The following is a 56,359-nucleotide window of genomic DNA, read 5'->3' on the forward strand; positions in this document are numbered from 1 at the left end:
CAGCCCCTCGACGCCCCGGACCCGGCACCGCTCGTCGAGCACCGCGGCCGGATCGTCGTCGCGGCCCATCGGGACACTGCCGCACAGATGTTGCGATGTGGACCACGCCGGCTCACCGACACCGGTTGCAGCACCGGTGATCTCGCGGGCCAGCTCGGAACCCTCGCGCAGCCGCTGCACGTCGGCGGGTTCCGAATCGTAGCGGTGCTCGATGCGCGGCGGAACCGCGGGATCCGACGACGACAACGTCACCCTGCCCCGCGAACGCGGTTTCATCAGGGCGACACCGAGATGCGGCCAGTCGGGTGCTCCGCTGGTCCCGTCGCCGACCATGCTCACGAAACCACCGGTATAGGGCCGGATCTCCAGATCGTCGGCCAGGCTGAGCACCACTTCCAGCACCGGGCGGCGCGGTTCGACGGTCCAGGTGGTCGGCAACACCCACTCCGGATGGTCCGAACAGTGCGTGCCCACCGAATGCGATTGCACCACCGGTATTCCCAGCCGCCGCAGCGCCGGTGCGTCACCGATGCCGGACAGCATCAGCAGCTGCGCAGACCCGATGGCGCCGGCACACAACACGATCCGATCCGCGGTGAGCACCGCCGGCCCGCCCGGCCCGGTGACGTCCACGCCCACGGCGCGCCCGCCGGCGAACCGCAACCGCCACGCCCGTCGGCCCACCGACACCGCGAGGTTCGGCCGCGTCAGCGCAGGCGTCAAGAAGGCCGCGCCGGGTCCGACCCGCACCCCGTCGACGATGTTCAGCGGCACCGGTCCGATCCCCGTCGGCAGGTTCGGCACCGCGCCGTCGTTGAGGTCGGGCAGCCAGGGAAACCCGTAATCGGCCGTCGCCTGCAGGAAAAGCGCTGTGCTACCGACGATCTCGCTGGTCCGCCGGACCCGGATCGGCCCGCGCTCGCCGTGCCGCGGTCCCGCGAAGTCCAGATCGGTCTCGATCGCCAGGTAGTGCGGAAGGACGTCGTCCCAGCGCCACCCCGGCAGATCCCACGCGGCGAAGTCGCCCGGCAGCGCCCGGCAGAAGTAGCCCCCGTTGACGGCCCCGGACCCGCCCACCGTGGCGCCGCGGACCAGGTGCGCGGTCCGGGCCGGGGCATCGGTCAGCGTCGAGCGGAACCGCGCGACCAGCGGACTGCCCGCACCGACCGGGAGCACCGCGCCGTTGCCGGTCAGCGCCGCAACCCCGGGATCCGACGGGCCGGGACCGACCTCGAGTACCGTCACCGAGCACGAGGGATCTGCCGAAAGACGTTCGGCCACCACGGATCCAGCGCTGCCCGCACCTACCACCAGCACATCGCTGTGCGTCGGGGTCGCAGCGGATTCCAGTCCGGGGTTCACGCCCTGATCTGCGGCTTGAGCGGGCGCGGATTGCGCTCGCGCAGCGCCCCGTGCCACAGGCCCACCCCGTAGGCCAGGTCGTCGAGCCGTTTCATCACGACATAGGCGAACAGCCCGATCGGCTTGGTGTCGTCCCGGATGGCGCTGCGCCGCCGCGCCCACCAGTCGACGACGCCGTCGACGATGGCCGCGATCACGACCACCCGTCGCCAGCGCTGCGAGAACGTGGCCAACACCAGCGCCACCGGCCAGTAGTGCCGGCACAGCGCGGCGGCCAACTGCACGGCCGCCATCCCCAGTCCGCGCGCGGCCACGAACGCCACATCACCGGCCTGGGCCTCCGGGGCCCGCATCGACCGGGAGATTCGCCCACCGCTGGCCAGCGCGGCCAGCAGCGACCCGACGTAACCCAGCCGGGAGCCCACGGCCAGCATCACCCACGCCACCAGGGTCCACCCCGAGATCACCAGCGGTGCGGTCTTGTCCGGGTGCCTGCTCGACAACGGCGCCGCCGAACTTCCGTAGAACGCCTTGCGGCCCAACCAATCCCGAACACGGGTGCGATGTTCGTGGGCCACCAGCGCAATCGGTTCGTAGCGCAGCCTGGCCCCGGATTCCACCAGCCGCCAGCACAGGTCCACGTCTTCACCCGAGTGCATGGCCTCGTCGAAGCCGCCGAGTTCGGTCAGTGCCGAGCGGCGGCAGATGATGGCGGCGCTCGGGACATAGGACACCGTGCCGTAGGGCACCACGGGGGCCTCCCGCTGTCCCAGATCCAGCGACGAGCGCACCGCCTCGTAGCGGCCCACCAAGGTGTCCTCGGAGTTGAGGCCGATGATCCGCGGCGCGACCAGCGCCACCGTCGGGTCGCAGAAGTGTCCGAGCAGCGCTTCCAGCCAGCCCCGGCGCGGCACGACGTCGGAATCCAGGAACGCCACGAAGTCGGTCGTGGCCACCCGCAGACCGGTGTTGCGGGCCGCGGCAGGCCCCCGGCTCTGCTGGTGGTGCAGCACCTCGACGTCGCAGTGGGCACCGAGGAAGTCGGCGGGCTGCAGCGGTGTCACCGAGCCGTCGTCGACGAGCACGACCCGCAGCCCACGCAGCGTCCCGACCAGGCGCCGAACCCCAGACAGGTTGTCTCGCACCGGGATAACAACGGTTACATCGCGATGCGACGGGCCGCCGGCCGGCCTCGGGTGCGCCACCGTGGCATCCAGCAGGGCGCGGGCCAACTGCGCGCTGACGGCATCGCGGACCTCGAGGCGGCCGCCGGCGAGCAGGGTCTGGGCCGCCGGCGCCAGCCGTAGCAGCCGGGTCGGCGAACCGCCGAGCAGCGCCGAGCCGGAACCGAGCACCCGGACCCGGCGGTCGACCTGCACAGCAAAGCCGTCGGGCAGCCGGGTCTGAGTCATGTCAGCATCCCGTCGGCGCGTGGCGCCCACCGGAGGATGCGCTCGCGGCAGCCGACGACCATCTCGTCGAGCAGGCGTTTGCCCGCCGCTGCCGTTGCTGTGGTCGGGTCCCCCAACACTCCCACCTCACTCACTGCCGCCACTCCCCCGCGACGCATGCTCGGCATCAGGTCTACCAGCGGCGCGCAGTTTCCGGGGCGCGATTGGTCAAACCTGACCTCGGACGGCGAAATATGTAGCAATACAGACGTTTCAGTGTGCCCGGCGTGCGCGTCCCCGCCCTTGACGGTGCAACCGCACCACCCCGCGTCACGGCCCTCGGACCTCAGTAAACGCACGGCCTCGACCAAAGCGGCGACGTTGCCGCCGTGTCCGTTGATGAATACCAGCCGTTGCGCCCACCGGCTCGCGGACCGGCCGTACTCGACCAGCAGGTGCCGCAGCGCCTCGGTGCCGATCGAGACGGTGCCGGCAAAACCCTCGTGCTCGCCGCTGGCGCCGTAGGCGATGGGCGGCGCCACCAGGTACCGGGGACCGGATTCGATCGCGCTCTGGGCCTGCTGGACCACGGTCCGCGCGACCGCCTCGGCGATGCGGGTGTCGGTGTCCAGGGGCAAATGGGGTCCGTGCTGCTCGGTGGAGCCCACCGGCACCACCAGGACGGCGGATACGCCGAGCAGGTCGCTCGTTGCCGAGCTGCCCAACTCGCTACCCAAGTCCACCCGCCGATGGTAGGCCCAATTCACCTGGCGTGCCCCGATTGTTCAACAGGACGACCAACTTCTTTTCTTACAGTTCGGTAATGGTGCCCGCGGCGACCACGTCAGCCACGCCCGCCACGTCCGTACCAACGGTCAGGCTTCGGGGACCCCGAGCGCTCGGGTGAACCCCGCCGGAATCAGGATGTCCTCGGGGGTCAGGTCATGGATCGAGGACCGGCCGAGGCCCATCAACGCCGAGTCGATGCCCCCGCGCAGGATGTCCAGGACGTTCTCGACACCGGCCTGACCGTTTGCGGCCAGCCCCCACAGGTAGGCCCGCCCGATCATCACCGCGCGGGCGCCCAGCGCGACGGCCTTGACCACGTCACTGCCGCGCCGGATGCCGCCGTCCAGCAAAACCTCGACCTGATCGCCGACGGCGTCGGCAATCGCCGGCAGGCAGCGGATCGCCGCCGGGGTGCCGTCCAGGTTGTTGCCGCCGTGATTGGAGACCGAGATCGCCGAAACACCGGCATCCACAGCGCGTTTGGCGTCGTCGACCCGAACGATGCCCTTGAGCATGAACTGGCCGCCCCACTCCTCGCGCAGCCAGGCGATGTCCTCCCAGGTCGGCGGCGGGGTGCCCATCCATTCCCCGTAGGCCTGGAAGAACGGCGGGCCGGGCTCGCCACGGCCCGCCTGATTCGGTACGCGCAGGTTCGGCGGGCGCAGATGCTTGCCGAACCGCCACAGCCAGCCGGGCTTGGTGAACACCTCCGGCGACATCTTGAGCATGGTGGCCAGGTTCATCTGCTCCGGGATCTTCGGGCTGCCCCAGTCCCGGCCGTGCGAGAAGCTCCAGTCGGTGGTCGCGATCATCCCGACCGCGCCGGCCTCCTTGGCGCGGTGCACGCGCTCCGCGATCGCATCGCGGCCGCCGAGCCAGTAGATCTGGAAGAAGATCTTGTCGTTGACCGCGACGACCTCTTCGACCGGCTTGCTGGCGAACGACGACAGGCCCATGGCGGTCCCGCGGGCGGCGGCGGCGCGCGCCACCGCCACCTCGCCGTCCGGGTCGACGGCCTGAACCCCGGTGGGCGAGATCAGCACCGGCATCGAAATGTCTTGGCCCATCACGGTTGTGGCCATGTCCCGCGTCGCCGGGGCGCCCACCACATGGGGGGCGAATCCGAGTTCGCTGAACGATTCGACGTTGTCGCTGACCGTCAGGCCCTTCTCGCTGGCCGAAATCAGCGACGAGTAGACAGACTTCGGGAGCCGCTTTTTCGCCCGTTGTTGGGCGATGGCGACGGTTTCGAACCAGGTATCACGGGCCATGAACTCAGACAGGACTTTCGTTGCAGTACGCCTTGGGCGGCGCGGGCGGGGTGGTCAACAGCGTGAGCGGAATGGGGCCCGCCGGTGTCTTGCGCGCTCCGGTGCGGGAATGGTCGACGCTGGACTTCGGCACTTCGCGGTCCAGCGCCAGCGCGGACTCGCCATAGCCCTGCACGCACTCCGGGTCCGGCCCGTCCATCGGCAGTCCGGTGAAGAACTTCGCGGCCATGCAACCGCCGCGGCAGGCGTCGAAGTGGTTGCAGCTGGCGCAGGCGCCCGCCGACTGCGGCTCGCGCAACTCGCGGAACAGCGGCGCGTTCTGCCAAACATTCTGGAAGCCGCTGTCTTGCAGCACATTCCCCGCGAGGAACCGGTCATGGATGGCGAACGGGCAGGCGTAGACATCGCCCACCGGGTCGATCAGGCACACCACCCGGCCGGCGCCACACAGGTTGAGTCCGGCCAGGGCACCGGGCTCGCCGAGTCCGGACAGGTGGAAGAACGAGTCGCCGGTGAGCACCCGCTCACCGCGCGCCACCAGCCAGTCATAGAGCTGCACCTGCTGGGCCGCGGTCGGATGCAGTTCGTCCCAGACGTCGGCGCCGCGTCCCGACGGACGCAGCCGGGTGATGCGCAGGGTGGCACCGTAGCGGTCGGCCAATGCCTTGAAGTCGTCGAGCTGATCGACGTTGTGGCGGGTGACCACCACCGAGATCTTGGCGTCGGAAAAGCCCGCGGCAGCAAGGTTTTCCAACGCGCGGATGGCCATCGCGAACGAGCCGGGGCCGCGCACCGCGTCGTTGACCTCGGCGGTGGCGCCGTCGAGGGAGATCTGCACGTCGACGTAGTCGCTGGCGGCGAGCTTGGCGGCCACCTCCGGGGTGATCCGCACGCCGTTGGTGGAGAACTTCACCCCGACGTGGTGCTCGGTGGCATAGTCGACGAGTTCCCAGAAGTCCGAACGAACGGTCGGCTCACCGCCGCCGATGTTCACGTAGAACACCTGCATTCGTTCGAGTTCGTCGATGATGTCCTTGCATTGCTGCGTGGACAGTTCGCGCGGATCGCGTTTCCCCGATGACGACAGGCAGTGCACACAGGACAGGTTGCACGCATAGGTCAGTTCCCAGGTGAGGCAGATCGGCGCGTCCAATCCGCGTTCGAACTGATCCACCAGGCGCGGCACGGGCGCAACGGACGTCATGTGTTCTTCCTCGGATCGTCTTGGGGCACCAGCATGTTGGATGAGACCAGCACGGTGAGTGCGTGCAGATAGGGCTGCGCGCTCGATTCGTCGATCCCGGCGGCGCGGCACGCGGCGTGCACGTTGTCGTGCTCGTCGAGCGATTGCACCAGCGCCAGGACCGTGCGGTTCTTCAGGAACGACAGCTTGCGGGTGCCGAAGTGGTAGAGCAGGGCCCCGAAGGGCTCCGGGCGCACCGCCACTTGGGGGTGCAAACGCCAGCCGCGATCCGGATCGAACCGGTCGGGCCGGTCGATGTCATCCGCAGTCGCGGCCGGCGAGGTCGTCATCGTCAGTAGACGCCGCACATGCCGTCGATGGAGACCTCTTCGACGAGGCTCTCCGAGACGAGCTCGGTGTCGGTGCTGACCTGCTGATCGTTGTCCATGTGATTACCTTTCGTCGTGTGAGACTCGACACGTCGGGTCTGTGCGGGACAGAATATGGCATCGGGTGCCGGAACGGAAGTCCAGAACGAAAGTGGGTGGTGAACCGGTGGATCAGCACCTCGATCGCGCCTCCGCGACCCGGGTGGGCCGGCGCCGCTCGACCACGCGCGACCACATCGCCGACGTCGCGATCGATCTGTTCAGCGCGCACGGTTTCGACGCCGTCAGCGTCGACGACGTCGCACAGGCCGCCGGCATCGCCCGTCGTACCGTGTTTCGCTACTACGCGTCCAAGAACGCGATCCTGTGGGGCGACTTCGACACCCACCTCAACCGGCTCACCGAGTTGCTGGACGGGGTCGGCGGCGAGGTGCCGCTCGACGAGGCGCTGCGGACCGCGCTGCTGGAGTTCAACACCTTCGGTTCCACCGAGACCGCTCGGCACCGGGAGCGAATGCGGGTGATCCTGGAAACCGCGGAACTACAGGCGTATTCCATGACGATGTATGCCGGCTGGCGCGCCGTGATCGCCCGCTTCGTGGCGGCACGCACCGACACCAAGCCCACGGACCTGCGGCCGCAGACGCTGTCGTGGACGCTGCTGGGGGTGGCGCTGTCGGCCTACGAGTACTGGCTGGCCGACGAGTCCGTCACGCTCACTGGCGCCCTGGGCGCGGCCTTCGACGTGGCCTTCTCCCCCGTCTCCCCCGCCTCCCCGTCTCCCCCGCCTAGCGCCCCCTCCCCCGCCTAGCGCCCCCCTCCCCCGCGAGCGGGCGTGTCCCCGGCCGACACGCCGCCGGATTCTCGTAGTCTGCGCACCCTCGTGGCGGCCCGCGGAGTTATCCACAGCCATGAATACCGCGATCGCGCGGGACTCAGCACCATCCGAGCATGTCGGCAGAACTCGAAGCCCTCCTCGTCGCGCAGGGTGGTGTCGCCACCACCGGCCAACTCCTGGACATCCTCGGACGCGCCGCGTTCGAAGCCGGTGTCGGCACCGGCGCGCTGGCACCGGTGTGGACCGGCGTCTACAGCCGCGCCGAGCCCGATAACCTCATCCGGTTGCGCGGCCTTGATCTTCGCGCGGGCGAGCCGGTTCCGATCTGTCTCGGAACCGCCGCTGCCGCTTACGGTTTCGATACCGAGAACATCATCGACCTGCATGTCCTGACGCCCGACGGCCATCAGTTGCGCGCGAGCGACGGCCTGGTGATCCACCGCCGCGAGGGGGCGCCGCTGACCATGGTCGACGGCAGGCTCGCCACCGAACCGGCCTGGACCGCGGTCGAGGTGGCCCGAAGCCTGCGCCGGCCCCGGGCCCTGGCCACCCTCGACGCCGCGCTACGCACCGGCACGTGTGACATGCGTGGGTTGCAGCGTGCCGTGGCCCGCCAGGCCGGTCGCCGGGGCATAGTCCACGTGCGCGATCTGCTGCCCCTCGCGTCTGCCCTGGCCGAGTCGCCGATGGAGAGCGAGGCGCGCCTGGTCATGCACGACGGCGGGCTGCCGGCACCGGTCCTGCAGTTCGAGATCGTCGATCGCAACTGGCGCACCTGGCGCGTCGATTTCGCCTGGCCGCAGTTTCGAGTCGCCGTCGAGTTCGACGGATTCGACTGGCACAGCGACCCCGAAGCGTTTCGGCGGGACCGGCAGAAGCGAGCGGCGCTGCACGAGGTCGGATGGACAATGCTGTCGATCGTGGCCGACGACGTGCGTCGGTGGCCCATCGACACGGTGCGGCGGATCGGCACTGAACTGACCGCTCGGGCGGCGTGAAGGTGCGCAAACTACGAGGATCGCGCGGCGTGTCGGCCGGGGACCCGCCCGCTCGCGGGGGAGGTGGCACGGCGCCCGCCTGCGCGGAAGAAAAAAGTTTCTGCACAAGGCGTCGGAGTTCGGGCCGCTACGGCGACGATAGGGATGTGAGCCCCGAATCGGATCCACTGGGCGCTCCGCGGACACTGCTGGCGCTCTACGACGAGGCGCTGCCCGCGGTGTACGGCTACGTCGTGCGCCGTTGCCCCGACCGCGGAACAGCCGAAGACCTGACGTCGGAGGTCTTCTTGGCGGCCATGGACGCCGCCAGGAAGCCCGAACCGCCGTCGATCACCCTGCCCTGGCTGATGGGTGTGGCGCGGCACAAGCTGGCCGACCACTACCGCCGTCGCAGCGACAGGTTCACCGTCCCGGTGGCCGACGTACCCGAGTCGGATCCCGAATCCGACGACTGGGACGCCGAATTGGACCGCATAGTGGCCGAAAGCGTCCTGGCCCGGTTGTCCGAACCGCACCGCGTCGTGCTGGCGCTGCGCTACATGGACGACCGCTCGGTGCCCGAATGCGCCGAGGTGCTCGGGCGCACGGTCCATGCCACCGAGGCGTTGCTGGTGCGGGCGCGACGGGCTTTCAGAAGGCAATATCCGGAAGGGGGTGCATCGTGAGTTCTCTCAACAGCTCAGACCCGTTGGACGTACTCGGCGGCGACGACCTTCCGGTCCGTCCCGATCCCGAGTTCGCGGCGCGACTGCGGCGACGGCTGGAATCGGCGCTGGCACTACCCCCAGGAAGCGAAGGAGTTGAAATGAGTGGCACAGATACCGTCCTTGCCGACCTCGGCACCCAAGAACCGGCCCCGCCACCGTTCGTGGTCCCACGTCCGGCAGCACTGCCGTATTTGAGCGTCCCCGATGCGCGGCGCGCGTTGCAGTGGTACGTCGACGCATTCGGCGCCGTGCGCATCGGCGAGCCGATTGTCATGGACGACAACAGGATCGGGCATGCGGAGCTGGGCATCGGCGGCGGCGTGCTCTACCTCGCCGACGATTTCCCCGAACTGGGCCTGCGCGCACCGGCCGCCGGCGCGACGTCGGTGAGCCTGATGTTGCCGGTCGCCGATCCCGACGCGGTCCTCGACCGGGCCCGCGCCAACGGCGCCACCGTCGCCCGCGAGATCGAGGAAGCCCACGGCTCGCGCGGTGCGACCATCATCGACCCGTTCGGCCACCGCTGGATGATCACCGGTCCGATGCGCGGCGCGGCGATGCCGATCCGGCACGGCGACGTCGGCTACGTGTCGCTGTGGACCCCCGACGCCGCTCGTGCCGCCGCGTTTTACCAGCACGTGCTGGGCTGGGTCGTGGACCCCGCCTACCACCGGGTGACCAGCACCGCCGAACCCGTCGGCATCTTCGAGGCGGCAGGACCGCCGACGCTGTTCTGCAGCTACGCGGTCGCCGATCTGTCCGCCGCGCGCGCGGCCATCCTGGACGCCGGCGGGACCGTCGGTGAGACGCGGCAGTTCCCGTTCGGCCCGGTGCTCGATGCCACCGACCCGCAGGGAATGGCGTTCGCGGTGTTCGAACCCACCACCGAGATCGGCCGGCCCGCGCTGAACGGCGCTGGGCCCGGCGAGCTTTCGTACATCACGCACTCCGTGCCGGATGCCCGCGTCAGCCGCGACTTTTACGGCCGGGTCTTGCACTGGAGCTTCGAATCCGGTCGGGTCGACGACGGGTGGGCGGTGCTCGGCTGCCACCCGATGACCGGCATCGGCGGCGGCGCCGAGACGGCGACCATCGTGCCGATGTGGACCGTCGACGACATCGACGCCGCGGTGGTGCGGGTGCGCGAGGCCGGCGGCAGCGTGCTGCAGGAGCCGACGCGGCAGGACTACGGGATGATGGCCGAATGCGCCGACGATCAGGGCGCGCGGTTCTACCTGGGGCAGTTCTAGCGGCACCTGGGCGGCGCGAGCGTGCGCAGACCCGCGATTTTCCACGGCGTGTCGGCCGGGAACACGCCCGCTCGCGGCAAAGGGGGGTGGCGGGTCGGCGTCAGCCCAGGACGTCCGAGATCGGCGCGCCCGCGGCGATCTTGGACCTGGCCTTCATCACCTTGCCCGGCATGCCGCCGCCGACCACACCGGCCACGACACCGTCGCGCTCGTAATAGGCCAGAAACTTGCGGCCGTCGTCCTCGACGATGTGGACGGTGTCGTCGGCCTCCGGCTCGCCGAGGCACTGGATCTTGACGTCGTACTGATCGCTCCAGAAGTACGGCACCACCACGGCGTTGGGCGGCTCCTGGCCCAGCAGCACCGGCACCAGCACCCGGGCCTGCTCGGCCACATTGCTCCAATGCTCAACGCGGGATTGGTGTCCCGTGGCGTCCCGCCACGACGCGACGTCACCGAGCGCCCAGACGTGCGGCGCGCTGGTGGCCCCGACGTTGTCGCAGACCACGCCGTTGTCCACGGCGATTCCGCTGCCCTCGAGCCAATCGGTGTTCGGCCGCGAACCGATTCCGACCACCACCAGGTCGGCGTCGAACTCGGTGCCGTCGGACAGCACGACCTTGCGCACCTTGGTGTCGCCGGAGACCTCGGTCACCCCGACACCGGTGCGGACGTCGACCCCTTCCGCGCGATGCAACCGGGTGACCAGGGCGCCGATCTGGGTGCCGAGCACCGAGGCCAATGGCTCGGGCTGCGGCTCGACCAGCACCACCTCGACGTTGAGCGTGCGTAGGCTGGCGGCCACCTCACAGCCGATGAAACCCGCGCCGACGATGACCGCGCGCTGCGCCGAACCGGCCTGCCGGCGCAGCGCCTGACTCTCGTCGTAGTTGCGCAGCACGTGGATGCCGTCCAGCTCGGGGAACGACGGGATGCGCCGCGGCACCAGGCCGGTGGCGATGATCAACTCGTCGTAGCCGATTTCGGTGCCGTCGGCCAGGGTCAGCGTCGAGGCGTCGGTGTCGACCCCGGTCGCGGCCGAACCCAGCAGCAGCGTGATGTTGTGCTCGTCGTAGTACTCACGGGGCCTCAGCGTCACGTCCGCGAAGTCGTGGCTGTCCTTGTGCAGGACGTCCTTGGACAGCGGGGGCCGGTCATACGGCAGGTGCGTCTCGTCGCTGACGATGACGATCTCACCGGTGTGCTCGGCTCGGCGCAGCTGTTCAGCCACCCGTGTGGCGGCCAACCCGCCGCCGACGACCACTACTTTTGCTTGCGTCTTATCCTGCATTGCTTCCTGCGCCACGAGCACTGTTCTTACACGATGACCCGGGCGCATGGCCCGCCACCCTGCCCTACGCGGGCCGGGCGACATCAGCGGTCGGGGCGGCCCCGGTCGATGATGTTGGACAACACCACAATGCTCTCGCTGCGCTCGATGTCGGCGCTGGAACGGATCCGCTCCAGCGCGGCCTCCAGATGACGCATGTCGCGGGCCAACACGTGCAAGATCGCGTCCGCGGTTCCGGTGACGGTGGCGGCGCTGATCACCTCCGGAATGTCCAGCCACGCCTGACGGAGCCGGTCCGGGGCGATGGTGCCGTGACAGTAGACCTGTACATAGGCCTCGGTGCCCCACCCCAGCGCATTGCGGTCGACGACCGTGGTGAACCCGCGGATGACCCCGCTGTCGAGCATGCGGTCCACGCGCCGCTTCACCGCTGACGCCGAGAGGTTCACCCGCAGTCCGATCTCGGCGAACGTCGCCCGGGCATGGTCGGCGAGTTCGAGCAGGATCCGCTCATCCGCCTCGTCGAGCCGGTCCACGGCCATCCTCCGCAATAGATCTACGCAATTCTCACTTATGCGCAACGGATCGTACCCCGAAACGCATGACAGATCGATTGTTTGCGTGTGTAGACCGCAATACCATCGATCTATGTCGCTTTCGGAGGTCTCGGCGCCCGGCTACCCGCCCGAACCCGACGTCGCTGCGCCGCCGTGGCGCCGCCGGGCCCGCACCCGCCACTACGCGATGACCCCACCCACCTACTTCGCAGTGCACTACGCCATCAACCCGTGGATGGACACCGGCACCCCGGTGAACACCGAACTGGCGCTGGCCCAATGGGATCGGCTGCGGCAGACGTATGTCGATCTCGGCCACACGGTGGATCTGATCGAACCGCGACCAGGACTGCCCGACATGGTTTACGCCGCCAACGGCGGGCTCATCATCGGGGACCGCGCGGTGGTCGCGCGGTTCAAGTATCCGCAGCGCACCGGCGAGGCGCGCGCCCACGCGCGGTGGATGAGCGCGCGCGGCCATCCCCCGACGCGGACTCGACATCGCAACGAGGGCCAGGGCGACCTGCTGGTCGTCGGGTCGATGATCCTGGCGGGTACGGGCTTTCGCACCGACGTCGAGGCGCACGACGAAATCGCCGCGGCCTTCGGGCTTCCCGTGCACACCCTGACGTTGGTCGATCCGCGCTTCTACCACCTCGACACCGCGCTGACCGTGCTCGACGACACCACCGTCGCCTATTACCCGCCGGCGTTCACCGCTGCCTCGCGGGACCGGCTGTGCGCCCTCTTCCCGGACGCCATCGAGGTCGGCAGCGCCGACGCCTACGCGCTGGGTCTCAACGCGGTCTCCGACGGCAGGCACGTCGTCCATCCCGTCGCGGCAACCGGTTTCGCCGACCAGTTGCGGGCGGCTGGATTCGTGCCGATCGGCGTCGACCTGTCGGAGTTGCTCAAGGGCGGCGGCTCGGTGAAATGCTGCACGCTGGAGCTGTTTTCGTAGCCGCCGCGCTGCTCAGTACTTCATCACGCCGCGGTCGACCGCGATCTGCGAGCCCGAGATCGTCATCGACGCGTCGTCGGCCAGCCAGGCCACCACATTGGCCACCTCTTCGGGGGCCATGAACTCCTGCAAGCCCGGTTTGCCATCGCGGGCAACGGGTTTGAGCGGCATGGGCGCAAAACTGTGCAGGAAGCTCGGATACTTGGTGAAGATCTCCGCCATGGCCTCCGGCTCGATCATCGGCGTTTGGATCGAGTAGGGATGGATGGAGTTCACCCGAATACCGAACTCGCCGGCCTCCAGCGCCAGCGCGTTGGTCAACGCCACCAGGCCGTGCTTCGACGCGGCATAGTGCGCGTTGCCCGGGGTGGCCTTCAACCCCGCCGACGAGCTGACGATGATGATCGATCCGCCGTTGCCGGCCTCGATCATCGCCGGCAGCGCCGCCTTGATCGTGCGCCAGGTGCCGTTGAGGTTCACGTCGATGACGGTGTCCCAGGCCTCTTCGGACAACTCCCAGATCCGGCCCCAGCTGAGGATTCCGGCGTTGGCCACGACGATGTCGAGTCGGCCGAATTGCGCGACGGCATCGGCCACCACCTCCTGCTGGGCGGCCAGGTCGCGGATGTCGACTTCGCGGGCGAGCACCTTGCGGCCGGTCGCCTCGACCTCGCGGACCGTCTCGGCGAGGTCGTCGGCGGTGGGCATCGGGTAGGTCACCGTGTCCGACACCGGCTTACAGACGTCGATCGCGACGATGTCGGCGCCCTCGGCGGCCAATCGCACGGCGTGCGCGCGGCCTTGGCCGCGGGCGGCCCCGGTCACAAACGCCACGCGGCCGTCCAGAGGTCCTGCTGCCGTCATCGCGGTTCCTTTCCAGTGGCGCGAACGTGCGCAGATCCGAACATCTGCGCGGCGTGTCGGCCGGGGACCCGCACGCTCGCGGGAGTGGGGGTTGTCGTGGTCAGGCTAACAGCAGAACTAGAACGCGTTCTAGCCGCTCGGCCATTCAGTGAAAAGCGAAATGGCGCCCACCCTTGCGGGTGAGCGCCATTTCGTGTGCGGTACGGGAACTAGATCACTTGACGATCTTGGTAACCCGGCCGGCGCCGACGGTACGGCCGCCCTCGCGGATCGCGAAGCGCAGGCCCTCGTCCATGGCGACGGGCTGGATCAGCTTGACCGTGATGTCGGTGTTGTCACCGGGCATCACCATCTCGGTGCCCTCCGGCAGCGTCACCACACCGGTCACGTCCGTGGTGCGGAAGTAGAACTGCGGCCGGTAGTTGTTGAAGAACGGCGTGTGACGGCCGCCCTCATCCTTGGCGAGGATGTAGACGCTGCCCTCGAAATCGGTGTGCGGCGTGGTGGTGCCGGGCTTGACCACAACCTGGCCACGCTCGACGTCCTCACGCTTGATGCCGCGCAGCAGCAGACCGACGTTGTCGCCGGCCTGACCCTGATCGAGCAGCTTGCGGAACATCTCGACACCGGTCACCGTCGACTTGATGGTGTCCGGGCGGATGCCGACGATCTCGACTTCCTCGTTCACGTTGACAATGCCGCGCTCCACCCGACCGGTCACCACGGTGCCGCGGCCGGTGATCGTGAAGACGTCCTCAACGGGCATCAGGAACGGCTTCTCGGTTTCGCGGACCGGGTCCGGAATCGAGTCGTCGACGGCCTGCATCAGGTCCTCGATGGACTTGACCCACTTCGGGTCGCCCTCGAGGGCCTTCAGCGCCGAAATCGGGATGACCGGGGCTTCTTCGTCGAAGTCCTGGGCGGCCAGCAGTTCGCGGACCTCCATCTCGACCAGTTCCATGATCTCTTCATCGTCAACCATGTCGGCCTTGTTCAGCGCGACGAGGATGTACGGCACACCAACCTGACGGGCGAGCAGAACGTGCTCGCGAGTCTGCGGCATGGGGCCGTCGGTGGCCGCCACGACCAGGATCGCACCGTCCATCTGCGCCGCGCCGGTGATCATGTTCTTGATGTAGTCGGCGTGACCGGGTGCGTCGACGTGCGCGTAGTGGCGCTTGTCGGTCTGGTACTCCACGTGGGAGATGTTGATCGTGATACCACGAGCCTTCTCCTCGGGAGCCTTGTCGATCTGATCGAAGGCAAAACTCTCGTTGAGATCCGGGAACTTGTCGTGCAGGACCTTGGTGATCGCTGCAGTCGTGGTGGTCTTGCCGTGGTCGACGTGACCGATGGTGCCGATGTTCACGTGCGGCTTGGTCCGCTCGAACTTCGCCTTCGCCACTTCTGTGTCCTCCTGGACTTGTTGGTGCTTTTACATAAGCATTTGTTGATGATTTTCAGTTGTGTGGTCCGCGACCACGGGATAGTACTCGCCGGAGGCGTTTACTCGCCCGTCGCCTTCGCGCTGCTTAACGCTCGGCTCCGTGCTCCGCTCGCTGCGCTCACTCGCCCGTCGCCTTCGCGATGATCTCCTTCGAAACCTGTGCCGGTACTTCGGCATAGGAGTCGAACACCATGGAGTAGTTTGCCCGGCCCTGGGTCTTCGACCGAAGGTCGCCGACATAGCCGAACATCTCCGACAACGGCACCAGCGCCTTGACGACGCGCGCACCGCTGCGCTCCTCCATGGCCTGGATCTGACCACGGCGGGAGTTCAGGTCGCCGATCACGTCACCCATGTAGTCCTCCGGGGTGATGACCTCGACGGCCATGATCGGTTCCAGGATGACCGGCTGAGCTTGTGCCGCAGCTTTTTTCATGACCTGGGAACCAGCGATCTTGAAGGCCATCTCCGACGAGTCGACGTCGTGGTAGGCGCCGTCGAGCAGGGTGAGCTTGAGGTTCACCAGCGGGTAGCCGGCCAACACGCCGTACTGCATGGCGTCCTGCGCACCGGCGTCCACCGACGGGATGTACTCGCGCGGGATGCGGCCACCGGTGACCTTGTTGTCGAACTCGTAAGTCGCGCCGTCCTCGCCGACGAAGGGTTCGATGCTGACGAGCACCTTCGCGAACTGGCCCGAGCCACCCGTCTGCTTCTTGTGGGTGAACTCGACCTTCTCGACCTTGCGCTTGATCGTCTCGCGGTAGGCCACCTGCGGCTTGCCGACGTTGGCCTCGACCTTGAACTCGCGGCGCATGCGGTCCACCAGGATGTCCAGGTGCAACTCGCCCATGCCGCCGATGATGGTCTGGCCGGTCTCGTGGTCTTGGTTGACCTTGAAGGTCGGGTCTTCCTCGGCGAGCTTCTGGATCGCCAGGCTCAGCTTCTCCTGGTCGCTCTTGGTCTTGGGCTCGATGGCGACCTGGATCACCGGATCCGGGAAGGTCATCGACTCCAGCACGACCTGCTGCGCGGCGTCGCTGAGGGTGTCACCCGTGGTGGTGTCCTTGAGCCCGATCACCGCGTAGATGTGACCGGTGGACGCCGACTCGACCGGGTTCTCCTTGTTGGCGTGCATCTGGAACAGCTTGCCGAAGCGCTCCTTCTTGCCCTTGGTCGCGTTGACGACCTGGGCGCCGGAGTCGACCTTGCCGGAGTACACCCGGATGTAGGTCAGCTTGCCGAAGAACGGGTGCGTGGCGACCTTGAAGGCCAGCGCCGAGAAGGGCTCGTCGATGGACGGCTTGCGGAGGATGATTTCCTCCTCCTTGCCGGGCGCGTGGCCTTCGGCAGCGGCAACATCGAGCGGGGTGGGCAGATAGTCGACGACCGCGTCGAGCATCGTCTGCACACCCTTGTTCTTGAACGCGCTGCCGCACAGCACCGGGTAGATCTCGGAGTTGACGGTCAACTTGCGGATGCCGCCCTTGATCTCCTCGACCGTGAGCTCCTCGCCACCGAAATACTTCTCCAGCAGCGCCTCATCGGTCTCGGCGACGGTCTCGAGCAGCTTGGTGCGGTACTCCTCGGCCTTCTCCACCAACTCGGCGGGAATGTCGACCACGTCGTACTTCTCGCCCATCTTGGCGTCGGCGCTCCACACCTTGGCCTTCATCTCGACGAGGTCGACCACGCCCTGGAAGTCGTTCTCGGCGCCGATCGGCAACTGGATCGGAATCGCACGGGCGCCGAGGCGCTCCTCCATGGTGCGCACCGAGAAGTAGAAGTCCGCGCCCAGTTTGTCCATCTTGTTGACGAAGCAGATGCGCGGTACGTCGTACTTGTCGGCCTGGCGCCACACCTGCTCGGACTGCGGCTCCACACCTTCCTTGCCGTCGAAGACGGCGACGGCACCGTCGAGCACCCGCAGCGATCGCTCCACCTCGACGGTGAAGTCGACGTGCCCGGGGGTGTCGATGATGTTGATCTGGGTGCCATTCCAGAAACACGTCACCGCTGCGGAGGTGATGGTGATCCCACGCTCCTGCTCCTGCTCCATCCAGTCGGTGGTGGAGGCGCCGTCGTGAGTCTCACCGATCTTGTAGTTGACTCCGGTGTAGAACAGGATCCGCTCGGTGGTCGTGGTCTTACCGGCATCGATGTGCGCCATGATGCCGATGTTGCGGACCTTGTTCAGGTCGGTCAGCACGTCTTGTGCCACGCTAAATTCCCACTCTTTCGCTTGCGTAGTTAGGTGCGGTGATGGCGGCCGACGGGTCCGTGAAGCCCCTCCGACACCACATCACCAGCGGTAGTGCGCGAAGGCCCGGTTCGCCTCAGCCATCTTGTGGACATCCTCGCGACGCTTGACAGCGGCGCCCAGTCCGTTGCTGGCGTCGAGAAGCTCGTTCGCCAACCGTTCGACCATCGTCTTCTCGCGGCGAGCCTTCGAGAAAGTGACCAACCAACGCAGCGCGAGGGTCGTCGAGCGCTCCGGACGAACCTCGACCGGCACCTGGTAGGTGGCGCCACCGACGCGGCGGCTGCGCACCTCGAGGGCCGGCTTGACGTTGTCCATCGCGCGCTTGAGCGTGATCACCGGATCGGTGCCCGTCTTGTCGCGAGCCTGCTCGAGCGCACCGTAAACAATGCGTTCGGCCAGCGATTTCTTCCCGTCCACGAGAACCTTGTTCACCAGCTGGGTGACCAGCTGGGAACCGTAGACCGGATCATTGACCAGCGGCCGCTTCGGCGCGGGGCCTTTGCGTGGCATTAGCTCTTCTCCTTCTTGGCGCCGTAACGGCTGCGGGCCTGCTTGCGGTTCTTGACACCCTGGGTATCCAGCGAGCCGCGAATGATCTTGTAGCGCACGCCGGGCAGGTCCTTCACACGACCGCCACGCACCAGCACCATGGAGTGCTCCTGCAAGTTGTGGCCCTCGCCCGGGATGTAGGCGGTGACCTCGACGCCGGTCGTCAACTTGACGCGCGCCACCTTACGAAGCGCCGAGTTCGGCTTCTTCGGGGTCGTCGTATACACGCGAGTGCACACGCCGCGACGCTGCGGGCTGCCCTTGAGGGCCGCGGTCTTCACCTTGGCCGCCTTGTCGTGGCGCCCTTTGCGGACCAGCTGGTTGATGGTTGGCATGTACCGGCTTTCTCTGCTTCTACTTCTGTGCTGTCACTTCTAGGTCTGTGTACTGCGGTTATGCCCCGGTCGCTTACCCCGCTACCGGGCGTGTCGCACGCGCCTAATGCAGAAAAATGCATTTCTTGCACTGCGAATCGGCCGGCGTGCGCCGCGCGCACCTGCTTTTTTACAGCCGCGTACGCCCCTGTCGACCAGGCACGAGCTACCACAATACCAGTCCGGCGCACCCCGACAAAACTTGCTCGACAGCAACCTTATTGCAGGTCAGCACGCGGGCTAACGGCGGTGCTCCAGCCCGGTCGTCAACCGGAGCACCATGTCGGAGAACACGGCGTCGGTGTCCACGTCATCCATGACGCCGGTCATTTCCAACAGTACGAAGCCATGCATCGCCGACCAGAACTCGAGGGCCGCATAGAACGCTTCCTCCCCCTCGAGTCCATAGGAGCCCAGCACGGCGATCACCGGACCGGCCGCGTCCTTGGTGGCCGCGGTGTATTCGGGGTCGTCATCCCCGAACGGCATCCGGGTGAAAGCCGAGTATCGCCCCGGGTGGTGATGCGCATAGCTGCGGTAGGCACCCGCCATCACCAGGACCGCGTCGTCGCGGGTACGGCCCTCCCCCACGGTGTTGAGCATTTCGATGATGTCGCCGATGACCCGCATCCGCACGGTACGGCGCAGATCGTCGAGGCTGTGCACATGGTTGTAGAGCGACGGGCCCTTGGTGCCGAGGTGATTCGCCAGCGCGTTGATGGTCAACGCATCCCAGCCCTCCCGGTCGAGGAAGTTCAGCGCCGCGTTGACGATGACGTCCCGGCTGAGCTTGGTGGACCGCGTCGGTGAGCGTCCGGCGGTACGCGACCGCCCACCCGCCTCGGACGTGTCAGGTCCTGCGGCCATGATCGGATCCTCACCTTGATTTGTGGTCCACGGGCGCCGGTCTGCACGCGCCTGGGTCAGCGATGAACTCTAATGGACCCGACCGGAACTCTGTCGGGACCGTCACCGCTCAACGTAGGCTCCCCCTACACGCGGCGACAGCGAGGCCGGCAACGCGCGGCTACCGCAGATCTGGAGGCAACACGTGACGAGGGCTAGCTGGGCGACCGCTGCGGCGGCGGCGGCGTTGTTGACCGGTATTGCTGCGCCGGCGACCGCACACGCCAACTATGACGTCCACATCACCGGCGTCGGCGTCACCCAGACGGTGGACTGCAACGGCGGAACCCTGTTCGTCAACGGTGCCAGCAATACGATCACCGCGCTCGGGACCTGCTGGGCGGTCACCGTCCAGGGCTCGACCAACACCGTCGTCGCCGACCACGTGGTCCATGACATCACCGTGTACGGCTGGGATCAGACGGCGTACTTCAAGGACGGCAGCCCGGCCTTGATCGACCGCGGCCGAGAGTTGGGCATGACCAACCGACTGGAACGCGTTCCGGCCTGAGTCCCGTGCACCGCGTTTCCTGTGTGGCGGCCCTGGTGGCGGTGGGCGCCTGGGGCCTGATCGGCTGCGGCTCCGATGCCGCGCCCGAGTCCGACCCCACCGCATCCGTCACGTCCACGGCGATGGCGCCGACCACCAGTGGCAGCGCGCTGCACTACAGCTCGTTCGGCACCGAGGCCGACATCGACTGTGGCGATGGCAGGCCGCTGAACATCGCCGGGTCGAACAACACCCTCTCCGTGACCGGCAGTTGCGCCTCGGTCAGCGTGACCGGCGCCGACAACCGGGTCCACCTCGAGAAGGTCACCGATTCCCTGGCGGTGGGCGGCCTGAACAACACCGTGGTCTACGACGACGGCGAGCCCGACGTCGTCAATTCCGGCACCGGCAACAACATCCGGCGAGCCTGACGACCCAGCGCCTCAGGCGCGCCGGCCGTGTCGGCCCGCCCCGTCGGCGAACCGCTTGGCGCCGGCCAGCGACTCGGCAGAAACCCGCGACAGGCTGCCGAACTCCTGGTCCATGGCCGCCGCCTCCGGCATTCCCCACTGGTCGCAGGCCGAGCGTCGGTCGGCGCGCAGACATTGCTGCGGCAGCGCCGCGAGTTCGGCGGCCACCGCCTCGGCCGCTTCGCGGGCCGATCCGCGCGGCACGACGCGGTTGGCCAACCCGATGGCCAGCGCCTCGCGCGCGTCGACCGCGCGGCCGGTCAGGATCATGTCCATCGCCCGGCTGTGCCCGATCAACCGCGGCAACCGGACCGTGCCGCCGTCGATCAGGGGCACCCCCCACCGGCGGCAGAACACCCCGAAGACCGCGTCCTCCTCCGCGACGCGCAGATCGCACCACAGCGCGAGTTCCAGACCGCCGGCCACCGCGTGGCCGCTCACCGCGGCGATCACCGGCTTGGACAGGTTCATCCGGGTCGGCCCCATCGGGCCAGGCCCGTCGCGGTGGGTCTGATTCATCTCCGGCGTGCCGAAGGCCTTCAGATCGGCACCGGCGCAAAAGGTTCCGCCGTCGCCCCACAGCACCGCCACCGACGCGGTGTCGTCGGCCTCGAACTCCTTGAACGCGGCGAATAGTTCAGTGGCTGCCGGACCGTTGACCGCATTGCGGGCCTGCGGCCGGTTCATGATCACCGTGGTGACCGCGCCGCTTCGCTCGACCCGCACGCCTGCACTCATGTCGTGGCCTCCTGTAGGGAATCGATCGGGTCCCGGCGCGCGGCCAACTCGGCCGCGAACGCGGCGTACGACCGCCGCAGCGCGGCGCCGGGCCAGTCGGTCGGCAACAACTCTTCGGGCAGCACCGGGTCGGTCAGCAGGTGGCGCACCATGGCGGCGGCGACCACGAAGCGGCCGGGAACATCAGCGGCGGTGGACATCTCACCGATCAGCCAGTGGCCCTCGCGGGCCCATCCGGGCAGGTCCCAGAGTGCCGCGGTCAACTGTCGCGGTTCGGCGTCGCGGCTGTGCAGGATCCGCACCCGGTGCAGCACCGCCGGGTCCAGCTCGGCATCAAGATTGTCCGGGCGTAACCACACCCCCTCGCGGAGCTCACCGAAGCGGCTGTCCTGCAGGGTCTTACGGAACTCGGACCGAGAACGGGCGTCGCCGCCGACGCCGGTCACCACCAGCGTGGTCCAGTCGCCGTTCCAGTCCCGCCAGCGCGGGGACAGCGCGGCGTCCTGTCGGGCCTGGCGCGTCAACAACCGATCCGAGAGCCGGTATCCGTCCGCGGAACGTACCAGGTCACCGGCGCCGACCATGCGGGTCAGCGCCACCCGCAGGGTGGACTCCCGGATGCCGAAATCCGCGGTGAGACGGATCAACTCGGCCGCCGAGGCCCAGGCCGGATGCGCCCCGAGCAGCACCGAGAGCACGACCGAGCGGGCGGCCAGCCGCGGCAATGCGCCCACCTCACACTCCCGAGGTTCGGCGGCCGAGGTCGCCGCGCGGTTCGTCGCGATGCCGGACGGCCTCGCGGAACCCGTGGGCCACGGCATCGGCAACGAAGTCGTGCCCCTCCGGCGTGTGCCGGGCGATCCCGTCGAACACCGTACCGACCATCCGACTGGTGGCGATCCCCTGCTGCCACAGCGCGGTGTTGCACGCCAGTTTCGCCATGATCAATTGGTTCAGCGGCATCGACGCGATCCGTTCCACCAGGCGTTCGGTGCGTTCGTCGAGGTCGGCCGCGGCGGGCGCTTCGATCGCCAGTCCCCATTCGGCGGCCTGGGTCCCGGAGAGGCAATCACCGGTGAACAGCAGCCGCTTGGCCCGCTGATCCCCGAGCCGGTGCGCCCACAACCCGGCGGCGGGCACGCCCCACACCCGCATCGGCGGATAGCCGATCTTGGCATCCGCGGCCGCGATCACCTGATCGGCGTGCAGCGCGATGTCCGTGCCGCCGGCAATGCAGTAGCCGTGGATCTTGACCACGGTCGGCTTGTCGGCGTGCATCAGGCTGGCAAAGCCCCGGACGAATCGGCTCATCATCTGATAGTCGATCATCGGGTCCCAGGGTTGATCCGGCCGATGGTTGATCGCCTGGGTCTTACCGGACAGCACGGTGCCGGCGTATCGCCCCGAGGCGCCGGCCGAGGTGCTGCCGTCGGCGTAGGCGCTCAGATCGAAGCCGCCGCAGAACCCGTCCCCGCGGCCCGAGACCAAGATGACGTGGACGCCGGGGTCCAGGTCGGCGCGTTCCACCAGCGCCGCCAATTCCAGTGGGGTGTCGGCGATGATCGCGTTGCCGGTCTCGGGGCGGTTGAACGTGATGCGCGCGATTCGACCGGTGACCTCATAGGTCATGGTCTTGAGGTTGTCGAAGTCGACCGCGGTCGGTCCGGGTCGGCCGCTCACCCCTTCACCAAGGCCCGCTCGAGGATCGGGGCGACATCCAGGCCGGCGGGCAGCGTGCCGTAGGCACCGCCCCACTGACCGGCCAGCCGGGTCGCGAGGAACGCCTCGGCGACGGCCGGATGGCCGTGCCGGACCAGCAGCGCGCCCTGCATGGCGAGCGCGATGTCCTCGGCGACCTTGCGGGCCCGGAATTCGATGGTCTCCAACTCGCCGAGTTGCTGCTTGAGACCGGCGATGTGGGCGTCCAACCGGGGATCCGAGCCGGCCGCCTGGCCGAGGTCGTCGAACAGCACCTCGACGGATTCCGGTCGAGTTGTCATGGCGCGCAGCGTGTCCAGCGCGCTGACGTTGCCGGAGCCTTCCCAGATGCCCATCAGCGGTGCCTCCCGGTACAACCGCGGCAGGCCGGAATCCTCCACGTAGCCGTTGCCGCCCAGACACTCCATGGCCTCGGCCGCGTGTTCGGTCGCACGTTTGCACACCCAGTATTTGGCGGCCGGTAGGCCGATGCGGCGCAGCAGCGCCTCGCGTTCGTCACCGCCCGCCGCGCGGTCCGTGGCACCGGCCATCCGCATCGCCACCATGGTGGCGGCCTCGGCCTCGACAGCCATGTCGGCCACGACGTTTCGCATGAGCGGTTGATCGATCAGGTACGCGCCGAAGGCCTTGCGGTGCGCCACGTGATGGATCGCCCGGGCCAGCCCGGAGCGCATGCTGGTGGCGCTGCCCAGCGCGCAGTCCAGCCGGGTCAGGTTGACCATCTCGATGATGGTCGGCACGCCGCGGCCCTCCTCGCCGACCAGCCAGGCGGTGGCACCGTCGTACTCGACCTCGCTGGAGGCGTTCGCATGGTTGCCTAGTTTGTCCTTGAGCCGCTGCAGGAACATTCGGTTGCGGCTGCCGTCCGGCAGTACCCGGGGCAGGAAGAAGCACGACAGCCCGCCGGGGGCCTGGGCCAGCACCAGGAAGATGTCGCACATCGGCGCCGAGGTGAACCATTTGTGCCCGGTGAGCCGGTAGCTGCCGTCGCCTTTCGGGACGGCCTCGGTGGTGCCGGCCCGGACATCGGAACCGCCCTGCTTCTCGGTCATCGACATGCCCGCGGTGAGGCCGGGCTTCGTCGTCGGCACGGCCAGCGCGGGGTCGTAGACCCGGCTGGTCAGCAGCGGTTCGTACACCGCCGCCAGTTCCGCGTTGTGCCGCAGTGCGGGCACCACGGCGTAGGTCATCGAGATCGGGCAGATGTGCCCGGGCTCCGGCGTCCACACCGAGGTCTTACCGGCACGCACCACATGGGCCCCGGCCCGGTCGTCGGCCCACGGCGCGGCATGCAGACCGTGCCCGACCGCGACGCGCATCAACTCGTGATAGGCCGGGTCGTACTCGACCTCGTCGAGCCGATGCCCGTAGCGGTCGTGGGTGTGCAGAATCGGCCGGTTCCGGTCGGCGAGTTCGCCCCAGCGCTGCGCCTCGGCGCTGCCGGACCGGGCCCCGAGCTCGGTGATCTCGTCCAGGCCCCATTCGCCGCCCTCACGGATGAGTGCCTCGATGAGCACCGGCGAGGCCGCCGGGTTGTGGTCCTGCAGTGGCGGCACCTGATTGGTGACGATATGGGTATCCGACATGCGCCCAGTGTTACATTTTTTCTACGTCTGGACAATAGATGTAATAGGGCGGCTACGGGTCCGGCGGGGCAGCCGTGGCGTGCGGGCTCAGCCGGTTGAGCGCGACCATCGCGATCACCGCCAACAACCAGCCGAGCAGCAGGTCCACCACGTAGTGCTCGGCCGCGTAGACCAGGGTGAAGGCCATGATGAGCACGTAGGCCGCCAACAACGGACGCCAGCCGCGGTGCACCCGGCGCCACAGGAACATCGCGATTGCCAGGCTCAACCCGGCATGCAGCGACGGGATGGCGGCCACCAGGTTCACGCTGGCCTGCCCCTGATCGATCAACGCGCGGGCGGTGTCGAGGTTGAGCTTGGCCCAACCCCGGGTCGAGATGCGCTCCACCCACGCATGCGCGCCGGGTTGGCTGGCGCTCATCGCGCCCAGGATGCCGCCGTCGGGCACGTCGCGGGCCGAGGAGAACATGCACCGCGGATCCGACGGACCGGCTTCGACGTCGGCGGCCGTGCAGCGCGCGGCCGCCCACGGCGGTGCCGCCGGGAGTACCGCGTAGATCACCAGCGCGGCGAACGAAAGCCCGACGAACAACTGCGCGAAACGTTTCCATTCATCGCGGTTGCGCAGCCACAGCACCCCGGCAATGGCGTAGGGCAGGATGAAAAAAGACATGTAGGTGGTGCTGATGACCACCTCCCACCACGGCGGATGCGGCTGTTTGAGGCGTTCCTGCAGCCACACCGTGGGCATGACCCCGAAGAACAGCCACCGGTCGGCGTCGGCCTGCCAGTGCCACAGGGTGGGCCGCCCGATCAGGTCCGCGGCACCGCGGGACAGGTCATAGACCACCAGCACCAGTGCGAACGGCAGCCAGTCCCGGATCACGTAGAGCACCTGCCGGCGGCCGATGCTGGCCGCGACCAGCCCGGTGCAGATGTAGAGCAGCAGCAGCTCGCGGTTGAAGGCCACCCCGGTGGTGGCGATCCGGTAGCCCACCACCGCAAACCAGGTGCCCAGGGCGATGCGCCGCAGCAGCGTGAGGCGCCGGTCCCGAAGCGTCGCCGCCACCTCCTCGGGTTCGCGGTCTGCGACCAAATGTTCGTCGATCGCAGACACGGGAACCTTTCGGCGGCGCGGGTGGTGCGTTCAGCCTAATTCGCCGACCAGATGCGCCGGGTTGGATTTTTGTTAACCGGTCGGCCACCCTGCCGGGCGTGGCCACCACGAAAAAGGCCCCCACCGAAGTGGGGGCCTCTTCCGAATTGAGTGACTACCGGTAGTCGCTGTACCCGTAATCGTCGAGCGGTACCGCGGCTCCGGTCGCCTGACCGAAGTCCGGGCTGTAGTACTGATCCTCGTAGGACGGGATCGTGTACGCCGCGGCGCGGGCCTCCTCGGTCGGCTGGACCGCGATGTTGCGGTACCGGTTGATGCCGGTTCCGGCCGGGATCAGCTTGCCGATGATCACGTTCTCCTTCAGACCCTGCAGCTTGTCGCTGCGGCAGTTGATCGCCGCATCGGTCAGCACGCGGGTGGTCTCCTGGAAGGACGCCGCCGACAACCACGAATCGGTGGCCAGCGAGGCCTTCGTGATGCCCATCAGCACCGGGCGGCCCGCCGCGGGCTCGCCGCCCTCGGTCACCACCCGCCGGTTCTCGGACTCGAACTCGCTGCGCTCGGTCAGCGACCCGGGCAGGAACTCCGTGGCACCCGAATCGATGATGGTGACCCGACGCAGCATCTGGCGCACGATCACCTCGATGTGCTTGTCGTGGATCGACACACCCTGAGCGCGGTAGACGTCCTGCACCTCGCCGACGAGGTGCACCTGCACCTCGCGCGGACCCATGACGCGCAGCACCTCGTGCGGGTCGGCCGAGCCTTCCATCAGCTGCTGGCCCACCTCGACGTGGTCACCGTCGGCCAGGAGCCGCTCGGAGCCGTCCTCGTGCTTGTACACCCGCAGGCGCTGACGACGGGAGAGCTTGTCGTAGACCACTTCCTCGCCGCCGTCATCCGGCACGATTGTGATCGTGTAGAACTTGTCGCTCTCCTCCAGGCGAACCCGCCCGGACACGTCGGCGATCGGGGCGCGGTTACGCGGAACGCGCGCCTCGAACAGCTCCTGCACCCGCGGCAGACCACCGACGATGTCGGTGCCGCCGGTGGTGCCACCCTGGTGGAAGGTACGCATGGTCAGCTGCGTGCCGGGCTCACCGATGGACTGGGCCGCGACGATGCCGACGGCCTCGCCGATGTCGACCAGCTTGCCGGTGGCCATCGAACGGCCGTAGCAGTACGCGCACACCCCGGTACCGGTGGTGCAGGTCAGTACCGAACGCACCTTGACCGAGGTGATCCCCGCGGCCAACAGTGCGTCGATCGCCGGGTCGCCCAGGTCGTGCCCGCGCTCGACGATCACGTTGCCCTTCTCGTCGACCGCGTCGGCGGCCAGGGTGCGGGCATACGCACTGGTCTCCACGTGCGGATCGCGAATCAGGGCCTCGGATCCGGCCTGCAACTCGGCGATGGTCACCGTGATGCCACGCTCGGTACCGCAGTCGGCCTCGCGGACGATGACGTCCTGGCTGACGTCCACCAGACGACGGGTCAGGTAACCCGAGTCGGCGGTACGCAACGCGGTGTCGGCCAGACCCTTACGGGCACCGTGGGTGTTGATGAAGTACTCCAGCACCGTCAGGCCCTCGCGGAACGAGGACTTGATGGGACGCGGGATGAACTCACCCTTCGGGTTGGTCACCAGACCCTTCATGCCGGCCAGCGTCCGGGTCTGGGTGAAGTTGCCCGTGGCGCCGGACTTCACGATCGTGATGATCGGGTTGTCGTCCGGGTAGTACGCCTCGAGCGCCTTACCGACCTCGTCGGTGGCCTCCTGCCAGATCTTGACCAGGGCCTCGTTGCGCTCACCGTGGTTGAGCGCGCCGCGCTGGTACTTCTTCTCGATCCCGTCGGCTTCCTTCTCGTACCGGTCGAGGATCTCTTCCTTCTGCGGCGGCACCAACACGTCGGCCATCGAGACCGTGACCCCGCTTCGGGTCGCCCAATGGAAACCGGCGTCCTTCAGCTTGTCGACGGTCTGTGCGACCACGATCATGGGGTAGCGCTCGGCGAGATCGTTGATGATCGCCGCCTGCACCTTCTTGTGCATCTGCTTGTTGACGAACGGATAGCTGATCGGCAGCAGTTCGTTGAACATGACGCGACCCAGCGTGGTCTCCGCGGTCCAGGCATCACCCGGCTGCCAGCCCTCGGCTCCGAACAGGTCGGCCTCGATGTCGGCCGGCGGACGCTGTTGCGTCAGCCGCACCTTGATCCGCGCCCGGACGCTCAACGCGCCGCGGTCCAGGGCCATGATGGCCTCGGCCGGCGAGCTGTAGACACCGAACTCCACCTGATCCTTGGCCGCCGGGGCGTATTCGCCGGTGTCCCCGGGAATCTCGGTGGTCAGGAAGTACAGACCGGTCACCATGTCCAGTCGGGGCATGGCCAACGGACGACCCGATGCCGGCGACAGGATGTTGTTCGACGACAGCATCAGGATGCGGGCCTCGGCCTGCGCCTCCGCGCTCAGCGGAAGGTGCACGGCCATCTGGTCACCGTCGAAGTCGGCGTTGAACGCCTCGCAGACCAGCGGGTGCAGCTGGATGGCCTTGCCCTCCACCAGCTGCGGCTCGAAGGCCTGGATGCCGAGGCGGTGCAACGTCGGCGCCCGGTTCAGCAGCACCGGGTGCTCACCGATGACCTCTTCGAGGACATCCCACACCTGCGGACGCTGACGTTCCACCATCCGCTTGGCGCTCTTGATGTTCTGCGCGTGGTTCAGGTCGACCAGGCGCTTCATCACGAACGGCTTGAACAGCTCGAGCGCCATCAGCTTGGGCAGCCCGCACTGATGCAGCTTGAGCTGCGGGCCGACCACGATGACCGAGCGGCCCGAGTAGTCGACGCGCTTGCCGAGCAGGTTCTGACGGAACCGGCCCTGCTTGCCCTTGAGCAGATCGGACAGCGACTTCAGCGGACGGTTGCCCGGCCCGGTGACCGGACGGCCGCGACGGCCGTTGTCGAACAGCGCGTCCACGGACTCCTGCAGCATCCGCTTCTCGTTGTTGACGATGATCTCGGGCGCGCCGAGGTCGATCAGCCTCTTGAGACGGTTGTTGCGGTTGATGACGCGGCGGTACAGGTCGTTGAGGTCGGAGGTGGCGAAGCGGCCACCGTCGAGCTGGACCATCGGACGCAGCTCCGGCGGGATCACCGGAACGGCGTCGAGCACCATGCCCATCGGCGAGTTGCGGTTGGTCTGGAACGCCGCAACCACCTTGAGGCGCTTGAGGGCGCGCAGCTTCTTCTGACCCTTGCCGTTGCGGATCGTGTCGCGCAGCGACTCGGCCTCGGCGTCGATGTCGAAGGTCTCGATGAGCTTCTTGATCGACTCGGCACCCATGGCGCCGGTGAAGTACTCGCCGTAGCGGTCCACGAGTTCCCGGTACAGGTTCTCGTCGACGATGAGCTGCTTGGGAGCCAGCTTGGTGAAGGTGGTCCAGATCTCGTCGAGCCGGTCCAGCTCGCGCTGGGCCCGGTCCCGGAGCTGACGCATCTCGCGCTCGCCGCCGTCGCGCACCTTGCGCTTGACGTCGGACTTGGCGCCCTCGTCCTCGAGTTCCTTCATGTCGGCCTCGAGCTTCTGCGCCCGGGCCTCCAGGTCGGCGTCGCGCTGATCCTCGACGGCCTTCTTCTCGACGACCATCTCGGCCTCGAGCGTGGACAGCTCGTTGTGGCGCATCTCGTCGTCGACCGACGTGATCACGTAGGCCGCGAAGTAGATGATCTTTTCCAGATCCTTGGGCGCCAGGTCGAGCAGATAGCCCAACCGGCTCGGCACACCCTTGAAGTACCAGATGTGGGTGACCGGCGCGGCCAGCTCGATGTGGCCCATCCGCTCACGACGCACCTTGGCGCGGGTCACCTCGACGCCGCAGCGCTCACAGATGATGCCCTTGAAGCGGACGCGCTTGTACTTGCCGCAGTAGCACTCCCAGTCGCGAGTCGGTCCGAAGATCTTCTCGCAGAACAGGCCGTCCTTCTCTGGCTTGAGCGTGCGGTAGTTGATGGTCTCCGGCTTCTTGACCTCGCCGAAGGACCAATTACGGATGTCGTCCGCGGTGGCGAGGCCAATACGGAGTTCATCGAAGAAGTTGACGTCTAGCACGTAACTCCCTTTCCCCTTTCGGGATTAGAAAACTTACTGGTGGCTGCCGACTGCACAGCCAGTTCAACGCCGCGGCTTCGCCGCCATCAAGCCAAGTCCTCAACCGAAGCGGACTCGTTGCGCGACAAGTTGATGCCCAGGTTCGCGGCAGCGCGTTCCAGGTCCTCGTCGTCGCCGTCCCGCATCTCGATCGCGGCACCGTCGCTGGAGAGCACCTCGACGTTGAGGCACAGCGACTGCAGTTCCTTGAGCAGCACCTTGAACGACTCAGGGATGCCCGGCTCGGGGATGTTCTCGCCCTTGACGATCGCCTCGTAGACCTTGACCCGGCCCACCGTGTCGTCGGACTTGATGGTCAGCAGCTCCTGCAGCGTGTAGGCCGCACCGTAGGCCTGCATGGCCCAGCACTCCATCTCGCCGAACCGCTGGCCACCGAACTGCGCCTTACCGCCCAGCGGCTGCTGGGTGATCATCGAGTACGGACCGGTGGAGCGGGCGTGGATCTTGTCGTCCACCAAGTGGTGCAGCTTCAGGATGTACATGTAGCCGACCGTCACCGGGTACGGGAACGGTTCACCACTGCGACCGTCGTACAAGGTGGCCTTGCCGTCGCCGTTGACCATGACTTCGCCGTCACGGTTCGGCAGCGTCGCCGCGAGCAGACCCTGCAGCTCCTCCTCCTGCGCACCGTCGAACACCGGGGTGGCGGTCTTGGTGTCGGCGGGGGCGCTGCGCAGATGCTCGGGCAGCCCGGCAGCCCATTCCGGGTTCGTCGCCAGCTCAACATTCCAGCCGGTCTTGGCGACCCACCCGAGGTGGGTTTCCAGAATCTGCCCGATGTTCATCCGGCGCGGCACACCGTGGGTGTTCAGAATGATGTCCACGGGGGTGCCGTCCGGCAGGAACGGCATGTCCTCCTGCGCCAGGATCTTGCCGATGACGCCCTTGTTGCCGTGACGTCCGGCGAGCTTGTCGCCGTCGGAGATCTTGCGCTTCTGGGCCACGTAGACGCGGACCAGTTCGTTGACGCCGGCCGGCAGCTCGTCGTCGTCCTCGCGGGAGAACACCCGGATTCCGATGACCTTGCCCGACTCGCCGTGCGGCACCTTCAGGGAGGTGTCGCGGACCTCGCGGGCCTTCTCGCCGAAGATCGCGCGCAGCAGCCGCTCCTCCGGGGTCAGCTCGGTCTCACCCTTGGGGGTCACCTTGCCCACCAGGATGTCGCCGTCGCGAACCTCGGCACCGATCCGGATGATGCCGCGCTCGTCGAGGTCGGCCAGCACCTCGTCGGAGACGTTCGGGATGTCCCGGGTGATCTCCTCGGCGCCCAACTTGGTGTCGCGGGCATCGATCTCGTGCTCTTCGATGTGGATCGAGGTGAGCACGTCCTCCTCCACGAGCCGCTGGCTCAGGATGATCGCGTCCTCGTAGTTGTGGCCCTCCCACGGCATGATCGCCACGAGCAGGTTCTTGCCCAGGGCCATCTCGCCTTCGGAGGTACACGGTCCGTCGGCCACGACCTGACCGGCCTCGACCCGCTGCCCGGCGTCCACGATCGGGCGCTGGTTGGCGCACGTGCCGTGGTTGGAGCGGGCGAACTTGCGCATCCGGTAGGTCTGGCGGGTGCCGTCGTCGGCCATCACCGTCACGTAGTCGGCGCTGACCTCCTCGATCACACCGGCCTTCTCGGCGATCACCACGTCACCCGCGTCGATCGCGGCGCGCAGTTCCATGCCGGTGCCGACCAGCGGCGCCTCGCTGCGAACCAGCGGGACCGCCTGACGCTGCATGTTCGCACCCATCAGGGCGCGGTTGGCGTCGTCGTGCTCGAGGAACGGGATCATGGCCGTGGCCACCGACACCATCTGGCGCGGCGATACGTCCATGTAGTCGACCTCGGCCGGCGTGACGTTCTCGACCTCGCCACCCTTTTTACGCACCAGGATGCGCTCTTCGGTGAAGCGGCCGTCATCGTCGATCGGCGAGTTGGCCTGCGCCACGATGTAGCGGTCTTCCTCGTCGGCCGTGAGGTAGCTGATCTCGTCGGTGACGACACCCTCGACGACCTTGCGGTACGGCGTCTCGATGAAGCCGAACGGGTTGACCCGGGCGTACACCGACAGCGAGCCGATCAGGCCGATGTTCGGGCCTTCCGGGGTCTCGATCGGGCACATCCGGCCGTAGTGCGACGGGTGCACGTCACGGACTTCGAGGCCGGCACGTTCACGGGACAGACCACCGGGCCCGAGCGCCGACAGGCGGCGCTTGTGGGTCAGACCCGAAAGCGGGTTGTTCTGGTCCATGAACTGCGACAGCTGGCTGGTGCCGAAGAATTCCTTGATCGCAGCCACCACGGGGCGGATGTTGATCAGGGTCTGCGGCGTGATCGCCTCGACGTCCTGAGTGGTCATCCGCTCGCGCACCACGCGCTCCATGCGGGACAGACCGACCCGGATCTGGTTCTGGATCAGCTCGCCGACGGTACGCAGCCGACGGTTGCCGAAGTGGTCGATGTCGTCGACCTCGACCGGAACCTCGCTGCCGCCGGGCGCCGTCATGCTGGCCTGGCCCTCGTGCAGACGGACCAGGTACTCGATGGTGGCGGCGATGTCCTCTTCGGTCAGCGTCGAGCTGGTGATCGGCTCGCCGACGTTGAGGCCCAGCTTCTTGTTGACCTTGTAGCGGCCCACGCGGGCCAGGTCGTAGCGCTTCTCCTTGAAGAACAGGTTCTCCAGCAGGGTCTGCGCGGACTCCTTGGTGGGCGGCTCGCCCGGGCGCAGCTTGCGATAGATGTCCAGCAGCGCCTCATCGGTGCCGGCGGTGGCGTCCTTCTCGAGCGTCGACATCATGATCTCGGAGAAGCCGTAGCGCTCCACGATCTGCTCGTTGGTCCAGCCGAGCGCCTTGAGCAGCACGGTGACCGGCTGCCGACGCTTGCGGTCGATGCGCACACCGACGGTGTCGCGCTTGTCGATGTCGAATTCCAGCCACGCGCCGCGACCCGGGATGACCTTGACGCTGTGCAGGGTCTTCTCGGTGGACTTGTCGATGCTCTCGTCGAAGTACACGCCCGGCGAGCGCACCAGCTGGCTGACCACGACACGCTCGGTGCCGTTGATGATGAAGGTGCCCTTTTCGGTCATCATCGGGAAATCACCCATGAAGACCGTCTGGCTCTTGATCTCACCGGTGTTGTTGTTGATGAATTCGGCCGTGACGAACAGCGGAGCCGCGTACGTCATGTCCTTGTCTTTGCACTCGTCGACCGGCGCCTTGACGTCGTCGAAGCGCGGATCGGAGAAGCTCAGCGACATCGAACCCGAGAAGTCCTCGATCGGCGACAGCTCCTCGAGGACCTCTTCGAGGCCGCCCCGGGGGTTGATGTCGCCGCGATCGACGGCCTTCTGCCGCCAACTGCCGGCCCCGACCAACCATGCAAACGACTCGGTCTGCACGTCGAGCAGCCCCGGAACCTCGAGCGGTTCACGGAGCTTGGCAAACGAAATACGGTTGGGTGCCCCAGGGACGGAGTGGTTCGTGGATTCTGACTTGCTCTGGCTAGAGACTGCCAAGATGCATCCTTCCAGCACCTCGTGCGGCTTCGGGGCGACCTAGTATGGGTCGGACCGCATCACCGCGCTATCTGCGTTGGTTCGGCTGGATGACTTCGGCCTGAACCATGGCACGCAACGAAGATCACTGAGCAATGCTCAGCAGGACCTACGATGTCGAGTGCTGAATGATGGGCAGGAGGCAGCCAGCGCAACGTCCAACAATAGCGCAGGACGGCGCATTCCTCAACTACCGCTCGGTAACCGCATGATCGCTCCGGTCTCCCGGAGTGAGTACTGGCTGGCGACCTGATTACCCGTTACGAACATGCTGCCCAACAGACTGGCCTGTACGGGCCCGTCCGTCAAGAGGTGACGCGCCTTAATTGTGCACCAAATCACGCCCGCGCGCGCGGGGACCGCGCACGCAAATGGCCCCGCACCTGTCGGCGCGGGGCCATCGCTGACGAGCGGAGTTATGCCTCGTGCTGCACCGGGATGGACGCCGTGGGCGTCTCGTCGGCGAAGCTGTGGGCCTTGTACTTGTGGGTGCCCTCGAGGTCGTCGCGGATGGCCTCCTGGGCGGCCGGCGGCAGGGTGTGCATGATCTCGCGCACCCGGGCCTGCCGACGGCCCACTGCCTTGCGCTCCGGCATGCCGGGGGTCGCCTGGATCTGCGGCGGCACGCCCTCGATCTCGTCGACGCCACCGTCGTGGTGTCCGGCGTCGGCCAGCGCCTGCTCCTCGGCCATGGTGCCTTCGTCCTTCTCCTCCGACATACCGATCGGACCGAGACGACGGCCGTTGAGGAACTGCTTGACGACCGGCTCGTCGCTGGTGAGCAGGACCTCGCGGGGGCCGAACATCACCAGCTGCTTACGGAACAGCATGCCCATGTTGTCCGGCACCGTGCGGGCGATGTTGATGTTGTGCGTCACGATCAGAATCGTGCAGTCGATCTGCGCGTTGATGTCGATCAGCAGCTGGCTCAGGTAGGCGGTACGGACCGGGTCCAGACCGGAGTCCGGCTCGTCACAGAGGATGATCTGCGGGTCGAGCACCAGCGAGCGCGCCAGGCCGGCACGCTTGCGCATACCGCCGGAGATCTCGCCGGGGAACTTGTTCTCGTCACCGGTCAAGCCCACCATGTCGAGCTTCTCCATGACGATGTCACGGATCTCGCTCTCCTTCTTCTTGGTGTGCTCGCGCAGCGGGAACGCCGTGTTGTCATACAGGTTCATCGACCCGAACAGCGCGCCGTCCTGGAACATCACGCCGAACAGTGTGCGGATCTCGTACAGCTCCTTGGCGGAGCAGTCGATGATGTTGGTGCCGTCGACGACGATCTTGCCGCGCTCGGGGCGAAGCAATCCGATCAGGGACTTCAGGAACACCGACTTGCCGGTACCCGACGGTCCCAGCAGCACGCTGACCTCGCCGGCCGGAACGTCCATCGTGACGTCTTCCCAAATCCGCTGGGATCCGAAGGACTTCGTCAGCCCCTCAACCTGGATGCCAATACCCACGCGAAATCCTTCCGATGCAATTCGAGACACCACGAGCGGCCCGCCTGTGGTTTGAGTCACTGTAGCGCACCCAAAACTTCAGCAGCTAGCTTGTGCCGATTCTGTGATTGATCAGCCTATTCGTCGGGGCACCAGTTGCCGTGGAACCCCATCGGAACGCGCTGCGGAAGGTGCACGGTCGCCACGGTCTCCAGGCTCGCGGCATCGAGGATCAGCAACTGCCCCTCGTCGCGTCCGAGGTGATGCCCGTAGCCCATCAGGACGCCGTCGTCCTCGGCCCGGGCACCCGGATTCGGCACGAAGGACATCTCGCCCATCAGCAGTTCGGCATCCAGGGGCGCCTGCTCGCTGCCACCGGTCTGGAAGTCCTGCTTGTAGACCGCGCTGCGGGGTCGCCCACCGCCGCCGAACGCCCCTTCCAGGCCAACCGTGTAGCCGAAGCGATGCTTGGCGCCGGTGAGCGTCTCGTTGATGCGCGGGAACTCCTGTTCGCGGTCGTCGCGTCGCTCGGTGCGCACCGCGCCGCTGCTCAGATCGATCTCCCAGCGGTCGAGCGTGGGATGCCCCTCGCCCGGTCCGCGCCGGTCGCGGTCGAACATCCGAGCGTGCCGGACCACATCGAGCACCAGCACCTCGTGACCGTCGCGGTCCTCGCTGTAGGCGTTGAGCGGGTGGAACACGTAGCACGGGTCCACGTCGAACCAGCGGATGTCGGCACCGGCGCCCTCTCGAGGCAGCACGCCGACGCGCGCCGGATAGGAGTCGTCCCAGGCGAACGGTAGCGACGAGATGGGGCGGGTGTCGCTGTTGATCCGCGCCGCCAGCGGTCCGGGCACCCGCACGCGACCGGCCAGCGATTGCAGCACCAGGCGCGCCGGAGCGCGCAGCCAGCGCGGCACGCTGAAGGGCAGGATCTGTGCGGCGTCGAAGGTGACGGGGAGGTCGTAGATCACCACGTAGCGCTCGGTGAGCGAGAAGTCGTGCATCATCGGCGCGCCGGTCACGTCGATGTCGACCGTGCGTCGAGCGTGCCCGGCCGCGTCGATCACCGAATACTGCACCGTGCGGCCACGTGCGAACGAGTACGAAACAGCGTGCAGTTCACCGGTTTTCGGGTCCCGGTGGGGGTGTGCGGTGTAGCCGCCGTAGAGGGTCCCGTCGAAATCGCAGGTGCCGATGGTGTCGAGTTCGTCGGTGAGTCGGTAGTTGGCGCCGCCGCCCTCGACCAACGCCAGGGTCTGTCCGGCATGCGTCAGCACGTTCGTGTTGGGGCCGATGGCGAGCATGCCGGCGCGGGGGTCCAACCCCGCGATGCGCGGTTCGCCCAACGCCCGCGAAACCCCCGGCGAGCGCACCCACCGGTTGCGGTACCAGCGCGCGGCACCGTCGCGCAGTGCCAGGCCGTGCACCATCGCGTCACCGGAGAACCAGTGATAGGTCGCCGGGTCGACCTCGGCCGCGGGGTTGGGGCCGTTGCGCAGGTAGCGGCCGTCGAGGTGCTCCGGGATGGCGCCGGTGACCTCCAGGTCCAGTGCTGTCACCTCCTGTTGGACCGGTGCGAGGAACCCGTCGAGATACGGGTTGGTGGTGTCGGCGTGGGGTTGTACGGCGGTCATGGGGTCACCCTCTCCGGTGTGCTCACGTGAGTGCGCATAACGTTGTTATGACGATGTTATGCAGACCGTACGGCACCCGTGAGACGATGGCAACGATGACTTCTGGGACGGCGTCGGCAGCCGGAGCTTCGACGCAGCGCAGCGTGCGGGACGAGCTGGTACACGCCGCGGTGGGGCTGCTCGACGATCACGGCCCCGACGCGCTGCAGACCCGCAAGGTCACCAGTGCGGTCGGCAACTCGACGATGGCCGTGTACACCCACTTCGGCGGCATGCGCGGGTTGATCGCCGCGGTCGCCCAGGAGGGGCTGAGCCAATTCGACGCGGCCCTGAGCATCCCGCTCACCGACGACCCGGTGGCCGATCTGTTGCGCTGCGGTGGGGCCTATCGGCGGTTCGCGATCAGCCGGCCCCACATGTACCGGCTGATGTTCGGCAGCACCAGCGCGCACGGCATCAACGCCCCGGCTCGCAATGTCCTGACGCTGCGGGTCGCCGATATCACCGAGCACCATCCGAGCCTCGCGCACGTCGTCCGGCATGTGCACCGCGCGATGGTGGCGGGCCGGATCAGCGCGGGCTCCCCCGACGACGACGCGGCGGTGCTGGCCATCGCATCGCAGTTCTGGACGATGATGCATGGGTTCGTGATGCTCGAACTGGCCGGCTACTTCGGCGACGCGGCGCTGCGGCCCGTATTGGGCGAGCTGGTGGCCAACACGCTGCTCGCCCTCGGCGACGCGCCCGAAGCGGTGGCGGCCTCCCGCTCCGCCGCGGCGCCACCGCTGTGAGGCAACGAGAAAGCCCCCGAAGATCCGCTGATCTTTCGGGGGCTTTCTGCTGAAGAGCTGGTACTACTTGACGGTCACCGAAGCGCCGGCGGCCTCGAGCTTGGCCTTGGCATCCTCGGCCGCGTCCTTGGCGACCTTCTCGAGCACTGCCTTGGGGGCACTGTCGACGAGATCCTTGGCCTCCTTGAGGCCCAGGCCGGAGACGATCTCGCGGACGACCTTGATGACGCCGATCTTCTTGTCACCGGCACCCTCGAGGATGACGTCGAACTCCGACTGCTCCTCGGCGGCCTCGGCGGCACCGCCACCACCGGCGGCGGGGGCCGCGGCGACGGCGACCGGAGCGGCGGCGGTGACCTCGAAGGTCTCCTCGAACTTCTTCACGAACTCCGAGAGCTCGAGCAGGGTCAGTTCCTTGAACGCGTCGAGCAATTCATCGGTGCTGAGCTTTGCCATGGTGGCAGTCCTTCCTGGATGTGTTTCCTACGGATGTGCTTGGTCGGGTTATTCGGTTGTCTCGGCGGCAGCCTCGACGGGCGCCTCCGCAGCCGCCTCGGCGGGTGCTTCCGCAGCGGCCTCGGCGGGTGCCTCGGCAGCACGCTTGTCCTGCAACGCGGCAGCCAGGCGGGCGACCTGCGACGCCGGCGCATTGAACAGCACGGCGGCCTTGGTCAGGTTCGCCTTCATCGCGCCGGCGAGCTTGGTCAGCAGCACCTCGCGCGATTCGAGATCGGCAATGCGCTCGACCTCGCTGACGGTCAGCGGCTTGCCGTCCATGTAGCCGCCCTTGATCACCAGGGACTTGTGGTCCTTGGCGAACTTCTTCAGCGCCTTGGCTGCGTCGACCGGCTCACCGTTGATGAACGCGATCGCCGTCGGGCCGACGAACAGCTCGTCGAGCCCCTCGACACCGGCATCTGAGGCCGCACGCTTGACCAGCGTGTTCTTGGCGACCGAATACGTCGCCGCGTCGCCCAGCGACCGACGCAGCTCGACGAGGTTGGCCACGGTCAGACCGCGGTACTCGGTGATGACGGTCGCAGTCGAGGCTTTGAACTGCTCGGTGATCTCTGCAACGGCGGTAGCCTTGTCAGCCTTGGCCATGCATGCCTCCTGATGATGTGTTGTCCAGCGTGCTTGCGTACGCCACCGCCCGGAAACGACGAACGCCCCGACGCAGGATGCGGTCGGGGCGTGAAAGCCTGCTTCTCAGCGGGCGTTGCCTCGTCCTCCTGCGTGGGCCGCCGGGATGTTCCCGGACCTTCGACCGATTGCTCGGTAACCGACGGTCTTCGGTGGATCGTCGACAAATATAGCGCGCGATGGGCCGATCGGCCAAAACGGCCCGCACCCACCCGGCGCGAGCGGCCACCCTGGTACAGAGTTCGGGCTGGAACCGTACAACGGTGGCCCGTCGCGTTATGAGATGTCGCGCAGCAGCGCCGCCGCACCCACCAGCCCGGCCCGCCCGCCCAGCTGTGCGGGCACCACCGTCAGACCGGCCAGGAAGCTCAGCCCCGCGAACCGCGTCAGCGCGGCCCGCACCGGATCGAACAACACCGGGCCGGAGCGGGCCACGCCACCGCCGATGACCACCCGGTCCAGATCGCAGACCGCGGCCACCGAGACGATCATCGCGGCGATCGCGGTCGCTCCGCGCTCGAAGGCCCGCAGCGCGACCGGGTCACCCGCGGCGGCGGCCTCCCCCAGCACCTTCGCGTCGGCGTCTTCGGCGGCGGCCCAGCCGTTTTCGCGGGCCCAGGCCACCATCCGCGGGCCCGCCGCGAACACCTCGACGCAGCCCCGCCCCCCGCAGGAGCACGCCGGTCCGGCCGGCTCCACCACCACGTGCCCGACGTGCCCGGCGTTGCCGGTCCGGCCGTCGTACGGCTTGCCGTCGAGCACCAGGCCGCCGCCGACGCCGGTCGAGACCACCGCGCCCAGCAGGAACTGCGTCCCCCGTCCGGCGCCGCGCCAGTGCTCGCCGAGGGTCATGCACAAACCGTCGCCGGCCAGCCGCACGGGCCGGCCGCCGAGCGCCGCGGCGACCCGGTCGCGGATCGGGAAACCTTGCCAGGACGGCACATTGAGGGGGCTGACGGTGCCGGCGGGCAGGTCGACCGGACCGGCCGAGGCGATGCCCGCCCCGCGCACGGTCGCATCGGTGGTCATCCGGGCGATGAGGTCCTCGACGACCCGCCAGATCGCCTCGGCCCCGACGGGTGGCGTCGGCAACCGCTCGGCGCGCACCACGGCGCCGTCGGGGTCGACCAGGCCTGCGGCGATCTTGGTGCCGCCGATGTCGAGGGCCAGCGTGAGGTCGGTCATCGGTGCCGATACTCCCCCACCTCCGTCGCGAGCGGGCCGGGACCACCCGCGTGCTGTCTGCACGCGCGGTTGGAACACTGTTCGGCAACCGTTCAGACACTGCTGACCTGCTCGGCATGCCGACCTCGCCATCTCGTGTCACAGTGGAATCACTGTGAGCGAGAACCTGCATATGCCCACCGAGGCCCACCGGAAAGCACCGTGGCGCGACCCGCTGTCGATCGGCTGGCAGGCCCACCGACGGCTGCTGCTGCTGCGCCTGCACTGGCACGATTCCTCCTCGCGTCGTCGCGACGGCGCGCAGACGACGGTATGGCGGCACCGCATCGGTGGCCACCAGCGCTAGAACGCGCGGGCCAGCCGCTGTGACACGGTCCGCGCGGCGGCGATGACCTCCGGCGGCCCGAGGATGTCGAAGTCGTGGCCGACCAGCGCCAGCCACAGCACCAACCGCTGCGGGTCATCGCCGCCGGTGGACACCACGCACGAGTCCGGACCCGCATCCTCGATGGTCACCGCACTCGGCGAGAAATGCTGTGCGACAACCTCATACGAGCAGTGATAACGCACCCTCGCCACATACCGGTAGGACGAGCTGCTCAACGCCCGGCTCACGAACGCGGCCGCGTCGGGCGCCTCGCGCGGCGCGAACGTCGTGCCCTGGGCCGTGACAGCGTTCATGCGGTCCAGCCGCAGACTGCGCCAGTCCGCGCGGTCGCGGTCATAGGCCAACAGGTACCAGCGCCGGCCCGTGGTCACCAACTGGTAGGGCTCGAGACGCCGATCGGTGCGCGCGCCGGCCGCCGACAGGTACTGCAGGCCGACGTGTTCGTGGTCGCGGCACGCCCGCGCCAGGGTCATCAGCGACACCGGGTCCACCGGGCCGTCGGTGCCGGCGGTCAGCGTCACCGTCGCGCCGTGCACCGCCGCCACCTGCGACCGCAGCCGTGCCGGCAGCACCTGATCCAGCTTGGACAGGGCACGCAGCGCCGACTCACCGACCCCGGTCACGCCGCTGCCCGCCGCGAGCCGCAGACACACCGCCATCGCGACGGCCTCCTCTCCGTCGAGCAGCAGCGGCGGCAGGGCGGCCCCGGCACCGAGCTGATACCCGCCCCCCTGGCCGGGACTCGCGTGCACCGGGTAGCCGAGGTCACGCAGCCGTTCGATGTCCCGGCGCACGCTGCGCCCGGTCACGCCGAGACGCTGGGCGAGCTCGCGGCCGGTCCACACCCGGCGCGCCTGCAGGAGGCCGAGCAGCCGCAGCACCCGGCCGGTGGTTTCGGCCACCAGAGGAGTATCGCGCAGGTTCTAGGACAGATGTAGTCCGCAATTGTTGGAAGGCTGGGCCCATGACCACTCCGACCCTGGTGAACTCGCTGGTGGACCAACTCTCGTGGCACTGGACGCAACAACTGCGCCCACGCCTGGACGGCCTCACCGATGCCGAGTACTTCTGGGAACCCGTGCCCGACTGCTGGACCCTGCACCGCGACGGGTCCATCGACTTCAGCTATCCGCCCCCCGACCCGGCGCCGGTCACCACGATCGCGTGGCGACTGGCGCACGTCATCGTCGGCGTGCTGGCCATGCGTAACCATTCCCACTTCGCCGGGCCGCCCGCGGACTATCAGAGTTGGGATTACGCCACCGACGCCGCGACGGCGCTGACCCAACTCGACGACGCCTACCGGCGCTGGATGGCCGGAGTCGGCGCACTGAGCGCGGCGGATCTCGACCGACCCATCGGGGCCGCCGAGGGGCCGTGGGGCCAGCGCCCGATGATCGACCTGGTGCTGCACATCAACCGGGAGGTCATCCACCACGGCGCCGAGATCTCATTGCTCCGAGACCTGTATGCGCACAACACCATTCGAGAGGACGACTGAACATGCCCGCTCTGGCACCCCCGGTCCGCGACGAACGCGATGCGCTGTGCGGCTTCCTCGCCTATCAACAGAGCGCATTCTTCGCCGTCGCCCACGGCCTGACCGACGAACAGGCCCGCGCCACCCCCGCCGCGAGCGCGCTGTCGATCGGCGGCCTGCTCAAACACGCCGCGGGCGTGCAACGCGGTTGGATGGCGCGCGTCGCGGCAGCGCCGGGAACCCCGCCGCCGGACGACCGGCCGATGGAGGACCGGATGGCGGGGTACGCCGACGAATACGTCATGGGGCCCGAGGACACCGTGGCCGGCCTGATCGACGCGCTACGCGCACAGAACGCCGAGTCGCTGCGCCTGATCGGGACCGCGGACCTCGACGCCGCCGTGCCGGTGCCGCGCGACGCGCCATGGTTCCCACGCGACGTCGAGGCGTGGTCGGTGCGCTGGGTGATCCTGCATCTGATCGGTGAACTGGCCCGGCATGCCGGGCACGCGGACATCATCCGCGAGTCGATCGACGGCGCCACGATGTACGAACTCATCGCGGCCGCCGAGCAGTGGGAGCCGCAACCCTGGCTGACTCCATGGCGGCCGTCGCAGTGAGCGCGATCACCCTCTGGGGGCACGCATTGGAAAGCCGCGCGGCGGGACTGGCACACTACAACAATGAGTTCGACCAATCAGCATCGGGAGGTCGTCAAGCTCGACCGCGTCCCGCTGCCCTTCGAGGCGGCCCGGGTCGGTACGACGGGCTGGCAGCTCACCCGCACCGCCGCCCGCGTCGCGCTACGTCTGCCGGGCCGCGGAAGCCTGCAGACCAAGGTCATCAAGGAGATCCCACAGGCCTTCGCCGACCTCGGACCCACCTATGTGAAGTTCGGCCAGATCATCGCGTCCAGCCCGGGTGCGTTCGGCGAACCGCTGTCCCGGGAATTCCGCACCCTGCTCGACGCCGTGCCGCCCGCCGACCCCGCTGAAGTGCAGAAACTGTTCAAGGAGGAACTCGGCGACGACCCGAAGACCCTGTTCAGACACTTCGAGGAGACACCGTTCGCCTCGGCGTCCATCGCGCAGGTGCACTTCGCGACCTTGCACAGCGGCGAGGACGTCGTCGTCAAGATCCAGCGCCCCGGCATCCGTCGCCGGGTGGCCGCCGATCTGCAGATCCTCAAGCGCTTCGCCCAGGTCGTCGAGTTCGCGAAGCTGGGCCGCCGGCTGTCGGCCCAGGATGTGGTGGCCGACTTCTCCGACAACCTGGCCGAGGAGCTGGACTTCCGCATCGAGGCGCAGTCCATGGAGGCCTGGGTCAGCCACCTGCATTCGTCCGCGCTGGGCAAGAACATCAAGGTGCCCGACGTCTACTGGGACTACACCTCGCAGCGGGTGCTGACCATGGAACGCGTGCACGGCGTGCGCATCGACGACGTGGCCGCCATCCGCAAGCAGAATTTTGACGGCACCGAGCTGGTCAAGGCGCTGCTGTTCTCGACCTTCGAGGGCGGCCTGCGCCACGGCCTGTTCCACGGCGACCTGCACGCCGGCAACCTGCTGGTGGACCGGCAGGGCCGGATCGTCTTCCTGGATTTCGGCATCATGGGCCGGATCGACCCGCGCACCCGCTGGCTGCTGCGCGAGCTGATCTACGCGCTGCTGGTCAAGAAGGACCACGCCGCCGCGGGCAAGATCGTGGTGCTGCTCGGCGCGGTCGGCACCGTCCGCCCCGAAGCGCAGGCGGCCAAGGACTTGGAGGCGTTCGCCCAGCCGCTGAGCATGAAGTCGCTGGGCGATATGTCCTACGCCGAGATCGGCAAGCAGCTCTCGACGCTGGCCGACGCCTACGACGTCAAGCTGCCCCGCGAGCTGGTGCTGATCGGCAAACAGTTCCTCTATGTCGAGCGGTACATGAAACTGCTGGCACCCAGCTGGCAGATGATGAGCGATCCGCAGTTCTCCGGATACTTCGCGAACTTCATGGTCGAGGTCAGCCGTGATCACCGCCAAGACCTGGACAAGTCCGACGAGGAGATCGAGGTTTAGTGCAGCCGGAGACCGTCCGGTGCGGCACCGCCCGCTCCGGTGACCTTGACATCTATTACGAGGACATGGGCCACGCGGGTGACCCGGCGGTGCTGCTGATCATGGGGCTGGGTGCGCAGCTGCTGTTGTGGCGCAAGGCGTTCTGCCAGAAGCTCGTCGACCGCGGCCTGCGGGTCATCCGATTCGACAACCGCGATGTCGGGTTGTCGAGCAAGCTCGACGGTCAGCGGGTCGACGGCTCGCAGTACCCGAGCATGGTCCGCTCGGCGCTGGGCCTGCGCAGCCCGGCGATCTACACGCTCGAGGACATGGCCGACGACGCCGCGGCGCTGCTCGACCACCTCGACATCGATCGGGCGCACATCGTCGGCGCGTCGATGGGCGGCATGATCGCCCAGGTGGTCGCCGCGCGCCATGCCGAACGGACCCGGTCGCTGGGCGTCATCTTCTCCAGCAACAACCAGGCGGCGTTGCCGCCGCCGGATCCGCGGGCCCTGTTCGCGGTCCTCAAGGGCCCACCGGTGGACGCGCCGCGCGAGGCCATCATCGACAACGCCGTCCGGGTCACCCGGGTCATCGGCAGCCCGGCCTACCCGGCCGCCGAGGCACAGATCCGCTCCCAAGCCGCCGAGGGCTACGACCGCAGCTATTACCCGGTCGGGGTGGCGCGGCAGTTCGGTGCGATCACCGGCAGCGGCAGCCTGCGCCACTACGACCGGCGCATCAGCGCACCCACGGTGGTGATCCACGGGCTCGCCGACCGGCTGATGCGCCCGTCCGGCGGTCGCGCTGTCGCCAACAACATCGCCGGCGCCCGCCTGGTGCTTTTCCCGGGCATGGGCCACGACCTGCCCGAGCCACTGTGGGACCCGATCGTCGACCAGCTTGACCTCACGTTTTCGGCCGCCGGCGGCTGAGAACGCGGCCCGTCAATCGATGACGGGACTGTGACGGACCCCCGTCCACCGTTGCCAGCCCGCGGCCCCGCCCCCAACCATGTGAATTGCTACGGGGGTGGAAGCACTGATTCCGGGGGAATCAGTGCGCCTACCCCTTTGACCATGACGAAGGGGAGCCCCCGGCAATGCCCAAGGCACTCGAGCCGCACTTCGAGGACGTGCAGGCGCACTACGACCTGTCCGACGACTTCTTCAGCCTGTTCCTCGACCCGTCCCGGACCTACAGCTGCGCGTACTTCGAGCGCGACGACATGACGCTGGAGGAAGCTCAGCTCGCCAAGATCGACCTCGCCCTCGGCAAGCTCGGACTCGAACCCGGGATGACGCTGCTCGACGTGGGATGCGGCTGGGGTTCGACGATGAAGCGCGCCGCGGAGCGATACGACGTCAACGTCATCGGGTTGACGTTGAGCCGCAACCAGCAGGCCTACGTCGAAAAGCTGCTCGCCGACGATCCCAGCCCGCGCTCGAAACGGGTGCTGCTGCAGGGCTGGGAGCAGTTCTACGAACCCGTCGACCGCATCGTGTCGATCGGCGCCTTCGAGCACTTCGGCCCCGACCGCTACGCCGACTTCTTCCAACACGCCTACAAGGCGCTGCCCGACGACGGGGTGATGTTGCTACACACCATCACCGCGTTCAATCCGAAGACCGCCCAGGCCGACGGCATCCCGCTGACGTTCGAGCTGGCGCGGTTCGTCAAGTTCATCCTCACCGAGATCTTCCCCGGCGGCCGGCTGCCGTCGATCGAACTGGTGCAGGATCACGCGGTCGCGGAAAGCTTTGAGGTACAACGTGTTCAGCCGCTGCGGTTGCACTACGCCCGCACCTTGGACCTGTGGGCGCAGGCGCTCGAAGAGCACCGGGACCAGGCAATCGCGCTCCAGTCGCAAGAGGTTTACGACCGCTACATGAAATATCTCACCGGGTGCGCCAAGTTATTTCGCAACCGTCACACCGATGTTTGCCAGTTCACTTTGAAAAAAATCTGATCCCGATTTTCCGAAGGCGGCGCGCTTCTGACGCGGTCCGAATGGGCTAGCGTTTAGGAGGGATCACGAGTGGGTGGGAGTTTGCACCGATGTCAAATCTGAAACCAAAGTACGAAGAACTGCAGTCCATTTACGACATTTCGAACGAGTTCTACGAACTCTTCCTCGGCCCGACGATGGGCTATACCTGCGGTTATTTTGAGCGCGAGGACATGACGGGCGACGAGGCCCAGATCGCGAAGTTCGACCTGGCCCTGGGCAAGTTGGGCCTCGAACCCGGGATGACGCTGCTGGATGTCGGCTGCGGCTGGGGCGCCTGTATGCAACGCGCCATCGAGAAATACGACGTCAACGTCATCGGGCTGACGCTGTCCGGTGAGCAACGCAAGTACGCCATCGAGAAGTTGGCGAAGGTGCCCACCCAACGCAGCATCGACGTCCGGTTGCAGGGCTGGGAAGAGTTCGACGACAAGGTCGACCGCATCGTGTCGATCGGCGCCTTCGAGCACTTCGGGTTCGAACGCTACGACGACTTCTTCGACATGGCCTACACGTCGCTGCCCGACGACGGCGTGATGTTGCTGCACTGCATTACCGGGTTCGACATGCGCAAGGCCAAGGAACTGGGTCTACCGATGACCTTCGAACTGGCGCGGTTCGCGAAATTCATCATGACCGAGATCTTCCCGGGTGGTCGGCTGCCCTCGGTGGAGAAGGTGCAGGAGCATTCGCAACGCGCCGGATTCGAGCTGTCCCAGCTGCAGGAGATCGGCCCGCATTACGTGCGGACGCTGCAGATCTGGGCCGAGCAGCTGGCGGCGCACCGCGAAGAGGCGATCCGGGTGCAGTCCCAGGAGGTCTACGACCGGTACGACAAATACCTCAACGGTTGCGTCAACCTGTTCCGCGTCGGCCACACCAGCGTCCACCAGTTCACGCTGCGGAAGTGATCAGCGCAGCGGCACGTCCAGCAGCGGGCGCGGCTCGCGGGCACCGGGGCCGTCGAAGTGCCACCATTCCCCGTCGTAAACGGTGAAGCCGCCCGCGGTCATCGCGGCACGGAGCAGGGCCCGGTTGGCCTGGGCGGCGGGCGTCACACCGGCGGTGGCGTACGCCGGCGCCCGGGGTGAGAACTCATCGAAGTCGGTGCCCATGTCCAGCAGTCGGCCGGTGCGGTCGGCAAGCGTGACGTCCACCGATCGACCCGCGGTGTGGCTGCGCGCCGAGGTGCCGGGACGGGCCACCCAGTTGGGGTTCGGCACCACCTCGAACATCCGCACCTGCACCTCATGCGGCCGGTAGCAATCCCAGAACACCAACCGATTGCCTTGGGCGCCTGCGACTTCGGCCGCCGTGATCAGGCTCGCCACCAACGATTCATGAACCAGGCAGCGCGCGTCGGCCGGATAGAGGCGGACGCCCAGGAAGTTGTCGGCGGTGGCGTAGCGCAGATCGACGATCGCATCCGGGAGCACACCGCGCACGTCGACGAGGCCGGCGCGACCCGCCGCATCGACGGGCCCGGCCGGTTCGGCGTCGGCGCTCAGCGGGGTGGCCATCAATAGCGCTCCCAAAACGAAGGTGGACCCGATGCGCGCGAGTCGAGGGACTCGGCGCATCAGGTCCACCTGTGCAGAATCTGTCTACGCCTCGGCGAAGTTGCGCGTGATCGACGGGTCGACCGGGATGCCCGGGCCGGTGGTCGTCGAGACCACGATCTTCTTCAGGTAGCGGCCCTTCGAGGACGCGGGCTTGGCGCGCAGGATCTCATCGAGCGCGGCGCCGTAGTTCTCCACCAGCTTGGCCTCGTCGAAGGACGCCTTGCCGATCACGAAGTGCAGGTTGGCCTGCTTGTCGACGCGGAAGTTGATCTTGCCGCCCTTGATGTCGGTCACGGCCTTGGCGACATCCGGGGTCACCGTGCCGGTCTTGGGGTTCGGCATCAGGCCACGCGGACCCAGCACCCGGGCGATCCGACCGACCTTGGCCATCTGATCGGGGGTCGCGATGGCGGCGTCGAAGTCGACCCAACCACCCTGGATCTTCTCGATCAGGTCGTCGCTACCCACCTCGTCGGCGCCGGCGGCCAAGGCCTCCTCGGCCTTCTCGCCGACCGCGAACACCACAACGCGGGCGGTCTTACCGGTGCCATTGGGCAGATTGACGGTGCCACGCACCATCTGGTCGGCCTTGCGGGGGTCGACGCCGAGCCGGATCGCGACCTCAACGGTGGCGTCCTGCTTCTTCGACGACGTCTCCTTGGCCAACTTGGCCGCCTCGAGCGGGGAGTAGAGCTTGTCGCGATCCACCTTCTCGGCGGCTTCGCGGAAGGCCTTGCTGTTCTTGCTCATTGGTATCCAATCAATTGTCGTTGGTTGTGGTTGTCGGGCCGATGCCAGCCCTCCCACTACAAGTCGACTACTCGACTTCTGTCCGGTCGATCGGCAAGCTACTCGACGGTGATGCCCATTGAGCGGGCGGTGCCGGCGATGATCTTGGCGGCAGCGTCGATGTCGTTGGCGTTGAGATCTTCCTTCTTGGTCTCGGCGATCTCGCGAACCTGGTCCCAGCTGATCTTGGCGACCTTGTCGGTGTGCGGGGTGCCGGAGCCCTTCTGCACGCCGGCGGCCTTAAGCAGCAGCTTGGCGGCCGGCGGGGTCTTCAGGGCAAAGGTGAAGCTGCGGTCCTCGTAGACGCTGATCTCCACGGGGATGACGTTGCCGCGCTGCGACTCCGTCGCCGCGTTGTACGCCTTGCAGAACTCCATGATGTTGACGCCGTGCTGACCGAGCGCGGGACCCACGGGCGGGGCGGGGTTGGCCTGCCCGGCCTGGATCTGCAACTTGATCAGCCCGACGACCTTTTTCTTCGGGGCCATGGGTGTGGTGTTTCCTTACTTGCTTGCTACTTGTTCGATGGGCGCGTTCGCACCCGCTTGCTAGCCCGGCGGACCGGACTAAATCTTGGCAACCTGACCGAAGGTCAGCTCGACAGGTGTTTCGCGGCCGAAGATGGACACCAGCACCTTGAGCTTCTGCTGCTCCGCGTTGACCTCGCTGATGGAGGCCGGCAACGTCGCAAACGGACCGTCCATGACGGTGACCGACTCGCCGACTTCGTAGTCGACCAGGATCTCGGGACGCTCCAGGCTGGCCTCACTGGAGGCACCGGAGCCGGCGGCCGCGGTGGACTTGGCCGCCTTCTTGGCCGCGCCCTGCGGCAGCAGGAACTTCACGACATCGTCCAGCGACAGCGACGTCGGCCGCGACGTGGCGCCGACGAAGCCGGTCACACCGGGAGTGTTGCGCACCGCCGACCACGAATCGTCGGTCAGATCCATCCGGACCAGGATGTAGCCCGGCAGCACCTTGCGGTTGACCTGCTTGCGCTGGCCGTTCTTGATCTCGGTGACTTCCTCGGTCGGCACCTCGACCTGGAAGATGTAGTCGCCGACGTCGAGGTTCTGCACCCGGGTCTCGAGGTTGGCCTTCACCTTGTTCTCGTAGCCGGCGTAGGAGTGGATGACGTACCAGTCGCCGGGCTTGGCGCGCAGCTCACGCTTGAGCGCGGCGGCCGGGTCCTCCTCGACCTCGGGCTCCTCAGCGGCCGCAGCGTCCTGCACATCCTCGGCCGGAGCTGCATCCGCGGACGCCGAGTCTCCGGGCGTATCGGTGATCGTCTCGTCGATGATGACGTCTCCGTTGTCGCCCGACTCACTCGCGGGCGTGTCGCCCTCGAAGCTAGTCACGGTTGTCAGTCCTTCCTCACGTAAAAATCGTCGGTTCTAGCCGAACACCAGCAGAACCAGTCTGGCCAGCCCCATATCGGCCAGCGCAATCATCGCCACCATGAACGCCAGGAACAGCAACACCACCGTCGTGTAGGTCACCATCTGCTTGCGGTTCGGCCAGATGACCTTGCGCAGCTCGTTGACGACCTCGGTCAGGTAGGTCCAGACGAACTTGAATGGCGCCAGAACACCGCCACCGGATGCGGCCTTGGCCTTCTTGGCCTTGCTGACCTTGGCGGTCTTCGCGGGGCCCTCGGCGCCCTCGGTGTCCGCGTCGGCCTCGGCCGCGGTCGTGCTCAGCGCACGCTGGCGGGACCGCTTGCCGGTCGGACGCGCCGGCGCAACGACCGCCGTCTGGCCGCCACGCTGGGTTTCGGCCGCATCGGCCCGGGCGTCGTCTTCGGCGCCGTCGCTATTGGCGTCGGCACTGTCGCGCTCGTCGCTCACCGCACGCTCCTTAGCTCCATCCGCTGCCCGCCGGGCCCGTTACTTCGCATCTCTCCAGTGTCCACCATTGCCATATTCACTTGAGCAGGGGCGACAGGACTTGAACCTGCAACCTGCGGTTTTGGAGACCGCTGCTCTGCCAGTTGAGCTACGCCCCTTCGAGTCCCTGCGGCACTCCTCACCGTCACACGCTAGTTTGTCTCAGTTCGTACTAGCCGCAAGAGCCCCACACAACTCGCGCGCTCTCCGAACGGTCCTTGGCGAACCGACGGACAGCGCGCTTGTCTGGGAGAACCCCGAGGTACGAGTGTACATCGGGGAAACTCGGTTCCACTAATCCGCGGTGCGGGATCGCGCTAATCCGCCACCCGGGTGACCTGACCGGTCGCGACGTCGAATTTGACCTTGGCGGACTCGTCGCCCTGCTGGCCCATCAACGTGGTGAACGCTTCCAGGACCACTTCGCCGTGCTGGTTGGTCAGCGTGTTTCGGGTAACCACGATGTCGGCACCGAAGCGCTCGACCACCGACTGCACGGTCATCACGGGATGCAGGTGATCGCCGACCTTGATCGGCTGGTGGTACACGAACTGCTGATCCACCTGGACGATCTGCATGGTTTCCATGCCGACGTCGACTTTGCGGAAGAAGTCCTGCTGCACGATCAGCGCGACGGTCGAGACGAAGGTCAGCGGGGCCAGCAGCGAGTCGTAGCCCAGTTCGGCCGCGGCCGCCTCGTCGTAGAACGACGGGTCGTCGTTCTTGACCGCCTTCGCATATTCGCGGACCTTTTCCCGACCCACCACGAAATAGTCGTCGTACTTGTGGACCATGCCACGGATATCGGTCTTGAGCGCCATGAGTTGAACCGATCCCCGACTAGGCCAGCGTCGCCGTGGCCACGGCGCGCCCGAAGATCTTCTTGCCGCCCGTGGTGGCGCTGATGGCGATCGTCACCGACTTCGTCTCGGGTTCCACCGACTTGACCCGACCGTTGAACACGATCTCGGCGCCCTTGGCGTCGTTGGGGACCGGCACCACGGCGGTGAAGCGCACGTTGTACTCGGTCACGGCGCCCGGATCACCCACCCACGACGTCACGAAGCCACCGCCGAGGCCCATGGTCAACATGCCGTGCGCGATCGCGGTGTCCAAGCCCACCAGCTTGGCGGTCTCATCGTCCCAGTGGATCGGGTTGAGGTCGCCGGATACGCCAGCGTAATTCACCAAGTCCTGCCTGGTCAGCGGGATGACCTTCTCCGGCAAGGTATCGCCGACCTGGACTGAACTGAATTCACGCAGCGCCATCGTTGAAGCCACTCTCTCCGTTTTCCTCACTACGCCCCGCAAGGGTGGTGTAGGTCTCCTGAACTAACTCGCCATCCTGATTGGTGATGATGTTCTTGGTGACAATGATGTCGGTGCCGTGGGCCTGCCGCACGGCATGCACGTACACGTCGCAGTAGAGCTTGTCGTCGACCTGGATGGGACGCAGGAACTTCAACTCCTGATCGACCTGGACGATCTTGGCGTCGTGAATGCCGATATCGGCGCTGGCGAAGAACGCGCGCTGAGCGGTGTAACCGAACACCGAGATGAAGGTGAGCGGCGCCAGCAGACCCTGGTAGCCCAGGGCCTCGGCGGCCGATTCTTCGAAGAACGCCGGATCGTCGTTCTTGACGGCGGTCGCGTACTCGCGGATCTTCTCCCGCTCCACCACGTAATGGTCGGGGTAGCGGTAATGCATCCCGACGATGTCTGCGGATAGTGCCACGGGCTAAAACCTACCTAGTAGATCCCGGCAAACCGGCTTCGGTCTGCGCCGATGGAACGCGTCAGCGAGACTCGCGATGGGGTTGGTGCTTAGCGCAGTTCGGGCAGAACTTCTTGAGTTCCAACCGGTCGGGATCGTTGCGACGATTCTTCTTGGTGATGTAGTTGCGGTGCTTGCATACGTCGCAGGCCAAGGTGATCTTGGGCCGGACGTCGGTACTGGAGGCCACTTTGGCTGCTCTCCTCTTTTAGGGTCATGCTTGTCTTGTAGCGGTGGGGGGACTCGATCCCCCGACCTCACGATTATGAGTCGTGCGCTCTAACCAGCTGAGCTACACCGCCCCGATCGACGCGGTCGGCACCCCGTCCGGCATCCACCGAGCCCCCTAACGGAATCGAACCGTTGACCTTTTCCTTACCATGGAAACGCTCTGCCGACTGAGCTAAGGGGGCCGAACTGCGTGGCCCGCGCGGTCCGTTCGGAAACGGCGGGCGGGCCTTAAAGAGGGTACAGTCTGCGGCATTTGTACGCCAAACCGCTGGTCAAACGGGGTGCCACGGGCCGAAAACCCGCAAAATCGCGCCCCGACCCCCGGCCGGGGCGCGATTTTCGCCGGTCTCCTCGCCCGCCCGAGCGGACTAGCCCAGCAGCCAGTCGTTCGGGCTGAACAGCTCGCAATGCACCCGGTGCTCGGGCACCCCCCGAGTCGCCAGCTGCGCCCGCACCGCCTGCACGAAGCCGTTGCTCCCGCACAGGTACACCTCGGCGCCGGCCGGGATCTCCGCGAGCGCGTCGAGATCGAGCAGCCCCGCGTGCACACCGGGCCGGCCGCCGGTCAGGCCGTCCTCGTACCAGACGTCGAGACTTGCGTGCGGCAACTGCTCCACCAGCTCGCGCTGGCGCTCGCGCAGCGGATGCTGCTGATCGCCGCGGTCGGCGTGCAGCACCTGCACGGTCGCGTCGGTCCGGCGCGCGGCGAAGTATTCGAGCATCCCGATCATCGGGGTGATCCCGATGCCCGCCGAGATCAACACCACCGGGGTCGCGGCCGAGGCCGGGGCCGGCAGGTCACCGAACGGGACGGTGACATCCACCAGGTCGCCCACGCAGATGTTGTCCCGGATCCAGCTGGACACCTCGCCGGCCGGTGCACCCTCGACCGCGTCCACGGGCCTGACCGCGAACGTCAGTTCGCCGCTGCCGGGCACGTTGATCAGGCTGTACTGGCGGAGTTGGCGGGCGCCGTCGGACATCGTGACGCCCACCGACACGTACTGGCCGGGCACGAAGTCACCGAGCGGACCGGCCAGCGGACGGACGGTGATCAGCACCGCCCCCGACGGGTCGGCCACCCGGGAGAGCACCCTGGCGCGCCGGTAGACATCGCCGGCGGCGACGCCGGCCGCGTCGTACAACTCGTGCTCGAGGGCGATCAGGGTCTCGGCCATCATCCAGTACACCCGGTCCCAGGCCGCGGCGACCTCCGCGGTCACGGTGTCGGCGCCCAGCACCGCGACGATCGCCGCGAACAGGTGCTCGTGCACGATCGGGTACTGGTCGGCGGTCACCCCCAGCGAGGCGTGCTTGTGCCCGATGCGGGACAACAGGTCGGCGGGGTGCGGCAGGTCGGGATCCACCAGATGGGTGGCGAACGTCGCGATCGAGGCGGCCAGGGCCCGCTGCTGGGCGCCGCTGACCTGGTTGCCGCGGTTGAACAAGTTGCGCAGCAGCGCGGGATGCGCGGCGAACAGGCCCTCGTAGAACCGCCCGGTGATGTCGTCGATGTGGGCGCCGATCAGCGGCAGCGTCGCCTTGATCACCTCGACGTGGTGCGGCTCGAGCTCGACGCGTACGGCCGACGATCCGGGGGTGGTGACGGTCATCGTGGGGTCCTTTCTCCAGTGAGTTGCAGAACAACCGGGAGGCTTGGGCTCCCGGCCAGATCGGTGACCGTGTATCGGTCGAGTTCGCGGTAAAACGCCTCTTTGGCCTCGGCGAGCGCGCGGCGCAGTCGGCAGGCCGCGATCAGCGGGCACGGGTTGTCCCCGCCGCATTCGATGACCTCGCGGTCGCCTTCGAGTTGGCGCACCAGCCAGCCGACCGACGCGGTGCGGCCGGCCTCGGTGAGCAGCAGTCCGCCGACCCGGCCGCGGCGCGCGTGCAGCATGCCCAACTCGGCGAGCCGGGACACCGCCTTGGCGACGTGGTGCTCGGAGGCGTGCGCCCCGGCGGCGATGGCGCGGGTGGTCACCCGCCGGTCCGCGGACTCCCCGGCCGCCAGCAGCATCATGGCCCGGAGTCCTAAATCGGTGAACCGTGTGAGCTGCATGAAGCTGACGGTATTTATTGCGCATCCCAGATGCGAATTTTGGCGGTGTGTGGTTAAACACCGTGTGAAGTGCGGTTTTTTGACCTGCAATGATGGAGGCATGGCTAACCCGACAGCTGCTTCGACATCCCAGGACCGGCTCTACTTTCGCCAACTTCTGTCCGGCCGCGACTACGCCGTCGGCGACATGATCGCCGATCAGATGCGCAACTTCGCCTACCTGATCGGCGACCGGGAAACCGGTGACTGCGTGGTGGTCGACCCGGCCTACGCGGCCGGTGACCTCCTCGACATCGCCGAGGGTGACGGCATGCGACTGTCCGGTGTGCTGGTCACCCATCACCATCCCGACCACGTCGGCGGCACCATGATGGGGTTCACGCTGGCCGGCCTCGCCGAGCTGATGGAACGCCAAAGCGTGCCGATCCACGTCAACACGCATGAAGCCCAATGGGTTTCCCGCACCACCGAGATCCCGATGGCTGAGCTGACCGCCCACGAGCACGGCGACAAGGTGAGCGTCGGCGACATCGAGATCGAATTGCTGCACACCCCCGGCCACACCCCGGGCAGCCAGTGCTTCCTGGTGGACGGTCGACTGGTGGCCGGCGACACGCTGTTCCTCGAGGGCTGCGGCCGCACCGACTTCCCGGGCGGCGACGTCAACGAGATGTTCCGCAGCCTGCAGCAGTTGGCGGCGCTCTCCGGTGACCCGACGGTGTTCCCCGGGCACTGGTACTCGGCCGAGCCCAGCGCCCCGCTGGAGGAGGTCAAACGGACCAACTACGTCTACCGGGCCTCGAACCTGGACCAGTGGCGCATGCTGATGGGCGGCTGAGTCCCGCGTGACCGCCCGGCGGTAACGTCGAGGTCGGTCATCCCACGTGTCATCCTCGAGGAGCATCATGAGCGGTCCGGTCACCTATCGCCACGACGATTCGATCGCCGTGATCACCCTCGACGACGGCAAGGCCAACGTCCTGGGCCCGCAGATGCAGCAGGCGATCTCCGACGCGCTCGACCGCGCCGAGGGCGACGGCGTCGGCGCGGTGGTGATCGCGGGCAACCAAAAGGTGCTCAGCGGCGGGTTCGACCTGAAGGTGTTCCAGTCCGGGGACCCCGAGGCCGCACTGGCGATGCTCAAGGGCGGTTTCGAACTGTCCCACCGACTGCTGTCGTTCCCCAGGCCGGTCGTGATCGCCTGCACCGGGCACGCCATCGCGATGGGCGCATTTCTGCTGTGCAGCGGCGATCACCGAATTGCGGCTCCCGGCTACAACATTCAGGCCAACGAGGTCGCCATCGGAATGGTGTTGCCGCATGCGGCGCTCGCGGTGATGGAGCTGCGGCTGACGCCGTCGGCCTACCAGCAGGCGGCGGGCCTGGCCAAGGTGTATTTCGGCGAGGCCGCGCAGGCCGCGGGCTGGATCGACGAAATCGCGTTGCCGGAACTGGTTTTGGAGCGCGCCGAGGAGGCCGCCCGCGAGTACGCCAACCTGCACCAGCGGGCCCACCTCGAGTGCAAGCTGCGCGCCCGCGCCGACGCCCTGGCGGGCATCCGCGCCGGGATCGACGGGATGGCCGCCGAACTCGGGATGCCCTGAGCGGTTTCGCCGCTCAGAGACCGAGACGGTGGGCCAGATCCGGCCCGCCGACGGCGGCGATGAACTCGGGATCCCCGCAGACCACGAGCTGATCCCGGGCCCGGGACAGGCCCACGTACAGCCGTTCCCGGGAGCGTTCGAACTTGGCCTGTTCGTTGACCACCAGCACCACGGCGCGCCGCTCCAGACCCTTGAACCCCAGCACGTGTCCGTAGAACACCTGGTCGGTGTCCCAGAAGCTGTCCCAGTAGGCGTCGTGGCCGCCGGCCTGGCGCGCCACCTGTTCGGGGTGCCGGCTTCCGGTGGTCAACAGCGCGACGTCCTCGGGACGCCAACCGGCATCCAGCAGTAGATCGACCTGATCGTCCCCGGCCGCCATCGCATCCGCCGCGCTGCACGCGACGTAGGTGACCGCGGGGCCCTCGCCGCCGAGGAACCGCATCGGATGGTCCACCAGCGGCTGGAACGCCGTGGCGATCTGCCGGGTGTTGCGCAGATTGTGATCGAGGATCAACGGCACCAGCGGCACCGGCGGCGCGCCGTATCGGTCGAAGACCCGCTGGCCCTCGTCGGTGAACACGTAGATGCCGTCGGATTCGTCGTCACGCAGCGCCGCCAGGATCGGATCCCACCAGGCGTCGGCGAAATCCTGCGCCTCGTCGATCACCACGGCGTCGAACCGATGGCCGGGTTCCAGGGCCGAGGCCAACTGCGCCATCTGGTGCGGCAGGTCGTGTTCCCAGAACCTGACGGTCTCGTCGTTGCGGACCGACTCGTCCGGCCCCTCGGGCGCGCCCCAGGTCACCCCGAGCCGATGGAACTCCCCGACGTAGGCGGGTTGTTGGCGGCGCGGCCATTTCGCGGTGACGCGTTGCAGGTAACTGGCCAGCCCGTGCGAGTAGCACACCAGCGCCACCCGCTGGCCGCGCTGGGCCAGCCGACGCGCCTGCTCGACCGCCAGAAATGTCTTGCCGCTGCCCGCTCCCCCGCGCACCTCCACCCGGTTCAGCTGCCGGATGGCGTCCAGGATCACCGACTGGTGGTCGGTGAGCATGTCGGCGGCGTCCTCGTTCGCCAACGCCCGCGCCACCACATCGCGTTGTGGC

Annotated in this window: 57 protein-coding genes and 3 tRNA genes (2 of these 60 cut by a window edge); 17 read left to right on the forward strand and 43 right to left on the reverse strand. The window is 67.4% G+C overall.

Annotation, left to right across the window (positions count from 1 at the left end):
* The 7 genes from mftG to mftA all read right to left on the reverse strand — a co-directional run.
* On the reverse strand, window positions 1–1,362 hold the 5' portion of the coding sequence (mftG, locus tag RCP80_RS19145; RefSeq protein WP_373693378.1) for a mycofactocin dehydrogenase MftG. Its footprint begins 102 nt before the window's first position; the window shows 1,362 of its 1,464 coding nt (coding positions 1–1,362); the start codon lies at window positions 1,360–1,362; its stop codon lies off the left edge, out of view.
* Window positions 1,359–2,774 carry a mycofactocin biosynthesis glycosyltransferase MftF gene (mftF, locus tag RCP80_RS19150; protein ID WP_308479177.1) on the reverse strand — a complete coding sequence of 472 codons (1,416 nt, stop codon included), beginning with the start codon at window positions 2,772–2,774 and terminating at the stop codon, window positions 1,359–1,361. The genes mftG and mftF overlap by 4 nt, the downstream gene beginning before the upstream one ends.
* Complete coding sequence (gene mftE, locus RCP80_RS19155; protein ID WP_308479178.1) at window positions 2,771–3,520, reverse strand: mycofactocin biosynthesis peptidyl-dipeptidase MftE; 750 nt, start codon at window positions 3,518–3,520, stop codon at window positions 2,771–2,773. Before mftE ends, mftF begins: the two co-directional genes overlap by 4 nt.
* A gap of 108 nt (window positions 3,521–3,628) precedes the next feature.
* Window positions 3,629–4,813, reverse strand: coding sequence for a pre-mycofactocin synthase MftD (gene mftD / locus RCP80_RS19160; RefSeq protein ID WP_308479179.1), 1,185 nt, complete (start codon window positions 4,811–4,813; stop codon window positions 3,629–3,631).
* A gap of 4 nt (window positions 4,814–4,817) precedes the next feature.
* Complete coding sequence (mftC, locus tag RCP80_RS19165) at window positions 4,818–6,017, reverse strand: mycofactocin radical SAM maturase (RefSeq protein WP_308479180.1); 1,200 nt, start codon at window positions 6,015–6,017, stop codon at window positions 4,818–4,820.
* Window positions 6,014–6,346 (reverse strand): mycofactocin biosynthesis chaperone MftB, encoded by a 333-nt coding sequence (gene mftB / locus RCP80_RS19170; protein ID WP_308479181.1) that lies wholly within the window; start codon window positions 6,344–6,346, stop codon window positions 6,014–6,016. Before mftB ends, mftC begins: the two co-directional genes overlap by 4 nt.
* A gap of 2 nt (window positions 6,347–6,348) precedes the next feature.
* A complete protein-coding gene (mftA, locus tag RCP80_RS19175) occupies window positions 6,349–6,444 on the reverse strand; it encodes a mycofactocin precursor MftA (protein WP_308479182.1) in 96 nt (31 codons plus the stop codon).
* A 107-nt stretch (window positions 6,445–6,551) separates the two neighbouring features.
* Between mftA and mftR the strand changes: the two genes are divergently transcribed.
* The 4 genes from mftR (at window position 6,552) to RCP80_RS19195 (ending at window position 10,178) form a co-directional block, all read left to right on the forward strand.
* Window positions 6,552–7,196, forward strand: coding sequence for a mycofactocin system transcriptional regulator MftR (gene mftR / locus RCP80_RS19180; protein ID WP_308479184.1), 645 nt, complete (start codon window positions 6,552–6,554; stop codon window positions 7,194–7,196).
* Window positions 7,197–7,336: 140 nt separating this feature from the next.
* On the forward strand, window positions 7,337–8,221 hold the full coding sequence (locus tag RCP80_RS19185) for a type IV toxin-antitoxin system AbiEi family antitoxin (RefSeq protein WP_308479185.1): 885 nt from the start codon (window positions 7,337–7,339) through the stop codon (window positions 8,219–8,221).
* Between the two features lie 146 nt (window positions 8,222–8,367).
* Window positions 8,368–8,886, forward strand: coding sequence for an RNA polymerase sigma factor (locus tag RCP80_RS19190; protein WP_308479186.1), 519 nt, complete (start codon window positions 8,368–8,370; stop codon window positions 8,884–8,886).
* 140 nt (window positions 8,887–9,026) lie between these two features.
* Window positions 9,027–10,178, forward strand: a complete 1,152-nt coding sequence (locus RCP80_RS19195; protein ID WP_308479187.1) for a VOC family protein — start codon at window positions 9,027–9,029, stop codon at window positions 10,176–10,178.
* Window positions 10,179–10,278: 100 nt separating this feature from the next.
* On the opposite strand, the gene RCP80_RS19200 is transcribed toward RCP80_RS19195, so the two are convergent.
* Window positions 10,279–11,469, reverse strand: a complete 1,191-nt coding sequence (locus RCP80_RS19200; protein ID WP_308479188.1) for an NAD(P)/FAD-dependent oxidoreductase — start codon at window positions 11,467–11,469, stop codon at window positions 10,279–10,281.
* Between the two features lie 83 nt (window positions 11,470–11,552).
* Entirely contained in the window at window positions 11,553–12,005 is a 453-nt protein-coding gene (locus tag RCP80_RS19205) for an Rv2324 family transcriptional regulator (RefSeq protein WP_308482929.1), read from the reverse strand.
* A 112-nt stretch (window positions 12,006–12,117) separates the two neighbouring features.
* On the opposite strand from RCP80_RS19205, the gene ddaH reads away from it, so the two are divergent.
* The gene (gene ddaH / locus RCP80_RS19210; protein WP_308479189.1) at window positions 12,118–12,987 is read left to right on the forward strand and encodes a dimethylargininase; all 870 of its coding nucleotides are present in this window, start codon (window positions 12,118–12,120) and stop codon (window positions 12,985–12,987) included.
* Between the two features lie 12 nt (window positions 12,988–12,999).
* On the opposite strand, the gene RCP80_RS19215 is transcribed toward ddaH, so the two are convergent.
* The 6 genes from RCP80_RS19215 to RCP80_RS19240 all read right to left on the reverse strand — a co-directional run bounded on the left by RCP80_RS19215 (window position 13,000) and on the right by RCP80_RS19240 (window position 19,351).
* Complete coding sequence (locus RCP80_RS19215) at window positions 13,000–13,851, reverse strand: mycofactocin-coupled SDR family oxidoreductase (RefSeq protein WP_308479190.1); 852 nt, start codon at window positions 13,849–13,851, stop codon at window positions 13,000–13,002.
* Window positions 13,852–14,065: 214 nt separating this feature from the next.
* On the reverse strand, window positions 14,066–15,256 hold the full coding sequence (gene tuf, locus RCP80_RS19220; RefSeq protein WP_308479191.1) for an elongation factor Tu: 1,191 nt from the start codon (window positions 15,254–15,256) through the stop codon (window positions 14,066–14,068).
* A 160-nt stretch (window positions 15,257–15,416) separates the two neighbouring features.
* Entirely contained in the window at window positions 15,417–17,519 is a 2,103-nt protein-coding gene (gene fusA, locus RCP80_RS19225; protein ID WP_308479192.1) for an elongation factor G, read from the reverse strand.
* An 81-nt stretch (window positions 17,520–17,600) separates the two neighbouring features.
* A complete protein-coding gene (gene rpsG / locus RCP80_RS19230; protein ID WP_308479193.1) occupies window positions 17,601–18,071 on the reverse strand; it encodes a 30S ribosomal protein S7 in 471 nt (156 codons plus the stop codon).
* A complete protein-coding gene (gene rpsL, locus RCP80_RS19235; protein ID WP_308479194.1) occupies window positions 18,071–18,445 on the reverse strand; it encodes a 30S ribosomal protein S12 in 375 nt (124 codons plus the stop codon). The genes rpsG and rpsL overlap by 1 nt, the downstream gene beginning before the upstream one ends.
* A 279-nt stretch (window positions 18,446–18,724) precedes the next feature.
* Window positions 18,725–19,351 (reverse strand): TetR/AcrR family transcriptional regulator, encoded by a 627-nt coding sequence (locus RCP80_RS19240; RefSeq protein ID WP_308479195.1) that lies wholly within the window; start codon window positions 19,349–19,351, stop codon window positions 18,725–18,727.
* Window positions 19,352–19,535: 184 nt separating this feature from the next.
* On the opposite strand from RCP80_RS19240, the gene RCP80_RS19245 reads away from it, so the two are divergent.
* Complete coding sequence (locus RCP80_RS19245; RefSeq protein WP_373693379.1) at window positions 19,536–19,901, forward strand: DUF3060 domain-containing protein; 366 nt, start codon at window positions 19,536–19,538, stop codon at window positions 19,899–19,901.
* 23 nt (window positions 19,902–19,924) lie between these two features.
* Complete coding sequence (locus tag RCP80_RS19250) at window positions 19,925–20,311, forward strand: DUF3060 domain-containing protein (RefSeq protein ID WP_308479197.1); 387 nt, start codon at window positions 19,925–19,927, stop codon at window positions 20,309–20,311.
* A 12-nt stretch (window positions 20,312–20,323) separates the two neighbouring features.
* Here RCP80_RS19250 and RCP80_RS19255 read toward each other — a convergent pair whose 3' ends face one another.
* The 9 genes from RCP80_RS19255 to RCP80_RS19295 all read right to left on the reverse strand — a co-directional run bounded on the left by RCP80_RS19255 (window position 20,324) and on the right by RCP80_RS19295 (window position 36,317).
* Complete coding sequence (locus RCP80_RS19255) at window positions 20,324–21,088, reverse strand: crotonase/enoyl-CoA hydratase family protein (protein ID WP_308479198.1); 765 nt, start codon at window positions 21,086–21,088, stop codon at window positions 20,324–20,326.
* Window positions 21,085–21,813 (reverse strand): PaaX family transcriptional regulator C-terminal domain-containing protein, encoded by a 729-nt coding sequence (locus RCP80_RS19260; RefSeq protein WP_308482931.1) that lies wholly within the window; start codon window positions 21,811–21,813, stop codon window positions 21,085–21,087. The genes RCP80_RS19255 and RCP80_RS19260 overlap by 4 nt, the downstream gene beginning before the upstream one ends.
* 10 nt (window positions 21,814–21,823) lie before the next feature.
* A complete protein-coding gene (locus tag RCP80_RS19265) occupies window positions 21,824–22,717 on the reverse strand; it encodes a crotonase/enoyl-CoA hydratase family protein (protein WP_373693547.1) in 894 nt (297 codons plus the stop codon).
* A 47-nt stretch (window positions 22,718–22,764) separates the two neighbouring features.
* On the reverse strand, window positions 22,765–24,393 hold the full coding sequence (locus tag RCP80_RS19270; protein WP_308479200.1) for an acyl-CoA dehydrogenase family protein: 1,629 nt from the start codon (window positions 24,391–24,393) through the stop codon (window positions 22,765–22,767).
* Between the two features lie 52 nt (window positions 24,394–24,445).
* The gene (locus RCP80_RS19275) at window positions 24,446–25,510 is read right to left on the reverse strand and encodes a phosphatase PAP2 family protein (RefSeq protein ID WP_308479201.1); all 1,065 of its coding nucleotides are present in this window, start codon (window positions 25,508–25,510) and stop codon (window positions 24,446–24,448) included.
* A 154-nt stretch (window positions 25,511–25,664) separates the two neighbouring features.
* Window positions 25,665–29,624 (reverse strand): DNA-directed RNA polymerase subunit beta', encoded by a 3,960-nt coding sequence (locus tag RCP80_RS19280; protein WP_308479202.1) that lies wholly within the window; start codon window positions 29,622–29,624, stop codon window positions 25,665–25,667.
* A gap of 86 nt (window positions 29,625–29,710) precedes the next feature.
* Window positions 29,711–33,214: a DNA-directed RNA polymerase subunit beta gene (rpoB, locus tag RCP80_RS19285; RefSeq protein WP_308479203.1), complete on the reverse strand. Its 3,504-nt coding sequence runs from the start codon at window positions 33,212–33,214 to the stop codon at window positions 29,711–29,713.
* Window positions 33,215–33,651: 437 nt separating this feature from the next.
* Window positions 33,652–34,701 (reverse strand): ABC transporter ATP-binding protein, encoded by a 1,050-nt coding sequence (locus tag RCP80_RS19290; RefSeq protein WP_308479204.1) that lies wholly within the window; start codon window positions 34,699–34,701, stop codon window positions 33,652–33,654.
* A gap of 116 nt (window positions 34,702–34,817) precedes the next feature.
* Window positions 34,818–36,317 (reverse strand): carotenoid oxygenase family protein, encoded by a 1,500-nt coding sequence (locus RCP80_RS19295; RefSeq protein ID WP_308479205.1) that lies wholly within the window; start codon window positions 36,315–36,317, stop codon window positions 34,818–34,820.
* Window positions 36,318–36,403: 86 nt separating this feature from the next.
* On the opposite strand from RCP80_RS19295, the gene RCP80_RS19300 reads away from it, so the two are divergent.
* Window positions 36,404–37,108 carry a TetR/AcrR family transcriptional regulator gene (locus RCP80_RS19300; protein ID WP_373693380.1) on the forward strand — a complete coding sequence of 235 codons (705 nt, stop codon included), beginning with the start codon at window positions 36,404–36,406 and terminating at the stop codon, window positions 37,106–37,108.
* Window positions 37,109–37,171: 63 nt separating this feature from the next.
* Here RCP80_RS19300 and rplL read toward each other — a convergent pair whose 3' ends face one another.
* From rplL to RCP80_RS19315, 3 genes are all read right to left on the reverse strand, one after another.
* Window positions 37,172–37,564, reverse strand: coding sequence for a 50S ribosomal protein L7/L12 (gene rplL / locus RCP80_RS19305; RefSeq protein WP_308479207.1), 393 nt, complete (start codon window positions 37,562–37,564; stop codon window positions 37,172–37,174).
* Window positions 37,565–37,612: 48 nt separating this feature from the next.
* Entirely contained in the window at window positions 37,613–38,212 is a 600-nt protein-coding gene (gene rplJ, locus RCP80_RS19310; RefSeq protein WP_308479208.1) for a 50S ribosomal protein L10, read from the reverse strand.
* A 315-nt stretch (window positions 38,213–38,527) separates the two neighbouring features.
* A complete protein-coding gene (locus RCP80_RS19315; RefSeq protein WP_308479209.1) occupies window positions 38,528–39,436 on the reverse strand; it encodes an ROK family protein in 909 nt (302 codons plus the stop codon).
* A gap of 154 nt (window positions 39,437–39,590) precedes the next feature.
* Between RCP80_RS19315 and RCP80_RS19320 the strand changes: the two genes are divergently transcribed.
* Entirely contained in the window at window positions 39,591–39,782 is a 192-nt protein-coding gene (locus tag RCP80_RS19320) for a hypothetical protein (RefSeq protein ID WP_308479210.1), read from the forward strand.
* On the opposite strand, the gene RCP80_RS19325 is transcribed toward RCP80_RS19320, so the two are convergent.
* Window positions 39,779–40,726, reverse strand: coding sequence for a helix-turn-helix transcriptional regulator (locus RCP80_RS19325; RefSeq protein WP_308479211.1), 948 nt, complete (start codon window positions 40,724–40,726; stop codon window positions 39,779–39,781). The genes RCP80_RS19320 and RCP80_RS19325 overlap by 4 nt on opposite strands.
* A 62-nt stretch (window positions 40,727–40,788) precedes the next feature.
* On the opposite strand from RCP80_RS19325, the gene RCP80_RS19330 reads away from it, so the two are divergent.
* From RCP80_RS19330 to RCP80_RS19355, 6 genes are all read left to right on the forward strand, one after another.
* Complete coding sequence (locus RCP80_RS19330; protein WP_308479212.1) at window positions 40,789–41,325, forward strand: DinB family protein; 537 nt, start codon at window positions 40,789–40,791, stop codon at window positions 41,323–41,325.
* Between the two features lie 2 nt (window positions 41,326–41,327).
* Entirely contained in the window at window positions 41,328–41,924 is a 597-nt protein-coding gene (locus RCP80_RS19335) for a DinB family protein (RefSeq protein ID WP_308479213.1), read from the forward strand.
* Between the two features lie 63 nt (window positions 41,925–41,987).
* Complete coding sequence (locus RCP80_RS19340; protein ID WP_308479214.1) at window positions 41,988–43,358, forward strand: ABC1 kinase family protein; 1,371 nt, start codon at window positions 41,988–41,990, stop codon at window positions 43,356–43,358.
* 65 nt (window positions 43,359–43,423) lie between these two features.
* Window positions 43,424–44,275, forward strand: a complete 852-nt coding sequence (locus RCP80_RS19345; RefSeq protein ID WP_308482932.1) for an alpha/beta fold hydrolase — start codon at window positions 43,424–43,426, stop codon at window positions 44,273–44,275.
* A 167-nt stretch (window positions 44,276–44,442) separates the two neighbouring features.
* The gene (locus RCP80_RS19350; RefSeq protein ID WP_308479215.1) at window positions 44,443–45,309 is read left to right on the forward strand and encodes a cyclopropane mycolic acid synthase family methyltransferase; all 867 of its coding nucleotides are present in this window, start codon (window positions 44,443–44,445) and stop codon (window positions 45,307–45,309) included.
* Window positions 45,310–45,398: 89 nt separating this feature from the next.
* A complete protein-coding gene (locus RCP80_RS19355) occupies window positions 45,399–46,259 on the forward strand; it encodes a cyclopropane mycolic acid synthase family methyltransferase (RefSeq protein ID WP_308479216.1) in 861 nt (286 codons plus the stop codon).
* On the opposite strand, the gene RCP80_RS19360 is transcribed toward RCP80_RS19355, so the two are convergent.
* The 14 genes from RCP80_RS19360 to RCP80_RS19425 all read right to left on the reverse strand — a co-directional run bounded on the left by RCP80_RS19360 (window position 46,260) and on the right by RCP80_RS19425 (window position 53,649).
* Complete coding sequence (locus tag RCP80_RS19360; protein WP_373693381.1) at window positions 46,260–46,928, reverse strand: M15 family metallopeptidase; 669 nt, start codon at window positions 46,926–46,928, stop codon at window positions 46,260–46,262.
* Window positions 46,929–46,952: 24 nt separating this feature from the next.
* Window positions 46,953–47,660: a 50S ribosomal protein L1 gene (gene rplA / locus RCP80_RS19365; protein WP_308479218.1), complete on the reverse strand. Its 708-nt coding sequence runs from the start codon at window positions 47,658–47,660 to the stop codon at window positions 46,953–46,955.
* A gap of 98 nt (window positions 47,661–47,758) precedes the next feature.
* Window positions 47,759–48,187, reverse strand: coding sequence for a 50S ribosomal protein L11 (gene rplK, locus RCP80_RS19370; RefSeq protein WP_308479219.1), 429 nt, complete (start codon window positions 48,185–48,187; stop codon window positions 47,759–47,761).
* A gap of 78 nt (window positions 48,188–48,265) precedes the next feature.
* Window positions 48,266–49,057: a transcription termination/antitermination protein NusG gene (gene nusG / locus RCP80_RS19375; RefSeq protein WP_308479220.1), complete on the reverse strand. Its 792-nt coding sequence runs from the start codon at window positions 49,055–49,057 to the stop codon at window positions 48,266–48,268.
* A gap of 36 nt (window positions 49,058–49,093) precedes the next feature.
* On the reverse strand, window positions 49,094–49,546 hold the full coding sequence (secE, locus tag RCP80_RS19380) for a preprotein translocase subunit SecE (protein ID WP_308479221.1): 453 nt from the start codon (window positions 49,544–49,546) through the stop codon (window positions 49,094–49,096).
* Between the two features lie 85 nt (window positions 49,547–49,631).
* Window positions 49,632–49,704: transfer RNA gene (locus tag RCP80_RS19385), tRNA-Trp, on the reverse strand.
* Window positions 49,705–49,902: 198 nt separating this feature from the next.
* Complete coding sequence (gene hadC / locus RCP80_RS19390) at window positions 49,903–50,406, reverse strand: (3R)-hydroxyacyl-ACP dehydratase subunit HadC (RefSeq protein ID WP_308479222.1); 504 nt, start codon at window positions 50,404–50,406, stop codon at window positions 49,903–49,905.
* Window positions 50,407–50,425: 19 nt separating this feature from the next.
* On the reverse strand, window positions 50,426–50,854 hold the full coding sequence (gene hadB / locus RCP80_RS19395; protein ID WP_308479223.1) for a (3R)-hydroxyacyl-ACP dehydratase subunit HadB: 429 nt from the start codon (window positions 50,852–50,854) through the stop codon (window positions 50,426–50,428).
* Window positions 50,841–51,320, reverse strand: coding sequence for a (3R)-hydroxyacyl-ACP dehydratase subunit HadA (gene hadA / locus RCP80_RS19400; RefSeq protein ID WP_308479224.1), 480 nt, complete (start codon window positions 51,318–51,320; stop codon window positions 50,841–50,843). Before hadA ends, hadB begins: the two co-directional genes overlap by 14 nt.
* A gap of 61 nt (window positions 51,321–51,381) precedes the next feature.
* Complete coding sequence (gene rpmG / locus RCP80_RS19405; protein ID WP_308479225.1) at window positions 51,382–51,549, reverse strand: 50S ribosomal protein L33; 168 nt, start codon at window positions 51,547–51,549, stop codon at window positions 51,382–51,384.
* Between the two features lie 38 nt (window positions 51,550–51,587).
* Window positions 51,588–51,661: transfer RNA gene (locus RCP80_RS19410), tRNA-Met, on the reverse strand.
* A 38-nt stretch (window positions 51,662–51,699) separates the two neighbouring features.
* Window positions 51,700–51,772: transfer RNA gene (locus tag RCP80_RS19415), tRNA-Thr, on the reverse strand.
* 186 nt (window positions 51,773–51,958) lie between these two features.
* Window positions 51,959–53,203, reverse strand: coding sequence for a globin domain-containing protein (locus RCP80_RS19420; RefSeq protein ID WP_308479226.1), 1,245 nt, complete (start codon window positions 53,201–53,203; stop codon window positions 51,959–51,961).
* Complete coding sequence (locus tag RCP80_RS19425) at window positions 53,200–53,649, reverse strand: RrF2 family transcriptional regulator (protein WP_308479227.1); 450 nt, start codon at window positions 53,647–53,649, stop codon at window positions 53,200–53,202. Before RCP80_RS19425 ends, RCP80_RS19420 begins: the two co-directional genes overlap by 4 nt.
* A 100-nt stretch (window positions 53,650–53,749) precedes the next feature.
* On the opposite strand from RCP80_RS19425, the gene RCP80_RS19430 reads away from it, so the two are divergent.
* Together RCP80_RS19430 and RCP80_RS19435 are read left to right on the forward strand one after the other, a co-directional pair.
* The gene (locus RCP80_RS19430; RefSeq protein ID WP_308479228.1) at window positions 53,750–54,487 is read left to right on the forward strand and encodes an MBL fold metallo-hydrolase; all 738 of its coding nucleotides are present in this window, start codon (window positions 53,750–53,752) and stop codon (window positions 54,485–54,487) included.
* Between the two features lie 67 nt (window positions 54,488–54,554).
* Complete coding sequence (locus RCP80_RS19435) at window positions 54,555–55,253, forward strand: crotonase/enoyl-CoA hydratase family protein (RefSeq protein ID WP_308479229.1); 699 nt, start codon at window positions 54,555–54,557, stop codon at window positions 55,251–55,253.
* Between the two features lie 13 nt (window positions 55,254–55,266).
* Here RCP80_RS19435 and RCP80_RS19440 read toward each other — a convergent pair whose 3' ends face one another.
* A protein-coding gene (locus tag RCP80_RS19440; protein WP_308479230.1) for an NERD domain-containing protein crosses the window boundary here: on the reverse strand, window positions 55,267–56,359 show its 3' portion. Its footprint extends 560 nt past the window's final position; 1,093 of the gene's 1,653 nt are visible here — the last part of the coding sequence; its start codon lies off the right edge, out of view; it ends in the stop codon at window positions 55,267–55,269.

The organism is Mycolicibacterium sp. MU0053 (assembly GCF_963378095.1).
GTDB classification, from domain to species: domain Bacteria; phylum Actinomycetota; class Actinomycetes; order Mycobacteriales; family Mycobacteriaceae; genus Mycobacterium; species Mycobacterium burgundiense.

What these genes read in the sequence shown, in the direction of transcription:
- RCP80_RS19195 (WP_308479187.1), top strand. Translation starts at nt 9,027, where the DNA reads ATGAGTGGCACAGATACCGTCCTTGCCGACCTCGGCACCCAAGAACCG.
- rplA (WP_308479218.1), bottom strand. Translation starts at nt 47,660, where the DNA reads ATGAGCAAGAACAGCAAGGCCTTCCGCGAAGCCGCCGAGAAGGTGGAT.
- rpsG (WP_308479193.1), bottom strand. Translation starts at nt 18,071, where the DNA reads ATGCCACGCAAAGGCCCCGCGCCGAAGCGGCCGCTGGTCAATGATCCG.
- rplK (WP_308479219.1), bottom strand. Translation starts at nt 48,187, where the DNA reads ATGGCCCCGAAGAAAAAGGTCGTCGGGCTGATCAAGTTGCAGATCCAG.
- mftA (WP_308479182.1), bottom strand. Translation starts at nt 6,444, where the DNA reads ATGGACAACGATCAGCAGGTCAGCACCGACACCGAGCTCGTCTCGGAG.
- RCP80_RS19355 (WP_308479216.1), top strand. Translation starts at nt 45,399, where the DNA reads ATGTCAAATCTGAAACCAAAGTACGAAGAACTGCAGTCCATTTACGAC.
- mftD (WP_308479179.1), bottom strand. Translation starts at nt 4,813, where the DNA reads ATGGCCCGTGATACCTGGTTCGAAACCGTCGCCATCGCCCAACAACGG.
- RCP80_RS19255 (WP_308479198.1), bottom strand. Translation starts at nt 21,088, where the DNA reads ATGAGTGCAGGCGTGCGGGTCGAGCGAAGCGGCGCGGTCACCACGGTG.
- RCP80_RS19430 (WP_308479228.1), top strand. Translation starts at nt 53,750, where the DNA reads ATGGCTAACCCGACAGCTGCTTCGACATCCCAGGACCGGCTCTACTTT.
- RCP80_RS19330 (WP_308479212.1), top strand. Translation starts at nt 40,789, where the DNA reads ATGACCACTCCGACCCTGGTGAACTCGCTGGTGGACCAACTCTCGTGG.
- RCP80_RS19295 (WP_308479205.1), bottom strand. Translation starts at nt 36,317, where the DNA reads ATGACCGCCGTACAACCCCACGCCGACACCACCAACCCGTATCTCGAC.
- RCP80_RS19435 (WP_308479229.1), top strand. Translation starts at nt 54,555, where the DNA reads ATGAGCGGTCCGGTCACCTATCGCCACGACGATTCGATCGCCGTGATC.
- RCP80_RS19300 (WP_373693380.1), top strand. Translation starts at nt 36,404, where the DNA reads ATGGCAACGATGACTTCTGGGACGGCGTCGGCAGCCGGAGCTTCGACG.
- hadB (WP_308479223.1), bottom strand. Translation starts at nt 50,854, where the DNA reads ATGGCGCTGCGTGAATTCAGTTCAGTCCAGGTCGGCGATACCTTGCCG.
- RCP80_RS19350 (WP_308479215.1), top strand. Translation starts at nt 44,443, where the DNA reads ATGCCCAAGGCACTCGAGCCGCACTTCGAGGACGTGCAGGCGCACTAC.
- rplL (WP_308479207.1), bottom strand. Translation starts at nt 37,564, where the DNA reads ATGGCAAAGCTCAGCACCGATGAATTGCTCGACGCGTTCAAGGAACTG.
- RCP80_RS19185 (WP_308479185.1), top strand. Translation starts at nt 7,337, where the DNA reads ATGTCGGCAGAACTCGAAGCCCTCCTCGTCGCGCAGGGTGGTGTCGCC.
- RCP80_RS19420 (WP_308479226.1), bottom strand. Translation starts at nt 53,203, where the DNA reads ATGACCGTCACCACCCCCGGATCGTCGGCCGTACGCGTCGAGCTCGAG.
- mftB (WP_308479181.1), bottom strand. Translation starts at nt 6,346, where the DNA reads ATGACGACCTCGCCGGCCGCGACTGCGGATGACATCGACCGGCCCGAC.
- hadC (WP_308479222.1), bottom strand. Translation starts at nt 50,406, where the DNA reads ATGGCGCTCAAGACCGATATCCGTGGCATGGTCCACAAGTACGACGAC.
- RCP80_RS19215 (WP_308479190.1), bottom strand. Translation starts at nt 13,851, where the DNA reads ATGACGGCAGCAGGACCTCTGGACGGCCGCGTGGCGTTTGTGACCGGG.
- RCP80_RS19270 (WP_308479200.1), bottom strand. Translation starts at nt 24,393, where the DNA reads ATGTCGGATACCCATATCGTCACCAATCAGGTGCCGCCACTGCAGGAC.
- RCP80_RS19345 (WP_308482932.1), top strand. Translation starts at nt 43,424, where the DNA reads ATGGGCCACGCGGGTGACCCGGCGGTGCTGCTGATCATGGGGCTGGGT.
- mftC (WP_308479180.1), bottom strand. Translation starts at nt 6,017, where the DNA reads ATGACGTCCGTTGCGCCCGTGCCGCGCCTGGTGGATCAGTTCGAACGC.
- RCP80_RS19340 (WP_308479214.1), top strand. Translation starts at nt 41,988, where the DNA reads ATGAGTTCGACCAATCAGCATCGGGAGGTCGTCAAGCTCGACCGCGTC.
- RCP80_RS19240 (WP_308479195.1), bottom strand. Translation starts at nt 19,351, where the DNA reads ATGGCCGCAGGACCTGACACGTCCGAGGCGGGTGGGCGGTCGCGTACC.
- rpsL (WP_308479194.1), bottom strand. Translation starts at nt 18,445, where the DNA reads ATGCCAACCATCAACCAGCTGGTCCGCAAAGGGCGCCACGACAAGGCG.
- mftF (WP_308479177.1), bottom strand. Translation starts at nt 2,774, where the DNA reads ATGACTCAGACCCGGCTGCCCGACGGCTTTGCTGTGCAGGTCGACCGC.
- RCP80_RS19335 (WP_308479213.1), top strand. Translation starts at nt 41,328, where the DNA reads ATGCCCGCTCTGGCACCCCCGGTCCGCGACGAACGCGATGCGCTGTGC.
- RCP80_RS19315 (WP_308479209.1), bottom strand. Translation starts at nt 39,436, where the DNA reads ATGACCGACCTCACGCTGGCCCTCGACATCGGCGGCACCAAGATCGCC.
- RCP80_RS19425 (WP_308479227.1), bottom strand. Translation starts at nt 53,649, where the DNA reads ATGCAGCTCACACGGTTCACCGATTTAGGACTCCGGGCCATGATGCTG.
- RCP80_RS19360 (WP_373693381.1), bottom strand. Translation starts at nt 46,928, where the DNA reads ATGCGCCGAGTCCCTCGACTCGCGCGCATCGGGTCCACCTTCGTTTTG.
- rplJ (WP_308479208.1), bottom strand. Translation starts at nt 38,212, where the DNA reads ATGGCCAAGGCTGACAAGGCTACCGCCGTTGCAGAGATCACCGAGCAG.
- RCP80_RS19200 (WP_308479188.1), bottom strand. Translation starts at nt 11,469, where the DNA reads ATGCAGGATAAGACGCAAGCAAAAGTAGTGGTCGTCGGCGGCGGGTTG.
- RCP80_RS19265 (WP_373693547.1), bottom strand. Translation starts at nt 22,717, where the DNA reads ATGACCTATGAGGTCACCGGTCGAATCGCGCGCATCACGTTCAACCGC.
- ddaH (WP_308479189.1), top strand. Translation starts at nt 12,118, where the DNA reads ATGTCGCTTTCGGAGGTCTCGGCGCCCGGCTACCCGCCCGAACCCGAC.